Origin of the sequence: Microvirga sp. TS319 (genome assembly GCF_041276405.1) — a bacterium.
In the GTDB taxonomy this organism is placed as follows: Bacteria; Pseudomonadota; Alphaproteobacteria; order Rhizobiales; family Beijerinckiaceae; genus Microvirga.
Window position 1 is genome coordinate 57,672 of sequence record NZ_JBGGGT010000001.1, and the last position, 44,829, is coordinate 102,500.

General features: G+C 61.9%; 40 protein-coding genes, 2 tRNA genes, 2 rRNA genes and 1 riboswitch (2 of these 45 running past the window's edge). Of the genes, 22 read left to right on the top strand and 22 right to left on the bottom strand.

Annotation, left to right across the window (positions count from 1 at the left end):
* The 4 genes in view from AB8841_RS00205 to AB8841_RS00220 are tightly spaced (at most 20 nt apart) and all read left to right on the top strand, a layout consistent with a single transcriptional unit that may run on beyond the window.
* Positions 1–434 carry the 3' portion of an amino acid ABC transporter permease gene (locus AB8841_RS00205; protein WP_370433876.1) on the top strand. It extends 226 nt beyond the left edge of the window, so the window shows 434 of its 660 coding nt (coding positions 227–660); its start codon lies beyond the left edge, outside the window; the stop codon is at positions 432–434.
* 13 nt (positions 435–447) lie between these two features.
* Positions 448–1,218, top strand: a complete 771-nt coding sequence (locus AB8841_RS00210) for an amino acid ABC transporter ATP-binding protein (protein WP_370433877.1) — start codon at positions 448–450, stop codon at positions 1,216–1,218.
* Positions 1,219–1,235: 17 nt separating this feature from the next.
* Positions 1,236–1,625 (top strand): RidA family protein, encoded by a 390-nt coding sequence (locus AB8841_RS00215; RefSeq protein WP_370433878.1) that lies wholly within the window; start codon positions 1,236–1,238, stop codon positions 1,623–1,625.
* Positions 1,626–1,645: 20 nt separating this feature from the next.
* On the top strand, positions 1,646–2,455 hold the full coding sequence (locus tag AB8841_RS00220; RefSeq protein ID WP_370433879.1) for an IclR family transcriptional regulator: 810 nt from the start codon (positions 1,646–1,648) through the stop codon (positions 2,453–2,455).
* 944 nt (positions 2,456–3,399) lie between these two features.
* Here AB8841_RS00220 and AB8841_RS00225 read toward each other — a convergent pair.
* From AB8841_RS00225 to AB8841_RS00240, 4 genes are all read right to left on the bottom strand, one after another.
* The gene (locus AB8841_RS00225) at positions 3,400–3,714 is read right to left on the bottom strand and encodes a hypothetical protein (RefSeq protein ID WP_370433880.1); all 315 of its coding nucleotides are present in this window, start codon (positions 3,712–3,714) and stop codon (positions 3,400–3,402) included.
* Between the two features lie 204 nt (positions 3,715–3,918).
* Positions 3,919–4,269: a hypothetical protein gene (locus tag AB8841_RS00230; RefSeq protein WP_370433881.1), complete on the bottom strand. Its 351-nt coding sequence runs from the start codon at positions 4,267–4,269 to the stop codon at positions 3,919–3,921.
* A 344-nt stretch (positions 4,270–4,613) separates the two neighbouring features.
* Positions 4,614–5,252, bottom strand: a complete 639-nt coding sequence (locus AB8841_RS00235; protein ID WP_370433882.1) for a response regulator — start codon at positions 5,250–5,252, stop codon at positions 4,614–4,616.
* Positions 5,253–5,324: 72 nt separating this feature from the next.
* Positions 5,325–7,097 (bottom strand): ATP-binding protein, encoded by a 1,773-nt coding sequence (locus tag AB8841_RS00240; protein WP_370433883.1) that lies wholly within the window; start codon positions 7,095–7,097, stop codon positions 5,325–5,327.
* A gap of 293 nt (positions 7,098–7,390) precedes the next feature.
* Between AB8841_RS00240 and AB8841_RS00245 the strand changes: the two genes are divergently transcribed.
* Positions 7,391–7,579 carry a hypothetical protein gene (locus AB8841_RS00245; RefSeq protein ID WP_370433884.1) on the top strand — a complete coding sequence of 63 codons (189 nt, stop codon included), beginning with the start codon at positions 7,391–7,393 and terminating at the stop codon, positions 7,577–7,579.
* Positions 7,580–7,715: 136 nt separating this feature from the next.
* Here AB8841_RS00245 and AB8841_RS00250 read toward each other — a convergent pair whose 3' ends face one another.
* From AB8841_RS00250 to AB8841_RS00285, 8 genes are all read right to left on the bottom strand, one after another.
* Positions 7,716–8,006 carry a hypothetical protein gene (locus tag AB8841_RS00250; RefSeq protein WP_370433885.1) on the bottom strand — a complete coding sequence of 97 codons (291 nt, stop codon included), beginning with the start codon at positions 8,004–8,006 and terminating at the stop codon, positions 7,716–7,718.
* 337 nt (positions 8,007–8,343) lie between these two features.
* Positions 8,344–9,762 carry a M20 family metallopeptidase gene (locus AB8841_RS00255; RefSeq protein ID WP_370433886.1) on the bottom strand — a complete coding sequence of 473 codons (1,419 nt, stop codon included), beginning with the start codon at positions 9,760–9,762 and terminating at the stop codon, positions 8,344–8,346.
* A gap of 44 nt (positions 9,763–9,806) precedes the next feature.
* Positions 9,807–10,679 (bottom strand): alpha/beta hydrolase, encoded by an 873-nt coding sequence (locus tag AB8841_RS00260; RefSeq protein WP_370433887.1) that lies wholly within the window; start codon positions 10,677–10,679, stop codon positions 9,807–9,809.
* Complete coding sequence (locus tag AB8841_RS00265; RefSeq protein ID WP_370433888.1) at positions 10,676–11,680, bottom strand: ABC transporter ATP-binding protein; 1,005 nt, start codon at positions 11,678–11,680, stop codon at positions 10,676–10,678. The genes AB8841_RS00260 and AB8841_RS00265 overlap by 4 nt, the downstream gene beginning before the upstream one ends.
* A complete protein-coding gene (locus AB8841_RS00270; RefSeq protein ID WP_370433889.1) occupies positions 11,677–12,660 on the bottom strand; it encodes an ABC transporter ATP-binding protein in 984 nt (327 codons plus the stop codon). The genes AB8841_RS00265 and AB8841_RS00270 overlap by 4 nt, the downstream gene beginning before the upstream one ends.
* Positions 12,657–13,571, bottom strand: coding sequence for an ABC transporter permease (locus tag AB8841_RS00275; protein ID WP_370433890.1), 915 nt, complete (start codon positions 13,569–13,571; stop codon positions 12,657–12,659). Before AB8841_RS00275 ends, AB8841_RS00270 begins: the two co-directional genes overlap by 4 nt.
* Complete coding sequence (locus AB8841_RS00280) at positions 13,568–14,545, bottom strand: ABC transporter permease (RefSeq protein WP_370433891.1); 978 nt, start codon at positions 14,543–14,545, stop codon at positions 13,568–13,570. The genes AB8841_RS00275 and AB8841_RS00280 overlap by 4 nt, the downstream gene beginning before the upstream one ends.
* A gap of 40 nt (positions 14,546–14,585) precedes the next feature.
* On the bottom strand, positions 14,586–16,196 hold the full coding sequence (locus tag AB8841_RS00285) for an ABC transporter substrate-binding protein (protein WP_370433892.1): 1,611 nt from the start codon (positions 16,194–16,196) through the stop codon (positions 14,586–14,588).
* Positions 16,197–16,297: 101 nt separating this feature from the next.
* Between AB8841_RS00285 and AB8841_RS00290 the strand changes: the two genes are divergently transcribed.
* Positions 16,298–17,173 carry a MurR/RpiR family transcriptional regulator gene (locus AB8841_RS00290; protein ID WP_370433893.1) on the top strand — a complete coding sequence of 292 codons (876 nt, stop codon included), beginning with the start codon at positions 16,298–16,300 and terminating at the stop codon, positions 17,171–17,173.
* A 422-nt stretch (positions 17,174–17,595) separates the two neighbouring features.
* Here the strand turns inward: AB8841_RS00290 and AB8841_RS00295 are convergent, their stop codons facing one another.
* A complete protein-coding gene (locus AB8841_RS00295; RefSeq protein WP_370433894.1) occupies positions 17,596–18,567 on the bottom strand; it encodes a GntR family transcriptional regulator in 972 nt (323 codons plus the stop codon).
* Between the two features lie 47 nt (positions 18,568–18,614).
* Entirely contained in the window at positions 18,615–20,159 is a 1,545-nt protein-coding gene (locus AB8841_RS00300) for a UxaA family hydrolase (protein ID WP_370433895.1), read from the bottom strand.
* A 253-nt stretch (positions 20,160–20,412) separates the two neighbouring features.
* Between AB8841_RS00300 and AB8841_RS00305 the strand changes: the two genes are divergently transcribed.
* From AB8841_RS00305 to ribB, 10 genes are all read left to right on the top strand, one after another.
* Positions 20,413–21,096 (top strand): amino acid ABC transporter permease, encoded by a 684-nt coding sequence (locus tag AB8841_RS00305; protein WP_370433896.1) that lies wholly within the window; start codon positions 20,413–20,415, stop codon positions 21,094–21,096.
* A gap of 9 nt (positions 21,097–21,105) precedes the next feature.
* On the top strand, positions 21,106–21,750 hold the full coding sequence (locus AB8841_RS00310) for an amino acid ABC transporter permease (protein WP_370433897.1): 645 nt from the start codon (positions 21,106–21,108) through the stop codon (positions 21,748–21,750).
* 12 nt (positions 21,751–21,762) lie between these two features.
* Entirely contained in the window at positions 21,763–22,491 is a 729-nt protein-coding gene (locus tag AB8841_RS00315; RefSeq protein WP_370433898.1) for an amino acid ABC transporter ATP-binding protein, read from the top strand.
* Between the two features lie 68 nt (positions 22,492–22,559).
* Positions 22,560–23,363 carry a transporter substrate-binding domain-containing protein gene (locus AB8841_RS00320; protein WP_370433899.1) on the top strand — a complete coding sequence of 268 codons (804 nt, stop codon included), beginning with the start codon at positions 22,560–22,562 and terminating at the stop codon, positions 23,361–23,363.
* Between the two features lie 133 nt (positions 23,364–23,496).
* Positions 23,497–24,414, top strand: coding sequence for a dihydrodipicolinate synthase family protein (locus AB8841_RS00325; RefSeq protein WP_370433900.1), 918 nt, complete (start codon positions 23,497–23,499; stop codon positions 24,412–24,414).
* A gap of 324 nt (positions 24,415–24,738) precedes the next feature.
* Positions 24,739–25,644 (top strand): NAD(P)-dependent oxidoreductase, encoded by a 906-nt coding sequence (locus AB8841_RS00330; protein WP_370433901.1) that lies wholly within the window; start codon positions 24,739–24,741, stop codon positions 25,642–25,644.
* A gap of 52 nt (positions 25,645–25,696) precedes the next feature.
* Complete coding sequence (locus AB8841_RS00335) at positions 25,697–26,890, top strand: fumarylacetoacetate hydrolase family protein (protein WP_370433902.1); 1,194 nt, start codon at positions 25,697–25,699, stop codon at positions 26,888–26,890.
* 2 nt (positions 26,891–26,892) lie between these two features.
* The gene (locus AB8841_RS00340) at positions 26,893–28,368 is read left to right on the top strand and encodes an aldehyde dehydrogenase family protein (protein WP_370433903.1); all 1,476 of its coding nucleotides are present in this window, start codon (positions 26,893–26,895) and stop codon (positions 28,366–28,368) included.
* A 446-nt stretch (positions 28,369–28,814) separates the two neighbouring features.
* Positions 28,815–28,958: riboswitch (FMN riboswitch) on the top strand.
* A 79-nt stretch (positions 28,959–29,037) separates the two neighbouring features.
* A complete protein-coding gene (locus tag AB8841_RS00345) occupies positions 29,038–29,490 on the top strand; it encodes a 6,7-dimethyl-8-ribityllumazine synthase (RefSeq protein WP_370433904.1) in 453 nt (150 codons plus the stop codon).
* Between the two features lie 113 nt (positions 29,491–29,603).
* On the top strand, positions 29,604–30,710 hold the full coding sequence (ribB, locus tag AB8841_RS00350) for a 3,4-dihydroxy-2-butanone-4-phosphate synthase (RefSeq protein ID WP_370433905.1): 1,107 nt from the start codon (positions 29,604–29,606) through the stop codon (positions 30,708–30,710).
* 177 nt (positions 30,711–30,887) lie between these two features.
* Here the strand turns inward: ribB and AB8841_RS00355 are convergent, their stop codons facing one another.
* The 7 genes from AB8841_RS00355 to AB8841_RS00385 form a co-directional block, all read right to left on the bottom strand.
* Entirely contained in the window at positions 30,888–31,655 is a 768-nt protein-coding gene (locus tag AB8841_RS00355) for an SDR family oxidoreductase (protein ID WP_370433906.1), read from the bottom strand.
* Between the two features lie 13 nt (positions 31,656–31,668).
* Positions 31,669–33,174 carry a sugar ABC transporter ATP-binding protein gene (locus tag AB8841_RS00360; RefSeq protein WP_370433907.1) on the bottom strand — a complete coding sequence of 502 codons (1,506 nt, stop codon included), beginning with the start codon at positions 33,172–33,174 and terminating at the stop codon, positions 31,669–31,671.
* A 205-nt stretch (positions 33,175–33,379) separates the two neighbouring features.
* Entirely contained in the window at positions 33,380–34,318 is a 939-nt protein-coding gene (locus AB8841_RS00365; RefSeq protein ID WP_370433908.1) for a sugar ABC transporter substrate-binding protein, read from the bottom strand.
* Between the two features lie 101 nt (positions 34,319–34,419).
* Positions 34,420–35,397 (bottom strand): ABC transporter permease, encoded by a 978-nt coding sequence (locus AB8841_RS00370; RefSeq protein WP_370433909.1) that lies wholly within the window; start codon positions 35,395–35,397, stop codon positions 34,420–34,422.
* A 1-nt stretch (position 35,398) separates the two neighbouring features.
* Positions 35,399–36,937, bottom strand: coding sequence for an FGGY family carbohydrate kinase (locus AB8841_RS00375; protein ID WP_370433910.1), 1,539 nt, complete (start codon positions 36,935–36,937; stop codon positions 35,399–35,401).
* Between the two features lie 2 nt (positions 36,938–36,939).
* Positions 36,940–37,905: a transketolase family protein gene (locus tag AB8841_RS00380; RefSeq protein WP_370433911.1), complete on the bottom strand. Its 966-nt coding sequence runs from the start codon at positions 37,903–37,905 to the stop codon at positions 36,940–36,942.
* The gene (locus AB8841_RS00385) at positions 37,905–38,783 is read right to left on the bottom strand and encodes a transketolase (protein WP_370433912.1); all 879 of its coding nucleotides are present in this window, start codon (positions 38,781–38,783) and stop codon (positions 37,905–37,907) included. The genes AB8841_RS00380 and AB8841_RS00385 overlap by 1 nt, the downstream gene beginning before the upstream one ends.
* 184 nt (positions 38,784–38,967) lie before the next feature.
* Here AB8841_RS00385 and AB8841_RS00390 point away from each other — a divergent pair, with 184 nt between their 5' ends.
* From AB8841_RS00390 to AB8841_RS00410, 5 genes are all read left to right on the top strand, one after another.
* Complete coding sequence (locus AB8841_RS00390) at positions 38,968–39,978, top strand: sugar-binding transcriptional regulator (RefSeq protein WP_370433913.1); 1,011 nt, start codon at positions 38,968–38,970, stop codon at positions 39,976–39,978.
* Complete coding sequence (locus AB8841_RS00395; RefSeq protein ID WP_370433914.1) at positions 39,935–40,717, top strand: glucose 1-dehydrogenase; 783 nt, start codon at positions 39,935–39,937, stop codon at positions 40,715–40,717. Before AB8841_RS00390 ends, AB8841_RS00395 begins: the two co-directional genes overlap by 44 nt.
* Positions 40,718–42,567: 1,850 nt before the next feature.
* Positions 42,568–44,054: ribosomal RNA gene (locus AB8841_RS00400) — 16S ribosomal RNA — on the top strand.
* Positions 44,055–44,213: 159 nt separating this feature from the next.
* Positions 44,214–44,290: transfer RNA gene (locus AB8841_RS00405), tRNA-Ile, on the top strand.
* Between the two features lie 8 nt (positions 44,291–44,298).
* Positions 44,299–44,374, top strand: a tRNA-Ala gene (locus tag AB8841_RS00410).
* Here the strand turns inward: AB8841_RS00410 and AB8841_RS00415 are convergent.
* Positions 44,340–44,663: a hypothetical protein gene (locus AB8841_RS00415; protein ID WP_370433915.1), complete on the bottom strand. Its 324-nt coding sequence runs from the start codon at positions 44,661–44,663 to the stop codon at positions 44,340–44,342. The genes AB8841_RS00410 and AB8841_RS00415 overlap by 35 nt on opposite strands.
* A gap of 6 nt (positions 44,664–44,669) precedes the next feature.
* On the opposite strand from AB8841_RS00415, the gene AB8841_RS00420 reads away from it, so the two are divergent.
* Positions 44,670–44,829: ribosomal RNA gene (locus AB8841_RS00420) — 23S ribosomal RNA — on the top strand; it runs 2,649 nt beyond the window's last position.
* Together the 16S and 23S rRNA genes with 2 tRNA genes alongside form the textbook arrangement of a ribosomal RNA operon.

Genomic DNA, 44,829 nt, shown 5'->3' on the forward strand with positions numbered 1-44,829 from the left:
ACTACGTCTCCTCTGCGGTCGGCATCAATCTCGGGCCGTTCGCAGCCGGTGTCCTCGCGTTGGCGATCTTCTGCTCCTCTCATGTGGGCGAGATCGTGCGTGGTGCGCTTCAGGCTATCCCCAGGGGGCAGACGGAGGCCGCGAAGGCGATCGGCCTGACCTTCGCCCAGACCTTCACGTCGGTGCTCTGGCCACAGGCCATGCGCCAGTTTTTGCCGGCCTGGGTGAACACGGCCGCCGAGATGGTGAAGGCCTCGACGCTGTTGTCTGTCATCGGCGTCGCGGAGCTGCTGTTGCGGACCCAGGAGATCATCTCTCGCAACTTCCTGAGCCTCCAGTTCTACTTCCTGGCGGGCGCCCTCTATTTCATCGTCAACTACGGTATCGAGCGCTTCGGCAAGTATGTCGAGCGCAAGACTGCCTTGCCGTCCTGAGGAGACCGTTTCGATGGCCAAGACCATTCTCGATATCAAGGGCCTGCGCAAGACATACGGGCAGCACGAAGTCCTCAAGGGTATCGACTGTGCCGTACAGGAAGGCGAGGTCATTTCCATCATCGGCTCATCCGGCTCCGGCAAGACGACCATGCTTCGCTGCATCAACATGCTGGAGGATTTCCAGGGAGGCACGATCAAACTCGACGGCGAGGAAATCGGCTATCATGTCGAGGGCGCGACGCGCCGCCGCAAAAGCGAGAAGGAGATCGCCCGCCAACGCGCTCTGACTGGAATGGCATTCCAGCAGTTCAATCTCTTCCCTCACATGACGGCCGCAGAGAACGTCATGCTCGGGCTCATCAAGGTCAAGAAGATGGCAAAGTCCGAGGCACGAGCCATCGCCGAGACCTGGCTCGACCGGGTCGGTCTTGCCGCCCGAGTAGACCATTATCCCGGCCAACTGTCGGGCGGCCAGCAGCAACGCGTTGCGATTGCCCGTGCCATTGCCATGGCGCCGCGGTTGATGCTGTTCGACGAGGTGACCTCGGCACTCGATCCCGAACTGGTGGGCGAGGTGCTCCAGGTCATCAAGGGACTCGCCGCCGACGGCATGACCATGCTGCTCGTGACCCACGAGATGCGCTTCGCCTATGAGGTCTCGTCGCGCGTCATCTTCATGAACCAGGGTGTCATCTGCGAGGAAGGCAACCCCAGGGAAATGTTCGTGCGGCCGACAACCGAACGGCTCGCCGAGTTCCTCAAGACCTCCAGCTTCAACTAGAAAGAAAGAGAGCCCTCATGACGATCAAGCGTTACGGTGCCGGGGAAACCGGCGCGGGCGGACAGCCGCTGCCCTTCGCCCGTGCGACCGAGGCCAACGGCTGGCTTTATGTTTCCGGTCAAGTGCCGATGGAAAAAGGTGAGATCGTGCCTGGCGGCATCGTTGCCCAGACCCGCAAGGCCATCGAGAACATGATCGCGATCCTTAAGGAGGCTGGCTATGGCCTGGAGGATATCGTGCGCGTCGGCGTCTGGCTCGACGATCCGCGCGACTTCTGGAGCTTTAACGGCGTCTACACGGAATACTTCGGGGCGAACCCGCCGGCCCGTGCTTGCGTTCAGTCGCGTATGATGGTCGATTGCAAGGTGGAAATCGATTGCGTGGCCTACCGCGCCGATCGCGCCTGAGAGGAGAGCTGGAGACGAGCATGGCCGAGTCCGCAAGCGACAATGTAACCCGGCGGACCAGGGGACTGGATCGCGCTTTCGAGATCCTGGAATTCCTGCGCGTGAAGCGTCAGCCCATGCGGCCCAACGAGATCGCCGCCGAGATCGGCGCACCGCGCTCCTCGGTTTACGAACTCGTCAATCTGCTACTCGGCCATGGCATGCTTGACTATCAGGGAGGTGACGGGCGGATCTTCCTCGGCCGTCGCCTCTATTTCCTCGGCACGGCTTATGCCGAGGAGTTCGATCTCATGCGCGAATGCGCCCGCATGCTGGTCCAGCTCGCCGAGGAGACCCGCGAAACGGCGCAGATGTGCCTCCTCGAAGGCAACAAGTACACGGTCGCCATGATGCGCGAGGGGATCCGTCCGTTTCGCATATCCTCGAATGTCGGCGAGCGCGTCGCCATCCCGTGGACGGCTTCAGGGCGTCTTCTCGTCTCGCACCTTTCGGACCACGAAATCCTCGATCTCATCCCGCCGGAGGACTTTGTCCTGCCGAATGGGAGGACGTTGGATCCTGCGGATTTCATCGCCCAGGTGCGGGCTGCCACGCGGGACGGCTACTTCACCTTCAACAGCGAGGTGGAGAACTTCACCCATTGCTTCGCTGTCCCGATCTATCAGGGTGACAATACCTGCATCGCCACTCTCTGCTTGGTCGCACCGCGTGAGGACGGGTTGCGTCACCGCACCGCCTATCTCGATAGCCTGCTGAACGCGGCGCATGAGATCTCGGAAAAGCTTGGTTTTACGTCCCGTCCGAGACGCGTTTCTTCATCACGGGTTTGAGCCGAAGCGGCTTTTGCCGCAATTGTCTAGGCCATGGGTCGCTGGCCACAATGGCCTTGTTCTGCACTGATTGCCTGTTTGATTGTCGGCCGAGGACGCATCATCGGCGCATCGTGCGAAAAAGTGGCCCGATTTTTCGCACGATGCGCTCTTTCCAACGAGGAAGCATCGGATGCAATCCCAAAGTGGATTCCACTCTTCACGTCCGATACTCTAGCGCCTGATCCGGCCAACCGGCACCAGGTCAATTTGAGCTGGGTTAGGCCTATGGTCCAACATGGCCCCGTTTGCGGCATCCAAGACGAGGCCAACCGATCCGCCAGGGAGGATCGCGTTTCCAAGCATCCCCGGTGCGGCTTGGTCGGTGAGCACCGGTTTCACGAGGAGGGACACTGGTTTGTATCCTCTGGCTTGCGCGTAGGCGGTGAACTCCGCCTTTCGATTGACCTTCACGACGCACGGGGAGTGGGGACATTCGTGCCCGAGAGATGTCCAGATCCGCGCAGACGCTGGGCTGGTGGTGATAGTCACCGTCTCCTCAACCCCGCGCGTTACCGTGTTGCAGGCAGCCAGGGACAGAGCCGCCCCCGCCGCACATCCCAGAACTCTCGTTCGCATGGATCGCCATTCCCGCTCATGTGAGCTCTTACGACCTTACCCTCATCAGCAAGTAACGCTCGCGGCCAAGTTGGCCAGTGCAGCGATGATTGAGGTGAGATAGCCCTCAGCGAAGCAGATCCCGCAGTCCGAACGTGGCGCTTGCATCCTTATGGGCTTGGAGCATCGGATGCGGGAAGTTGATGTGCCCTTTTGGGATTGCACCCGATACTCCCTTCTTGGAAAGAGCGTATCGCTCTCGCGATCTGGAGCACGTGGTCCGGCTCCCCTCCCGTATATCGATAGAGAAGCGGGACGCGGCTCTCCCCGGATAGGAGCCTGCGCACCTATCCGAGGCTGTTCGTTCGCATTTCCCATGGCTGCTGATTGGAATCCAGGTCCTGCGGGCGGGAGGGCTGAGGGGGCACGGGATGCTGCTCAATCCTCATCGAGGCTGTTACGGTGAAGATTCGCTGGTTCTCTTCGTCCCGGACGGTGATGACGACGTCGCCGGTATCGCCCTTCGCCTGCTTGTTCCGGCCAAGCTCGCCGGCTGATTGTACAGCCCCGCGCAAGGCGGTATCCAAGTCCTTGAACTCGGTGCCCTCGTCATCGCGCACGAAGAGCATCCCATCGTGGATATCGAAGTAGTAGCGGGCCAAAATGCTCTTCTCGCGTTTTATGGATCCAGGCGGTCTAAAGTTCGTGGAAGAGGTCTGCTGGTGATCCTCCCGAAATACCTATCGTCGTGGCGGTACCTTGCCACACGCGGGGTTCGGGAAGCCGCGGCGCAGATCATCCTTGGGGATTTAGACGGCGATGGCTCATCGGTCCTCTATCCCTTCAATCTTCTTTGCCTGGATTAATCAGTGGATGGATCGGCTCTGCCTGCTTGCCCCTGCGATCATTTCGACAGCCGTCGCCAGCTCTTGCTCATCGAACTCAAAGAGCCCGCAGCTATCGATGACGGAGCGATCCGCTTGCGAGTAGACCTCCATCCAGAACAACGGCATGTCAGGGGGCAAATCACGCGCCGGAACTTCGGTCAGCCGTATCTCGAGGTGGCCGAGCCGGGTCACGGACACGGTCCGGGAGCCGCCCGTGTCCTGTTCCGTGCAGGCAAGCTGCACATAGGCCCGGATGATCCGCTGCTCGATCTCGTCCGCATCCATCATCGCCGTTGAGGTATTCGTAGGCTCAAAATGCCGCAGGTTCATTTGGCTCTTCTCCAAAGGCTGTCCGTTCCCTGGGACACGTGAGGCTGCTCATCGCTTCTTTCGCTCGATGAGTGCCCTCTCAAGCCGGGCAACGGCCCTCCAGGGATTGGCCGCGCGCTTCAGATTCGACGAAGTGCCATCGCTGTCCTGGCCAGGCCGAGCGCCATCGCTCGCGGCCTGCTACGGGACGCGGCGGACATCCTCCTGGACCGAAAGTGGTCGGGAAAGCAGAGCCGCCGGATGGGACCATCACCGGCGCCACCAAACAACGGCCCCAGCCGGATTGAAATCAGGCGAGGACCCGGGAAGGGACTAGGGATATTGCTGAGAGGAGCAGCCGATGCTCACGGCTCGACCAGCTTGTTGCGAACCGCGTAGAGGGCGAGCTCGACCCCGGAGCGCAGGTTGAGCTTGCGCATGGCCGAGGTGCGGTGGGTCTCCACGGTCTTGATGCTGACCGACCAGCGCTCGGCGATCTCCCTATTGGTCTGGCCCTCGGCGACAAGCTGGATGACCTCCCGCTCGCGCGACGTCAGGGTGTCGGACGTCACGACCTTGTCCCCCGCAAGGAAGGTGTCGAGAAGCGTCTCGGAAACCTGGGGAGAGAAGTACGGCTTCTTCCGCAGGAGGGCCTGAACCGCCCTGATGATCTCGGCATCATCCTCGGTCTTGAGCAGGTATCCCCGTGCTCCGGCTTTCAGTACGTCGCGTATCACGTCCTCGTTGTTGTGCATCGTGTAGACCAGAACCTCGGTCTTTGGGCAGGCCTGCCGGATCTGGCGGGTTGCCTCGAGGCCGTTGAGCACCGGAAGCGAATAATCGAGGATCGCCACGTCCGGCGGACTGACGGTGGCCAACTCGACGGCCATCCGGCCGTTCTCGGCTTCGCCGCAGACCTCCCAGCCCGGCTGCGCCTCGATGAGCGTGCGGAGGCCACGGCGGACGATGGAATGGTCATCGGTAATCAGGATCCTTACGGTCATGGGCCTCCCTCCGTGTCGGGAGATGTAGTGCCTGCCGGCCTCCCGCCGATAGGGGATGCACCTGTCCTCCTCTCAGGGTTTTCCTGAAGGGTCGCCGGGGCTCGTCCCGGGAGGGGCATCCTGTGGAGCGGACAACTGAACTCCACCGACATCCCCGGAGCTGCCGCCCGGCAGCGTCGGAAACAGGAGATGGACCCTCGTCCCGTGTCCTTCCTCGCTCTCGAGACGAACCTCCCCATTGCTCTGCTGGACGAAGCCGAGCACCTGGCTGAGGCCGAGGCCGTTGCCCTGTCCCTTCGTGGTGAAGAACGGATCGAAGGCTTGTTCGACGACCGCAGGAGCCATGCCGACCCCCTGATCAATGACGGAAAGCCGCAGCCACGCTTGGCTGGCCCGCTCGCCGCCCTCGGCGCCCAGGGCGGTCGGGAAGGGGTGAGGCGGGGCGGAAAGCCCGGTCTCCACCTTGAGGGTGCCGCCGTCGGGCATGGCGTCCCGCGAGTTGAGCACGAGATTGAGGAGCGTTGCCTCGAGCTGCACCGGGTCCAGGAGACAAGTGGCACCATCGCTTGCCAGCGAGATTTCGATCACGATCCGGGGACCTGCGGCCTGCTTCAGGATCATGGCGAACCCCGAGACCAAGTCGTCGATTACTGTGAGGCGGGGCCGGAGGTCCTGCCGCCTCGCGAAGGCGAGGAGGCTTTCGGTCATGCTCTTCGCGCTCCTGAGGACATGCTCCGTCTCCTCGACCAGTGAAAGGGCATCGGGATTGTTCTTCAGCGAAGGTTTGAGAAGCGTGCAGGCCGTTTGGACGACGCGGATCGTGTTGCCGAAATCGTGCGCGATGCCGCCGGCGATGCGCCCGAGAGACTCCATTCGTTGGACACGCCTGAGCCGGGCCTGTTCCTCACGCTCGCGCCGGCGGCTCCTGGACAGGCTGTACACGAGCGCCGCCAAGAGGGCGAGGAGCACCGCCATGGCGCCGATCACCACGGCAGCGTGTCCTCGCCAGGGGCGCAGCACGGATCGCTGCGCCAGGCCGACGAGCACGAGGGCGGGAACATTGTCCAGAGTACTGTATCCGATGACCCTCTCCATGCGGTCTATCGGGCTGGTTCCCCAGAAGACGCCGGACGGACCGTGAGACAGGTAGTCGAAGGCCGTGCCCGGGACCGCCAGCGACTTTCCTATGGCCTCGTCGGCAGCCGGGGTGCGCACCAGGAGGGTTCCGTCGCTGAGGGCGATCTCGATGAATCCACCATCGGCTATCCGGAGCCTGCGGTAGAAGGTCTCGTAGAACCGAAGGTCGACTGCAGCCACGACGATGCCGCCAAAGGTGCCATCAGGCCGGTCGATCCTCCGACTCAGGGTGACCAACCACGCGTTGTCGACCTTGCTTCGCCGCGGATGCCCGACCCGGAGGCCGAGACCGGGGGTGTCCCTGAGCGCCTGGAAGGCGGCGCTGTCAACGGCATCCACTCCCAATACGTCGGGGTAACCCGAGGACTGAGTGGGGAGGCCATCGGTACCGATCACGTAGATGGCGCTAACGTAGGGGAGGGAGCTGACCCGGTTTCTCAACATCTCCTCGAAAGTCGCATCGTGCTTGGGCACGTCGTATGTCGAGAGGACGTCACGGATTGAGAGAAGGGTCAGGTCAACCGCCTGAAAGGTACGCTCGGTCTGCTCGGCCAATAGAAGAACGAGGTTGCTGACGATCCCTTCGCCACGCTCAATTGCGTCGTTATAGCTATACCATAGGTCCAGAGTGCCGATCAGCACGATGGCTGCAGCTAGCATGCCGGCCAGGGCCAGGAAGCTGGTGAATCCAAGGGATCTGAACCTCACGCGAGCGATCCTCCTCGGCTGGAGAATGGCCGGGACGCTAGAGCATCGAATTGATCCCATTATAGAACAGCGCATCGTTCTTGCGAAAAATCGGGGTCACTTTTTCGCACGATGCGCGGCCCGAGAAGTAGCCTCGTCGCGCTCATAATCTATTGCACGCACCTGTGTCGTTTCGGCAGGGGGCATCCGCATGACAGGCGCGAGGACACCTCCGGGCCCTGTAACGACGGCTTGGCGATCGAGGTGACGGCAACGGCCAAGGTTTGGCCGTATTGGCCCGGTAGCTCAGGACAATGTCGAACGAGAACAAACAACCTCTCGAGGAAGCCGTTGAGGAGACGATCGAATTGGCCCATCAGGCCATCGAGCAGACTCGGGCCGAAATCGCACGCTCGCAGGCCTTGAGCCAAGCCGAGGCTGATCTTGCGCAATCGATCAATCAGATTGGCAAGGACCAGGACGATCTTGCCGCCAGGCCATGATCACCCGCACCGGGCCATCGCCTCGGTTGGACCATCGCACGAACCGGCCGCCCCGGGTGCAGGGCATCCGTCCTGATCCATGCGGATTGGCCTAGAGGTACCTTCATTCGGCCGAGATGCAGCCTACTGATACAGCCTACTTGCGCGTCTTGTCGTCGTAAACGTGGGGCCGGTCACCGGGGGACACAGAAGAGGTGCTGGTCGTGCCCGCAGTCGTCGTCCGTGACCGCCCGCGCATGAAGTACCAGACGATGGCGGCGATGATCACCAGAGCGATGATGACCCACAGCCACGTCAGGCCGCTCTCAGCATCGACCGCAGGGCTGGCGGGTGCGCCGGTTCCGGCAGGGGGGGTGGCTTGGGCGAGGGCCGTGTTCACCGCGCTGAGCGTGCCGGCCATCGCGAGATGGAGCCTCTTGAGCATCATGGTCCTCCCATAACCCTGAGGGCTGCGAGTCAACGTCGGCCCCAAGCCCACGTTCCTGCGCATCGGATCCGCCTTGCTGATCATGCCCAGCCGGGAAGGTCTCTTCCCCGCCGGCGGCCGTCGGGCGTGAGCTGGCCGACCGCATCGGGCAACTCCCCCGAGACCTCGGATAGGGACTGCCCGAGCATCGGACGCAAAAGTGGGAATCGGTTTTGCGTGAAAAGATGCTCATAATCAAAATGTTACAGCATCGGATGTGGGCTCGATGTCACGTCCGATGCTGTAGAGAGAAGCGCGTCGCTTGAGCGGACCCGAAGGGCCGGGTCAGCACGAGGCACTAGCCGCGTGACATGTCCAGGGGCGGCTCGACGCCTTCGCGCAGCGGGCTCACATAGGGTGTCTCACGGGTTCTCTCTGCGAGATCGGCCTTGGCCGCGGCGATCAGGGACGGATCGGTCATCGCGGCCATGCCCGTTGCAGCCATGGCTTTGGCGACATGCACCATCGCCTTGTGTGCGGCCGGCATCTTTCCCTGAGCGACAACCTGCCATGTGTGGAACGGAGTGCCGATTGCCACCGTCGGAGCATGGGCCTGCACTGTCGGCACCACCCAGCTCACGTCGCCGATATCGGTTGAGCCGACCATCGGCTTGCGCGGTGACGCGAGCGGCACAAGGAAGTCAGCGAGAGGCGCATCCGACTTCGGCTGGCCGACGGCCCGGTACACGGAGGCAATCTCCTGCTCGGAAAGCGTTGCGCGGATCTTCTTGGCGAAATCACGGTCCGTGTCGTCGAAGGGAGGAGGTCCGAGTTCTTCCATCGCATTGTGCAGTGCGTGCTCCAAGGGCGTATTGCCGAGGGTGTTCGACACGGCACTGACGATCCGCATCTCCACACGTGTCTCGGTCATGAGAGCAGCACCCTGCGCGATCTTGTGCACGCGCTCGACCAGGTCGAGCATTCCGCCAAGATCCATGGCACGTATGGAATAGCGCACGCGGGCATACGCCTGCACCACGTTGGGAGCGATGCCACCCGTGTCGAGAAGGGCATAATGCACGCGCGCATCGGATGGCATGTGCTCGCGCATGTAGTTCACGCCCACATTCATGAGCTCCACCGCGTCGAGCGCACTGCGGCCCAGATGGGGAGCCGCGGCGGCATGGGCTGCGCGTCCGGTAAAGGAGAAATCAGCGCGGGTATTGGCGAGTGACAAGGCCGGCGCAACTTCCCAGAAGCTGTAGGGATGCCAGGAGATGGCGATATCGGCATCGTCGAAAGCGCCCGCACGCACCATAAAGGCCTTGGCCGCTCCGCCCTCTTCCGCCGGGCAGCCGTAATAGCGGACGCGGCCCGGAATTCCCTTTTCGGCAAGCCAGGTCTTCAGGGCGACCGCCGCCAGCATTGCGCCGGATCCCAGAAGGTTATGGCCGCATCCGTGTCCATGTCCGCCGGCTTCGATAGGCCTATGCTCCGCGACACCGGATTCCTGGCTCAATCCCGGGAGAGCATCGTACTCGCCCAGGAAGGCGATCACGGGCCCGCCTTCGCCTGCTTCGGCGATGACGGCCGTGGGAATGCCTGCGATGCCTTCCGTGACGCGAAAGCCCTGATGCCGCAACTCGGCGGCGTGCTCGGCCGAGGAGCGCACTTCGGTGTAGCAGACCTCAGGCATTCCCCAGACCCTGTCGCTCAAGGCGATGAGCCGGTCCTTGGCGGCGTCCACATGCTGCCAAATCTCATTTCGAACGTTCATGATCTTGCTCCGAATTCAGCTTTGCGAGTTCGCCCGAACAGGTTCTAGAGGGCGCCTGCTTCCGCGGACACCAGCTCATCAGTGGGTGGAATGCGTCCCTCGAACCAATAGGCGGCAGCGGCACGTGACATCGCCGCGCCGTCATGGCCCACGCCCGCGATGCGGATCAGCGTCCAGTTGAACGGCAGGCCAAGACGCTCGGCTTCCCGACGAGCGAAGTCGTAGACGAAATGCGCACGCGCATAGCGATGCGGCCCCTGACCCAGGGCCTCGGCTTGGGCGGGCAGATTGGGATCGTCCGTGCTGGTGTCCTGATCTCCCGCGAAGATATGCATTGGGTAGGCGAACCAGCGTGCGATGGCGGATTCATCGAGGCCGAGCCCGCCGAGGCCCTCGGGGAAGCTGCGCTGCAGGGTCGGCAGGGTATACCAGCCCGGATTCGCGGCAGCCACAGCCTCGAAAGGTTCATGGCTCTGGGTGGCCAACAGGCGGTGGGCGAATTGTCCGCCGGCTGAATGGCCGTAGAGGTGAGCCTTCGTGCGACGCGTCACGCCACCTCTCCGCAGGGCGGCAAAGACGCGGGCAGGAACGGCGTAGAGCCACTTCTCCGCAGGTCGGACGCTCCCGTCGCCTTCGACGACCAAACCGTTATTGTAGGATTCCGCATTGGGAAAATGCTCGTTGGAAAAGGTCGGCGCAGCGATCAGGATGCGGTGCTCTTCTGCGGCTGGAATCCAGAAGTCTCTGTACTCGTCACCATTGCGGAGCATGCCGTGCTGGACGATGACCACCGGATCATCAGGTCCGTGATCCGCCGGGCGGTAGACGTTCACATTCAGCGGCCGGTCTGGATGGAACGGATCGACGAAAGGAAGCGTGCTGCGGCCGATCTCGGGGGTGAGCGTGGTCGTGGTCATGGAGTGTCCGAACGGTGTAAATGACAGGCGGCACTGCGGCCGGGGGCGATCTCCCGCAGGGCCGGGCGGACCTCACGGCATTTCGCCATGGCGTGCTCGCAGCGGGGATGGAAGGGGCAGCCGCTGGGCGGTGCGAGAGGTGAGGGCAGTTCGCCCTTGAGCGGCTGGAACGCACGTCTGCGCCGCGCCGTCGACGGGCTCGCGGCGATGAGCGCCGCACTGTAGGGGTGGGCCGGATCGGTGAAGACAGCGGAAGCCGCGCCAATCTCGACGATGCGTCCGAGATACATGATCGCGACCCTGTCGCTGATATGCCGGACGACACCCAGATCGTGGCTGACGAAGAGATAGGTCAGTCCGTGCTTCTCACGGACATCCATGAACAGGTTGATCACCTGAGCCTGGATTGAGACATCGAGTGCCGAGACCGGCTCGTCGCAGACCAAGAAGTCCGGCTTCACCGCGAGCGCACGGGCAATGCCGATGCGCTGTCGCTGTCCGCCGGAGAACTGGTGCGGATAGCGATTGCGATAGGCGAGATCGAGACCGACCTCGGTCAGGGCCTTGTCTACGGCTGCGTCGATCTCGCTTTTCGGCAAAAGACGATGAACCCGCAGAGCTTCGCCGACGATCTTGTGGACCTGCATACGTGGATCGAGCGACGCGTAAGGGTCCTGAAAAACCATCTGGACTTTGAGCAGATAGTTCAGGCGCTCCTTCCCCCGGAGCTTCGCGGTGGGCCTGCCCTCAAAGGCGACGTCGCCCCCACTGGGCTTGGCAATACCCGTCGCGATCCGTGCAAGCGTGGACTTGCCGCAGCCGGACTCGCCGACGAGGCCCAGCACCTCGCCGCGCATCACGCTGAGATCCACGCCGTCGACGGCTTTCAGGACCGGCGGCGGCGAAGCGTTGCCGGTCGCGGCAAGAAGGCGCTGCGCGAATGTCTGCTTGCCGCGAAAGTGCTTCTTCACATCTCGCAGCTCAAAGAAGGGGGCGTTCATGGGGCGCTGCCCTCGGATACGGGGTTGTGGCAGCGGTAACTGTGCCCGTTCGCCAGAATCTGCGGCGAGGGGTTGATCTCCGCGCAGCGAGGAAGGGCACGCCCGCATCGCGGGCGGAAGGGACAGCCACTCGGACGTGCATCGATGCTGGGCGCGGCTCCGTCAATCTGCTTCAGGCGCTCGCCCGGAGCAACGGTCGCGGCGGACGAGCCAAGCAATCCAAGCGTGTAGGGATGGCGGGGCCGGTCCAGAACGTCATCGACAGTTCCGGTCTCCACGATCTGCCCGGCATACATGACGGCAACGCGGTCGGCGAGTTCCGCGACGACTGCGAGATCGTGGGTGATCCAGAGCACGGCGGTGCCCGTCTCGCGGCTGAGTTTCTGCACCTCGAACAGGATCTGACTTTGGATTGTCACGTCGAGCGCTGTCGTCGGCTCGTCGGCGATGATCAGGTCGGGCTCGTTCAGCAGGGCTGTCGCGATCGCGACTCGCTGGCGCATGCCGCCCGAGAACTCGTGCGGATACTGTCTCAGGCGCGCATCGGGCGAGGGGATGCCCACCCGCGACAGGGCACGCGAGGCCTCGGTCATCGCCTCTTCACGGCTGCAGGCGCGATGCTCCAGGATGGCCTCGCACATCTGCTCGCCGATGGTGAGGACAGGATTGAGCGTCATCAGCGGATCCTGGAAGATCATCGCGATGCGGTCACCCCGCAGGCTGCGCAGTCGCTCCTCGGAGGCTTGCCGCAAGTCCTCGCCCTTAAACAGCACATCGCCCGTTACGATCTCGCCAGGCGGATCGATGAGCTGGACCAGCGAGAAGCCGGTCACGGACTTGCCCGAGCCGGATTCTCCGACAAGGCCCACGATCTCTCCCGCCTGCACGGAGAGATCGACCCCGTTGACAGCGGGCCATGCTCCCGCGAGGTCATGAAACACGGTCTTGAGCCCGTGGACGTCCAGAAGCGGCGATGTCATGCGCCCCTCACGTTGAAGCTGCGGCGGAGGCGTTCGCCCACGAGGTTGAGTGACATGATCAAGAGCACAAGCGCGATGCCGGGAAAGGCCGCGATCCAGTATTCTCCCGACAGCAGGAACTCGAAGCCGTTGGAAATCAGCAGGCCGAGCGAAGGTTCGGTCACGGGAACGCCGACGCCGAGGAAGGAGAGGGTGGCTTCCAGCGTAATCGCGCTCGCGATGTTGATGGTGGTGACCACGAGCACCGCACCGACGGAATTCGGCAGCAGATGAGCCAGCATGATGTGGCGCGTCGGGAGGCCGAAATTGACGGCGGCCTCGATATATTCCTTGCGCCGCTCCACCAGGGCGGCCGCGCGCATCAGCCGGGCATACTGCGCCCATTGCACCAGGATGATCGCGAGAATCACCTTGTCGACGCCTCGCCCAATCGAGGCGAGCAGGACAAGGGCGATCAGGATTGACGGAAAGCCGAGCATGAAATCGACGACGCGCATGATCGCCGCGTCAACGGCACCACCGAATTGCGCAGCGACAAGGCCAGCAAGAATGCCGATGGCGAGGGCGCCCACGGTCGATGTCAGGCCCACGAGCAGGCTGGTACGAAGACCGTAGAGGATCGCACTCAGCATGTCGCGGCCCTGAGCATCGGTGCCGAGCCAGTAGGTGATGCCGCTCATGCCCTGCGAGCCGGGCTCCAGGCGGTTGTCCATCACGCTTAAGGTGGCAAGGTCGTACGGGTTCTGCGGCGCGATGAAGGGGGCGAGCAGGGCCACAAGCAGAAGGATGCCGAGAAGGATCACTGCACCGCGCGTCGTGGGACGACTGCTGATCCGGCGCAGCACTTTTCGCCGCATCGGTGTGTTGGCGTCGTCGGGCACGGCGGCTGCCGCCGAATTCAGCGGCTTCATGCCATTTCTCCCGTCAGCTTCACGCGTGGATCGAGCGCCGCGTAGAGAACGTCGACCAGGAAATTCACGGCAACGAACAGCAAGGTCGCGAGCATCACGTAGGCGACGACCACTGGACGGTCGAGATGATAGATGCTGTCGATCAGGAGCTTGCCCATGCCCGGCCAGGCGAACACGGTCTCGGTGATCGTCGAGAAGGCGACGAGGCTGCCGAATTCCATGCCCGCCACTGTGACGACGGGGATCAGGATGTTGCGCAGGATGTGGCGCCCGACGATACGCTTGCGGCGCACGCCCTTGGCGCGAGCATATTTCACGTAGTCCTGCGTCATCGCTTCCGTCGTTCCGGCCGCAACGAGCCGGATCATCAGGGCCATGTTCGGAACGGCGAGATTGAGCGCGGGCAGGGCGAGATGCTTGAGGCCGTCGAGCGTCAGCAGGCTTGTCGGGATGCCGAGAACGGAAACCGTCTCACCGCGTCCGGCCGTGGGCAGCCATCCGAGAAAGACGCTGAAGAGCAGGATGAGCATCATGCCCTTCCAGAAGCTCGGAAGGGAGAAACCGAGGATCGTCCCGGCCATGATCGCGCGGCTCGGGCGGCTCTCGGGGTTGAGGCCGGCCAGAAGGCCGAGCGGCACGCCGATGGCGGCCGCCCCACTCATCGCCAGAAGCACCAGCTCGAAGGTGGCCGGGAGCCTGCCTACGATCAGGTCGACTGCGGGAATGCCATGAACGAAGGAGCGGCCGAGATCGCCCTTCAGGGCATTGCCGAGGAAGGACAGATATTGTTGCCAGATGGGCAGATCGAGACCGAGGCGGCGGACCATCGCCATGCGTTCCGCAGCGCTGACCTGCGGAGGAACCAGAAGTTCGATCGGATCTCCGATGCCGTAGACGGCGAGGAAGACCACGATGGAAACTGCGAGCAGAACCAGGACACTCTGGATCAGACGCTGCAAGATGTAAGCAGTCATGTCAGGCGTTCCGGTCTGCTCGCGGTTACGTTGAGGAGGCTTACTTCGCCGGCTTCACCTGCATGGCCATCGTGAACTGGTCGGCGCGGCCGACATAGGTCAGGTTCGACTTGTAGGCCCAGACGGTGCTTTCGAAATGCAGCGGGATGAATGCGCCGCCTTCGAGAACCTTCATGCCGGCCTGATTGAGAAGCTCGGACCGCTTTGCGTCGTCGAGAGTGACGATTGCCGTGCGGATGAGCTTGTCGAACTCGGGATCAGCATAGCCGCCGTAGTTGGATCCGCCGATGGTCTTTGCCTCGTCCGGCGTCGCAGGCCATTGACGCAGGAAGGACGAAGCCTCGCCGCTCGTGGAGCCCCAGCCGCCGAGTGCCACGCTGAACTCCTTCTTGGAGCGGCGCGGGAAGTAGATGGCGCGCGCCATCGCGTCCACCTCGGCGCGGATGCCGACCTGGGTCAGGTACTGCGCTACGGCCTGCGTAATCTGGCTGTCGTTGATGTAACGGTCGTTCGTGGTCGCGAGCGTCACCTGAAATCCGTTCGGATACCCCGCCTCGGCCAGGAGCTTCTTCGCCTGGGCCGGATCGTAGGCGAGCTTGGGCGGGTTCGTCAGGGCGCCAAACATCCCGGCGGGCAGGAATTGGTAGGCGGGTTCGGCCGCGCCGTCCATGATGCGCTTGACGATGGCGTCGCGGTCGATGGCCAGCGACATCGCTTTGCGGACGCGCGGATCCTTCAGCGGGTTCTTGCCGTTGTCGGCCTTCACGAACGGGCTTGGTTCGCGCTCCACATCGAGCTGGAAGTAGATCACGCGCGTCGAGGGCGTGATCACATAGCCGAAGCGCTTGTCGTCCTTGATCCGGCTGACGTCGCGCGCGGCCGGATTCTCGATCACATCGTAGTCCCCTGCCAGCAGGCCAGCCAGACGGGGACCGGCATTGGGAACCGGCACGAAGGTCACATTGGCCCAAGGCTCAGCAGGGCCCCAGTATTTCTCGTTGCGCTCGAGCTCGACGCTCGTTCCCTTCGTGTAGCTCTTGAACTTGTAGGGTCCCGTGCCGATGGCGAGCTTGCCGTCGTTGAAGTCGCCGACGACAGGCCATGCGCCGGTCACTCCACAGTTCTTTGCGACGTCGAAGGTCAGCTTGTCATGCGGAAGAATGGAAGAGCTCAGGATGGCCACAGCGGACAGGAAGTTCGGCAGCAGCGGATCCGGCGCCTTCGTGGTAATGACGACGGTGTACGGGTCGGGGGCTTCGACCGCCGTGAAGTTGCCGGTAATGTCGGCGAAGGAGCCGGCGATTGCGGTCTCGTTCTTCAAGGTCCGGCAGAAGCTGAAGATCACATCGTCGGCGGTGAACGGCTTGCCGTTGGAGAACGTCACTCCCTGGCGGAGCTTGAACGTCCAGCGAATCTGCCCGTCGTTCTCCCACGACGTCGCGAGGCTGGGCAGAACCGTCTGCTTCTCATCCTGCTTGGTGAGCCCGTCGAAGATATGCGCCGCGAGGGCATTGTTCGGCGTCAGATCGTGATAATGTGGATCGATGGCGGTCGGCTCGGAGCTGAGTGCGACCTTGAGGGACTGGGCCCACGCAGGAGCGCTGAGCAGGCATGTGCCGGCGACGAAGGCGGATATCAGTGGACGATGCATGGAATTGCTTCTCCGTTCCCAGGGTGCTGTCTTTTGACAGATTTATTTTCAGGAATTAGAAAACATGAAAATGTACTGACGTCAATCTGGGTGGAGCGTCCATGTCCCATGTTCTGAAGCCGACGACGGACCTCGCCAACCGCATTTCTTTCCACTATCCCTCGCTCACCGGCGCACCGCGCCGTGCAGCGGATTTCGTGCTGCAGAATCCTCTCGAAACGGCGACGATGACCATCGAAGGTTTCGCCGAGCGCAGCGGAACTTCCGCCGCGACCGTCACCCGTTTCGTGCGCATTCTCGGATACGGTGGCTATGGCGAGTTCAGGGCCGCGCTCGCGGAAGCCCTTCGGGTGGCGATGGCGCCCATCGACAGCCTCGCGGACGCGCACAGCGTGCAAGGCTCGGCCTTCTCGACCCTTGTCACCGTCCTCAAGGACCAGACCGCCAACCTGAACGAGACGATTTCGGCTCTCGACGAGGAAATCTCCTCCCGCGCGATGAAGGCTCTTCTGGAAGCGCGCCGGATCTTCATCGTCGGCTCCGGCGCGAGCCATCATGTGGCGGCTCATCTCGAGGAAGGATTGGCGCTTTATCTGGATGCCAATGTCACCTTCGCATCGTCGCGGGGCGGGCCCGAGCAGGCGATCCGCCACATCATGACCATCGGTGGGGCGGACGAGGTCATGCTGGCCATTTCCATTCCGCGATACTCTCGCGGAACCGTCGATCTCGCGAGCCTCGCCAAGAAGCGCGGGGCGACCGTGCTGGCGCTGACGGATGCACCCAGCTCACCGCTCGTGCCGATCGCCGACATGACGCTGTTCGCTCCGGCGCGAAACCGCCTGCTGCCGAATTCGCCGACCGCCGCCTTCGCACTCGCGGACGCCATCATCACGGCCGTGGCCCGGGAGCGGCCTGATGCGGTCGAAACCCTGAAGGAGCTGAGCGAAAGTCTTCTCTGGACGTTCTATCAGTGAGGGTACGAAGGTTGACCTTTTTGGCGTGACGCCCGAGTCGTGTTCCTGCACAGGGACGTGGCGCAACCGGGAGGGATCTCTGGTGGAGGTAGGGATCTCTGGTGGAGGTCTTCGGCGCCCCTAGAGCATCGGACGCGGGAAGTGGCCCCACTCTTGGGATTCCATTCGATGCTCTCTCCTTAGATGAGCGCATCGTTTGAGCGGACCCGAAGGGCCGCGTCAGGGAAAACCGAGTCCACTTTTCGCCAGAGCGGCCCGCCGGGTCCGCACGATGGATTACGGCCCATGTCATGCCCCAACCGCAATCTCCTCCCGACGCGTCAGGTGACCTAGAGCTGTTTCCGCTGATGTGGAATCAGCTCTCTTCTTTAGTCTGCCGCACTTTTTGACGGCGAACCGGATCCACTTCGCCGAAAAGTGCTCTAGTCCAAGACGAAAGGAATATGTGGCATCTTATTGACGGCGCGAAATGCCTCCAGGCGTTCAACCGCCTTTATCCCGCTCTCTACCAGGTGAGAGCTCAAGGCCGCAGCCGCAGAATCACCGTCACCACGCTTGAGTGCGCGAATAACCGCTAGATGCTCATCCGTGAAAGGGTCGATCTGCGGATGCTTCGCCAGCGCCGCCTGAATATGTTTTCCGACGACGAGCGAGCAGCGTGTACGCTTCAGCGCCTCAATGACCTCGAGGTTTCGGCCGTAGCTCAAACATTGCACATGGAGATCGTTTTCCAACTCATCCAGCTGGTTCACGGTTGCTGTCGACATCGAGCTTGCGACTGAATGGAGCCGGCGCTCCATGGCGTTCAGTTCCTCGCCGGGGATGCCTGACGCAGCGCTCTTGACCAAAAGCGGCTCAAGCACAATTCGAAGCTCGTACAAGTCTCGAACACGGGTGTCGGTGAGTGCGACGATGTACCAATGTGCATTGTCTTCCTTGCTCAGGAGGCCCGCGGCCTGAGATCGGATAAGGAGATTGCGGGCAACGGTACGGCCAACTCCGTAATGCCGCGCAAGTGCCAGCTCATTGACCCTCGCGCGACCGAAAACTGAGCGATGGATGATACTCCGCTCAAGGTCATAGTAGAGGTTCTCCCACGCATCGCTGCGCACGACTTCCGACGGGCCCAGATCGAACATCGCTGGGGTGAGTTCCAGGCGGATCGGTGAGCTGTCGGCACCGCCAACGACGACGCCACGTCCATCGAAGCGATGCACGACTCCTTCATGCTCGAGCTCTGCAAGGGCCTGCCGCACCGGCGATCGGCTGGCACGGAAAATCGACGCGAGGGCGCTCTCGGACAGAACCGCCCCCACCGGCACGCGTCCGGCTTCGATCCCTGCTTGCAGGGCCTGCTTGATCAACAGATAGGCTGGCCGCTTACGCTCGATCATTGCACTCTTGCTCTATTCAGGACTTCGGCGCTGGTGCCTCGTGCAGACTATGTGACCGCCCCGAGCGGCCACGGCACGAACTCGTTGTCACCATAGTCGAACGTCTCGCTCAACGACCGTTCACCGGATGCGACGGCAATGACCTTCTCAAAGATCCGTTTGCCGGCTTCCTCGATGCTGTCGTCGCCCGTGACGATGCCACCGCAATTGATGTCCATGTCTTCCTCCATGTGCTCGTACATGGTGGTGTTTGTCGCGATCTTGATGCAGGGCGCCGGCTTGAAGCCCGAGACGGAACCGCGCCCAGTCGTGAAGCAGATGATGTTGCATCCGCCCGCAACCTGGCCCGTTACGGCTACCGGGTCATATCCGGGGGTATCCATAAACACAAAACCCGTTCGATCAATCGGCTCGGCGTATTCATACACGGCCTCGAGCGGCATTGTCCCGCCCTTCGCAACGGCGCCAAGCGACTTCTCGAGGATGGTCGTCAGCCCTCCAGCCTTGTTGCCATGAGACGGATTATTGTTGAGCTCCGCATCATTGTTGGCCGTGTATGCGCGCCACCAATCAATCCGCTCCATCAACTTGCGCGCCACCTCCGGCGCCGTAGCCCGGCGCGTCAGGAGGTGCTCGGCCCCATAAATCTCGGGCGTTTCGGAGAGAACTGCCGTCCCCCCATGGCGAACCAGCAGGTCCGCCGCGTAGCCAAGAGCCGGGTTCGCGGAAATCCCGGAATAGCCGTCCGACCCACCGCACTGCAAGGCCAACTTCAACTCAGAGAGGGGCTGTGGGGTACGGGGCACGGCATTGACTGCGTCCAGCATCTCATGGATCGCTGCCTTGGCGGCTTCAATGGACTTCCGGGTCCCGCCCATCCGCTGGATCGTCATTGTTCGTAGGAATGCTCCCTCGGTCAGGCCCGAGCGCTCCAGGAGCATTTCGATCTGATTGGTTTCGCACCCGAGCCCGATCATGAGAATGCCGCCGAAATTCGGGTTCTGCGCATACCCGCTCAACGTCCGAACCAGGTAGCGATACCCCTCCGACGCCGTGTTGATCGCGCATCCGCCGCCATGCGTGAGGGCGACAATCCCGTCAATGTTTGAATGGTTCGCCAAGCCGCCGCCGCGATTGAAATAGTCGGCCGTTGCCTTTGCGACAGTGGCCGAGCAGTTCACGGAGCTTACGATGCCGATATAGTTTCGCGTTCCCACCGTCCCGTTCGGGCGACGAAAGCCTTGGAACGTACGGCGCTCGCCCTCCGGCAGCAGGGGAGTGGGGCGAGCGTCGGCGCAGAACTCATGTGCGACGTTGCTTTCCTGCATCGCCATATTTTGCAGGTGCACATGCTCGCCCGTCTGGATCGGCTGCGTGGCGAACCCGATGACCTGTCCATACTTTAGTATGGCCTCCCCGGTTTGAATCGGACGGAGCGCCAACTTGTGACCGCGCGGAATATCGCCCGTCGAGACCACATCATCAAGGCCAATCGGGCTTCCATTCGCGATCTTGTCGCGCGCGACAGCCACATTATCGGCCGCGTTCAGCACGATAGCTCGGGCCTCTTTCGGCAGGGCGATGGCGGGCATTGGTGCTTTCCTCTCAGGGTCGACAGAGCGAGCGCCTGTCAAAAATGGCTATTGCACGCAATGTACCACCATGCTACCAAAAAAATGTCAATAGCACCGTGAGAGTGTAGGACGGAGGAAATGCGATGATTGAGCGCAATTTAGTTGTTATGCGAAGTCACTTAAGCGTTTAACAGCGGTATTGTGCGACTTATGTCGGCGTCAATAATACCGTAAGTGGCGATTAAACCCTGATAAGGGCGCTATCAATAAAATGATCTATGAATTTGACTTCAGTTTTCTGGATGAGTACGGGCCAGATCTTTGGAATGGCACTCTGTTAACGCTCTGGATGACGGCTATTTCCATCATTCCAGGGTTCATCCTTGGGACGGCTTGCGCCGTTGGGCGCCTATACGGGCCACCCTGGCTTCAGCGCGCAACGACCGTGTATGTGGAGGCCATCCGCAACACACCGCTGGTCATTCAGGTTTTCTGGTTATTCTTTGGTCTCGCGGTTCTTTCGATACGCATTGATGCCTTCTACGCCGCTGTTATTGCGCTCGTCATCAACGTGGGGGCCTACACCGCCGAGATCATGCGGGCAGGCTTTGAGAGTATCCCGAAGGGGCAGGTCGAGGCGGCTTCGTGCCTCGCGCTCTCGCGCTGGCAGATGCTCCTTTATGTGCAGTTGCCGCAGGCGGTCGAGCGCGTTTACCCGGCTCTCGTGAGCCAGTTCATTTTGATGATGCTCGCGACCTCGATCATGTCGCAGATCTCTGCTCCCGAGCTCACAGGCGTCGCCTATCAAATTCAGTCGTTCACGTTCCGCGGCTTCGAAGTCTACGTCGTTATCGCCGTTGTCTACCTCGCGCTCGTCACGCTCCTCAGGGCCGTCCTGCTGGGCCTAGCGACCGTGGCGTTTCCCCGGCGCCGGCGCCTTGGTACTCCCCTGTAAGGCTGCATCATGCTTGGTCTGACTGTCGATCACCTTCTCTATATCGTGCGCGGTGCTGGCTGGACCCTCGTTCTGTCCCTGATGGGATTCGTAGGCGGCACGATCATCGGCTTGCCCATCGCACTGGCGCGCTCGTCGCGCGTGTGGGTACTGCGAGCGGTTTCGAGCGCCTTTGTTCAGCTGGTACAGGGAATACCGCTGCCTGTGATCATGTTCGTCGTGTATTTCGGGTTGAGCATCAGCGGCTTCGAGCTACCGGCCTTGGTGGCTGCCGGCCTTGCCATGACGGCGTATTCGGGTGCTTATCTCGGCGAGATCTGGAAGGGCTGCATCGAGGCCGTGCCGAAGACCCAATGGGAGGCTGCCGAGTGCCTGGCTCTGACTCCGATGCAGCGACTGGCGGACGTCATTCTCCCTCAGGCCATGCGCATCGCCATTCCGCCGACGGTCGGGTTCCTGGTCCAGATCGTCAAGAACACCTCGTATTCGGTCGTGATCGGCTTCTTCGATCTGACCTACTCGGCAAAAGTCATCAACAACTCAACCTACAAGCCGTTCACCGTATTCACCATCGCGGCGGTTCTCTATTTCGTCATCTGCTACCCGATGTCTGTGATGAGCCGGCGGTTCGAGCGCAAGCTGAAGCGCGCATAGGAGAACTTCCCAATGGAGCCGATGGTTCATTTCAAAGACGTACGTAAGTCTTTTGGCGCCCTGGAAGTGCTGAAGGACGTCTCTCTCGAGATCAAACGCGGCACGGTGACCGCCCTGATCGGTCGCAGCGGATCTGGAAAGAGCACGGCGCTTCGCTGCATCAATGCCTTGGAACAGATCAATAGCGGTGAACTCTACGTGTGTGGCAGAGCCCTCCACGAAGGAGAGTTCGATCTCCGCGCTCTTCGCCAGGACGTCGGGATCGTCTTTCAGAGCTACAATCTGTTCCCGCACCTGACCGTTTCGGAGAACATTACCCTGGCTCCGCGTCGGGTGAAGAAGATCGGTGCTGCCGAAGCCAAGGACCTCGCCAGAGAGGTGCTTCTGCAGGTTGGCCTCAGCGACAAGGCCGATAGCTATCCGGAGCAACTGTCCGGAGGACAGCAGCAGCGCGTCGCGATTGCCCGTTCGCTCGCGATGAAGCCGAAGCTGATGCTGTTCGATGAGGTAACGTCGGCACTCGATCCCGAACTGACCGGGGAAGTCTTGAAGGTGATCGAGAAGCTCGCTCAAAGCGGCATGACGATGGTTCTGGTGACGCATGAAATGAACTTTGCCGAACGCGTCGCCAGCCAGCTCATCTTCATGCACCACGGAAAGGTCTGGGAAACGGGCCCGGGCGACATCCTTCGCAACCCGAAGACCCCGGAACTTCAGCAATTCGTTGGCAACGGCCTTTAGCCAACAACACGAGCCGCTTTCACGGCAAACACACGACTAGGCAAACACACGACTAGGGAGGACCTGAGATGCCGAAAATGAACTTCACCCGCCGAACCGCCGTTGGACTTGGTCTGGCCGTTGCGCTGCTGCCTGCAGCCGTCCGGGCAGATACGCTCGACACGATCAAGCAGCGCGGCAAGATCCTCATTGCGATCGATGTCAGCCATCCGCCCTACGGCATGCTTGACGATAAGGCGAAGGAGACCGGCTCGGACGTTGAAACCGCCAATCTTCTCGCGAAGGATCTTGGAGTTCCGCTGGAGATCGTCCAGGTCTCCGGTGCCAACCGCGTTCCCTTCCTGTTGTCCGGAAAGGCCGACATCGTCATCGCGTCTTTCTCCATCACGGAAGAGCGTAAAAAGGTCGTTGACTACTCGCGGCCCTACGGCGTCATCCCGGTTGTCATCGCGGCTCCTACTGGCGAAAAGATCGCACAGGCGAACGATCTCGATGGCAAGATCATTGCCGTCGCACGCGGCACCACGGCAGACATCGAGCTGACCAAGGTTCTGAAGCCGGTCAGCGGCGCCCGGATCGTACGCTATGAGGATGAGGCGACGACCAACACGGCCGTAGCGACCGGCCAGCAGAACATCTTTGCTGCGGCGCTTTCCACCGCCAACGAGGTGCGCGATGCCAACCCCGCCAAAAAGCTCGAGGTCAAGATGACCATGGCCGCCTACCCGATGGCCATTGGCCTGCGCAAGAAAGATGATGCGCTTCGTGACTGGGTTGACAACTGGGTGGCGGCCAACCTCAAGAACGGCAAGCTGAACGAGATCTACAAGAAGTACTTCAAGTCGGACCTGCCGGCCGAGATGATGGAATAACGATAAGGCGTTCTCCTCATAGGGAGGAGAATGGTTTTCGTAATTTTCGTTCACTCACTCTCTAACACCCTGAACCCGGACGGCGCCGTTGCGCGTGCGCCGTCCGCATGAGAATTTTTTGCAGGTGGCAAGAATGAACCGACTGTATCGCGGCGTATATCCGGTGGCTCCGACCATATTCGACGACGCTGGTCGCCTTGATCCCGAGGGGCAGAAGCGCTGCATCGATTTCATGATCGATGCGGGCTCGGATGGTCTGTGCATCCTGGCCAACTATTCCGAGCAGTTCCTGCTCAGCGACAGCGAACGTGAGAGCGTGACCCACACCGTTCTGGACCATGTGGCCGGGCGAGTGCCGGTCATCGTCACGACGAGCCATTTTTCGACCGATATCTGCGCCGAGCGCTCGAAGCGGGCGCAGGAGGCTGGCGCCGCGATGGTGATGATCATGCCGCCCTTCTTCGGGGCGACGCTGCGCGTCGCGGAAGCCGGCATCTACGAGTTCTTCCGCCGGGTGTCGGATGCGATCAGCATTCCGATCATGATCCAGGACGCACCCATGGCCGGAACCGCCCTGTCGCCGGCCTTCCTGGCCCGGATGGCGCGCGAGATCGCCCAGGTGTCCTATTTCAAGATCGAGGTCGCCGGCACCGCCGGCAAGCTGCGCGAGCTCATCGCGCTCGGCGGCGACGCCATCGAAGGCCCCTGGGACGGCGAGGAGGCGATCACCCTGATGGCCGACCTCGATGCGGGCGCGACCGGCGCGATGACGGGCGGGGGCTTTCCCGACGGCATCCGCCAGATCATCGATCCTTACTTTGCCGGCAACCGCGAGGGAGCCCTCGTGGCCTATGAGCGCTGGCTGCCTCTGATCAACTACGAGAACCGCCAGTGCGGCCTCTCCGCCGCCAAGGCGCTGATGAAGGAAGGCGGCGTGATCCGGTCGGACTTCGTGCGCCATCCGCTCCAGCCGCTTCATCCCGAAACCCGCAAGGGCCTCATCGAGATCGCCCGCCGCCTCGATCCGCTCGTGCTGCGCTGGGGGCTGTAACAGGGAGGCCTCGACGGACAGCCTTGTCTCGACCGGGCGGTTCTCCTGCTTGATGGGAGCTGTTAGTCTATCGCCCAGATGGAGAACCGCCAGTCGAGCTGGGGATCGGCGGTGGCGATCCAAGCCGACCCGTCTTACAGCATCGGGTGTGAAACCGAACCCACATCCGATGCTGTTCCGGATTGGGTATTGCACTCGATCGTCAGAGATCAGGATCGGCCTCACCTCCCCGTGAGCTGCCTTCGGATTCGCCTTGAAGAGGTTCGAATTGTCTTCCGCCTATCGGTCCGGTCGACCCGGCAGGCCCCGAGGAAAGGATTTGTGATGAACTCCGTTAAAAGAATCGGCTTTGTTGGTCTCGGTTTGATGGGAACCGGAATGGCGAAGAATATCCGTGCCAAGGGATTTCCCTTGACGGTATTGGCCCATCGCAACCGGAAGCCCGTTGACGATCTGATTTCCCGGGGGGCCAAGGAGGCGGCCACAGCCGCAGACCTGGCGCGGGAATGCGACGTGGTCATCCTTTGCGTGACGGGCTCGCCTCAGGTCGACGATGTCCTCAACCGTCCGGGCGGTCTTCTGGAGGGAATGCATCCTGGCCTCGTTGTGGTCGACAGCAGCACCGGCGATCCTGACTTCGCGGTGCGCGCCGAGGCCGCCGTTCGGGCGCGGGGGGGAATGTATGTCGATGCTCCCGTGAACCGCACCCCCAAGGAAGCCGAGGAAGGTCGCCTCAATGTCCTTATCGGCGGCGATGCCGCTGTCGTCGACGACCTTCGGCCCGTGCTGGAGTCCTACTCCGAAACCATTCATCACCTTGGTCCCATCGGGTCAGGGCACAAGGCAAAGCTCATTCATAACTTCATCGCGCAGGGCAATGCAGTCATTCTGGCTGAAGCGTTCTCGGCGGCGGCGAAAGTTGGCCTCGATCTGCGTTCCTTCGCCGACCTATGCCGTTTGAGTGGCGCTCATAGCCGGACCTTCGACCGCCTCATCCCCTTTGTTCTCGAGGGAGACGATTCCAATCAGAAGTTCGCGCTGCGCAACGCTGTAAAAGATATGCGGTCGTATACGCATCTCGCGGAGATGGCGCCGGCTACGGCCTTCGTCGCACAGGCCATCCACCAGACCTTCGTTCTTGCGACCGCCTTGGGACACGGGGACAAATACATCGCACACCTGTTCGATGTGATGGGCGAGATCAACGGTACCCGCGTCCGAGCGGACTAAAGCGACACATGAGGAGGCCGACAATGATCACGTTGCACGAAAGGTGTCGAGGATGAGTGCAAGGGCGACGACCGCTGGCGAAATTCTGCCGGTTGACGGCTATCGAGGGGCGCTCGCGGGCCGGGTCTGGCGGCCGGGTGTCGGCCCCTGTGTCGTGGCGATCCGGCAGGAGGGGGTGGTCGACATCTCGGCGACCTGCGCCACCATGAGCGACCTTGCCGCCGTGGCGGATCCGGCGCGGACGCTCAAGAGCGCCCCGGGCGAGCGGATCGCCTCCCTCGACGAGCTCATGGCCAATACGTCCTCCGACCACCGCGACGGATCAAAGCCCTGGCTGCTGGCGCCGATCGACCTCCAGGTGATCAAGGCCGCCGGCGTCACGTTCGCGGTGTCGATGCTCGAGCGCGTCATCGAGGAGCGGGCCCGGGGCGATGCCGGGGCGGCCGCCGCGATCCGGGCCGAGGTCCTGCGCCTGGTCGGGGACGATCTCAGCCGGCTTAAGCCGGGCTCGCCCGAGGCCATGGCCCTGAAACAGGTGCTGGTCGCGCAAGGCGCCTGGAGCCAGTATCTCGAGGTCGGCATCGGGCCCGATGCGGAGGTGTTCACCAAGGCCCCGACCCTGTCGGCCGTCGGGCCGTTCATGGATGCCGGCCTGCACCCGCACTCGACCTGGAACAATCCCGAGCCGGAAGTGGTGATCGTGGTCACGGCCGAGGGCCGGATCGTCGGGGCGACGTTGGGCAACGATGTGAACCTGCGCGATTTCGAGGGCCGCTCCGCCCTGCTGCTGTCGAAGGCCAAGGACAACAACGCCTCGTGTGCGCTGGGCCCGTTCGTCCGCTTCTTCGACGAAAGCTTCTCGCTCGACGACGTGCGCCGGACCACCGTGACGCTGACGGTGGAAGGCGTGGACGGATTCCGGCTCGAGGGCGCGTCCTCCATTACGAAGATCAGCCGCGATCCGGCCGATCTGGTCGCCCAGACGCTGGGTCCGCACCATCAGTATCCGGACGGGTTCGTGCTGTTTCTCGGCACCATGTTCGCGCCGACGCAGGATCGGGACGAGCCCGGCATGGGGTTCACGCACAAGAGCCGCGATCAGGTCACGATTGCGGCGCCGGAACTCGGCACGCTCGTCAACCGGATCCGGCCGAGTTCGGAATGCGAGCCATGGACCTTCGGCTTGAGCGCCCTCATGCGCAACCTCGCACAGCGCGGTCTCATCAACACGAACCAGGCAGATTGACGATGACGAAGAACTATATTGCGGGCGAATGGGTTGGGGCGTCCGAGGCCTCCCCGAACCTCAACCCGTCCAACACCCAGGACGTGATCGGCGAGTTCGCCCGCGCCTCGGCCGCCGAGGCGCAGGCCGCCATCGATGCCGCCTACGAGGCGTTCCCGGCCTGGGCGCATTCCTCCATCCAGACCCGCCACGACCTCCTCAAGGCGGTCGGCGACGAGATCCTGGCCCGCAAGGACGAGCTCGGCCGCCTGCTCTCGCGCGAGGAGGGCAAGACCCTGCCCGAGGGCATCGGCGAGGTCGCCCGCGCCGGCCAGATCTTCCAGTTCTTCGCCGGCGAAACCTTGCGCATGGCCGGCGACAAGCTGGCCTCCGTGCGCCCGGCCGTCGACGTCGAGATCACCCGCGAGCCGGTCGGCGTGGTCGGCCTGATCACGCCCTGGAACTTCCCGATCGCGATCCCGGCCTGGAAGATCGCGCCGGCGCTCGCCTACGGCAACACCGTGGTGTTCAAGCCGGCCGAGCTGGTGCCGGCCTCCGCCCATGCGCTCGCCGAGATCATCATCCGGGCCGGCGTGCCGGCGGGCGTGTTCAACCTGGTGATGGGCAAGGGCTCGGTGGTCGGCGAGGCCATGCTGCAGAGCCCGAAGGTGGCCGCGATCTCGTTCACCGGCTCGGTGCCGACCGGCCGCCGGGTCGCCCAGACCTGCATCACGGCCGACCCGATGAAGAAGGTCCAGCTCGAGATGGGCGGCAAGAACCCGATGGTGGTGCTCGACGATGCCGACCTGACGGTGGCGGTCGAGTGCGCCGTCAACTCGGCCTTCTTCTCGACCGGGCAGCGCTGCACCGCGTCCTCGCGCCTGATCGTGACGGAGGGCATTCACGACCGCTTCGTGGCCGCGATGCAGGCGCGCATGCAGGGGCTGGTGATCGACGATGCCCTGAAAAGCGGCACCCAGATCGGCCCGGTGGTCGACCAGAGCCAGCTCGACCAGGACCTGAAATACATCAGGATCGGCCAGGACGAAGGCGCCCGGCTGGTGGCCGGCGGCGAGCTGTTGAAGCGCGAGGCGCCCGGGTTCTATCTTTCGCCGGCGCTGTTCACGGAGGTGGACAACCGCATGCGGGTGGCGCGCGAGGAGATCTTCGGGCCGGTCGCGACGGTGATCCGGGCCAAAGACTATGACGAGGCGCTGGCGATTGCCAACGACACGCCGTTCGGGCTGTCGTCGGGCATCTGCACCACGAGCCTGAAGCATGCCGGCCACTTCAAGCGCCATGCCGAGGCCGGCATGGTGATGGTCAACCTGCCGACCGCGGGCGTCGACTATCACGTGCCGTTCGGCGGCCGCAAAGGTTCGTCCTATGGGCCGCGCGAGCAGGGCCGCTACGCGCAGGAGTTCTACACCACGGTCAAGACCGCTTACACCTTCGACGGCAACGGACCTTACGTGCCCAAGACCAAGGGCAGCGAGTAGAGCGGGCTGGTGACGCAAGGAGCGAGGCACGCGTGGGCGTGTCTCGCATAGCGTCTGACGCTACGCCCACCTGAAAAGGCGAATTTCCACCTTGGGTCCGATGCACTGGCGGCTGCCGGCCTCCAGGTCGCCGAGGTTGATGTTTGCCCACAAGCCATCAAGCGGTGCGGAAGTGTTCGTTCGCCAGAGTCAGGGCTGCACGCCCAAGCGGCTGATCACCTATCAGCTTAGCGGTTATGCAGCCGCGCCCCTGCGGCTGTTCTGCCTTCGCTATCCAGCTTCGCCGACACAAGGTCTCACAGCAAGGGCAGAACGTTGTAGCATCTGTCCGGGTCTCGGAAGTCCCGGACGGACGGGCTGAAATGGAGATCGACACGCAAAGCCCCCGAACTCTGCGTATGTGACAACGACTTCCTTGTCACATTATGGTTTTCCATCTAGTTTGCCCGCGTTCTCAGGGCGGGGTGGAAGTCCCTACCGGCGGTATGCAGTGAACTCTGCGAGCCCGCGAGCGCCTTCCTCCGGAAGGGTCAGCAGATCAGGTGAGAGGCCTGAGCCGACGGTTATAGTCCGGATGAGAGAGAACGTGCCAACTGTGCAAGCCTCAGGCTGCGCGGTTGCTCGGGATCGCCTTGGGTGACGTGTCAATGCACTATCAAGGAGATCACCGTGACACACGCCCGCTATGCCTTCATCAAAGCCAACTGGCATGCCGATATCGTCAATCGGGCCCTCGAAGGATTCTGCGAACTCATTCCGTCCGAACAGGTTGATGTGTTCGACGTTCCAGGCGCATTCGAGATGCCGTTGCTGGCTCGCGATCTTGCTGCGTCGGGCCAATATGCTGCTGTTGCGGCGGCCGCATTCGTCGTCGACGGGGGCATTTACCGCCATGAGTTCGTGGCGCAAGCGGTGGTGGACGGCCTGATGCGGGCCGGCATGGACACCGGCGTGCCCGTTCTTTCCGTCTCCCTAACGCCCCACCAGTATCAAGAGACCGAGCACCATTCGCAGATCTATCGCGCCCATTTTGTCGAGAAAGGCCGCGAGGCCGCGAAGGCAGCGCTGATGATTATGAGGACACGCGCTGCTTTGGGGGCCCAAAGGGTGGCAGCAGAGTGACCAAAGCCGCTGGATGCTCAATCTTCAGCCATTGATCCTGCGATCGCCGCGCCGGCTCGTCAAAGAGAGCCGGCCGGCTGTCAGATCGACGATCTGACGCAAGGGGAATTTCCATGAATTTGAACACGATTAGGGAAGCGATTGAAGCCATCGCGAACGGGGAGCTCATCGTTGTCGTGGACGACGGCGACCGCGAGAACGAGGGGGACCTGATTATGGCGGCCTCCAAGGCGACGCCTGAGCAGATTGCCTTCATGGTGCGTCACACCAGCGGCATCATCTGCGCTCCCATGTCGCCTCAGCGTGCGGATCACCTGAACCTGGCGCCCATGGTTGCCAATAATCGCGACCCTATGCGGACCGCTTTCACGGTATCGGTCGATTACAAGGTCGGATTGACGACGGGGATCTCCGCAGACGAGAGATCAAGTACGTTGCGGGCCCTCGCCAACAACAACTCCGTGAGCACCGACTTCCTGCGTCCCGGCCATGTGTTTCCGCTTGTCAGCAAGCCGGGCGGCGTTCTCACACGATCCGGGCATACGGAAGCTGCGATCGACCTGGCCAGGCTTGCCGGCTTGGAGGAGGTCGGCGTTTTGGCGGAGGTCGTCAACGATGACGGAACGGTCAAACGCCTGCCCCAACTGCTGGAGTTCGCGAAAGAGCACAACCTCAAGATCATCTCGATCGAAGACTTGATTGAACATCGTGTTCGCAGCGAGCCTTTTGTCTCCCGAGTCGAGACAACGACCGTGGCAACCCCGATAGGGCCCGCAACGGCGCACATCTATGCATCTGCTTTTGAAACGACACAGCACCTTGCCATCGTGTTCGGCCATATCTCCGAGCAGAAGGGTGTTCCGTGCCGGATTCATCACGAGCAACCGTTACGCGACCTGTTCGGCAGTCAGACGACATCACAGCTCTGGCTTGAAAACGCTTTTCCACAAATCAAGGCGAGCGGACGAGGCGTCATCATTTTTGTCCGTGATCCGAAGATCGCGGCTTTTGATCAGGATCCGTCATCGGACGAAGGCGTGGAGCGGCATCAAAGCACTCAAATCAGGATGAAGCGCTGGCGCGAAGTCGGGCTCGGAGCGCAGATCCTGAGGGATCTCGGTGTGACCTCGATTTCTCTCGTCGCCACGCAGCACCGGCAGTATGTCGGGCTGTCTGGCTTCGGCATCGAGATTGTCGGGACCACGCTCGTTCAACATTAAGATGCATGTTGCAATCTAACGATGGGCCTAGGCTCCGTGACACGGGTGCCTAGCGCATCGTGCGAGAAAGTGGCCCCGGTTTTTCGCGAGAACGATGCGCTCTTTCCAAGAAGGGGGCATCGGTTTCGATCCCAAAAGTGGATTCCACTTTTCACGTCCGATGCTCTAGGCCTCCAGTCACCAGCACTCGAAGCCGCCATCGACGAGAAGGTCGACGCCCGTCACGAATGACGCGGCCCGGCTCAGCAAGAAGATGGCCGGGCCCACCATTTCGTCCACGGTAGCCATGCGTTGCAGTGGCGTTTCGGCCTCGAACACCTTCCGCTGTTCGGCAACCTCGGGCCTAAGATTCATGGGTGTCAGAGTATAACCCGGGCTGATCGCATTGACGCGGAGCCCCCGTTCAGCCCACTCCATCGCAAGGCTCTTCGACAGATGCACCACGCCCGCTTTCGAGGTGTTGTAGTGCGCTTGCAATAATCCTCGATTGACGATCGAGCCGGACATCGAGGCGATGTTGACGATCGAGCCTCGGCGGCGGGGCAACATGGCCCGCGCCTCAGCCTGACAGGAAAGGAACACGCCGGTCAGGTTGATGTCGATCACCTTCTGCCACTGGAACAGCGGCATCTCCTCCGCCGGGTTCGCGTTCGCGATGCCCGCACAGTTCACCGCGCAGGTCAGTGGACCCAGATCGCTTTCGACCCGAGCCATGGCCCGCTCGAGATCGGCGCCGCTCGTCACGTCGCCGCCCAGCGCAATCGACCGTCGGCCGAGACTTTCGATAGCCCGCAAGGTGTCATTGATCGCAGTCGAGCTCGGCAGGTCGAACAAAGCAACATCGGCGCCCGCTTCGGCAAGTCCGATCGCGATCCGCTGGCCGATGCCGCTTGCCGCTCCGGTGACAAACGCCACGTCGCCTTCCAGGCTGAACAACTTCATCATCTTCTCCCTGATGTCACATCGTGGCGAGTTCCATGACGGCGATCCGCCCGGCGTCCTTTTGGTCGAGGACACCACGGTTGCAGCCTCGACTGAGCACCATCACGCGATGGGAAAGTCCCAGAACCTCGTCGAGGTCGGAACTGACGACGACAACGGCCATTCCCTCGCGCGCGAGTTCCGCGATGACCTCATAGATCTGTGCTCGCGCACCGATGTCGATACCGCGCGTGGGCTCGTCGAGAATGATGACGCGTGGCCGTCGGGCGATGCTTTTGGCGATGACCACCTTCTGTTGGTTGCCACCGGACAGCTCGTTGACCTGCTGGTCCGGCGCGCCTTTCACCCCGAAGCGACCGATCATCCTTGCGGCGAAATTCTGAACACGGCCTGGAACGATCCATCCGCCGCGGGTCACATCGCTGTAATTCCCGACCAGAAGATTGTCTGCGATGGACTGGGCGAGGATCACGCCCTGAGCCTTGCGATCTTCGGGCACGAGGACGATACCATGATCCAGCGCATCGCGCGGGCTCCGGAGCGAAAGGCGCTCTCCCCCGACAAGAACCCGGCCGGCGGAGATGGGATCGACTCCGGCGATGCCGCGAACCAGTTCCGTGCGTCCGGCGCCGACGATCCCGGCGATCCCGAAGACTTCTCCGGCCCGGACTTCGAAGCTGATCTCCTTGAAGGCGCCTTCGGCGCTCGTCAGGCTCTCGACTGTGAGGAGCGGCCCGCCGGCAACGTCCGACAGGGCCGGGAACATTCTGTCGAGTGGGCGTCCGACCATGTCATGGACAAGGCGTTGGACCGGAACTTGAGCCGTCTCGTATGTGGCCACGAGTGCGCCGTCCCGCAGGACCGCTACGCGGTCGGCCACGCGGGCGATTTCGTCGAGCCGGTGACTGATATAGATGAAGGATACGCCTTCCGCCTTCAGCTTCTCGATCTGCTCGAAGAGGCGATCGGTTTCATCTCCACCCAAAGCAGCAGTGGGCTCGTCAAGAATGAGCAACTCGGCCTTTAGCGTGAGGGCTTTTGCAATCTCGACCTGCTGTTGTGCGGCAACCCTGAGGTCCCGCACGAGGGTTGTCGGGGGCACGTCGAGGCCGAGCCGTTGCAATTGCTCAGCCGAACGGCGATTGATTTCACTGCGATTGACCCGTCCGACCGATGTGGGAAGCCTGCCGACGAACACGTTCTCGGCAATCGACAGATCGGGAAGAAGTCGCATTTCCTGGTGAATGAGACCAATCCCGGCCGCGAGCGCATCGGCAGGACTGGATGGCGCGTAAGCCACGCCTCGCCAGGTCATCGTTCCTTCCGAAGGTTCCGTCAGGCCTGCCACGATGCCCGAGAGGGTGGACTTGCCGGCCCCGTTCTCGCCCAGAAGCGCGAGGACCTCTCCGCGGTTCACCTCCAGGCTGACCCGTGAAAGGACCGTGTTCGGCCCGTATTTCTTCCCGACACCGTGCAGTGCGAGGATTGGGCCGTTATGCCCCGTTCTGCTCGCGAGGGTCATCCGCTGTCCCTTCCATCTGCCGAGGATGGCGCGGGAGGCGCCATCCTGACTGCGAACCTCTTCGAAGGCTCTTAGCGCATTGTGCGGACCCAGCAGGCCGCGCAGCGAAAAGTGGCCCCGGTTCTCCGCTTAGAACGATGCTCCCCCAAGAAGGGAGCATCGGATTCAATCCCGGAAGTGGAGTCCACTTCCCGCGTCCGATGCTCTAGGGGTGGTTCTTGATGAACGCGTCCACGTTCTCCTTGGTGGTCAGGGTTGCGTCCTGGAGCTGTACGGGCGGAAGCTTCTCGCCTTTTGCGAGCGCAATGGCGGCATCGACGCCCATCCGGCCCATCTTCTGGGTCTGCTGGGTTGCAGTGACGTCGAAGACGCCATTTTTGAGGGCCTCGAGCGCAGCCGTGTCACCGTCGAACCCGGCGATCCAAATCCGGTGCCCGAGGTTGGCGACCTTGACGGCCTGAGCGGCGCCAAGTGCAAGGGCGTCGGCCTGACCGAAGATGATCGAAGCATTCGGATGGGCCTGCAACAGGTCGGAGGCCAGCTTGAAGCCTTCGTCCTGGTGCCACTGGTCGCTCCAGAGCTCGCCGACCACCTTCACATCGGGATATTTGGCAAGGGCCTCGGAGCATCCTTTCGTGCGATCCACTTCCGGGGTCGTGCCCTTCTGGCCATGGATGATGAGCATCTCGCCCTTTCCGCCAGCCTGCTTCAGGATGTAGTCACAGACCTGCCGGGCCGATGCGACGCTATCGGTCGCAATAAACGTATCGCCAGGGGCGCCCTCTGCGTTCCGGTCGATGTTAACGACAGGAATATTGGCGGCCTTCGCCGCCTTGACCGGTACAGCCGCCGCCGTTGCGCCTGCCGGAATATAGATCAGGGCATCGATGTTCTGGGCCAGAAGATCCTGAATCTGGCTGACTTGAGTGGCAGCGTCGCCCTTCGCGTCCACCGTAATGACCTTCAGCCCCTTCTCGGCGCCTTGGGCTTCCACAGCTTGCTTGATCTGGTTGAAGAAGTTGGCCTGCAGGTTCGCCACGGCCAGCCCGATCGTCTTGGCCTCGGCAGCGTTTGCGGAGCCGCACGCACTGGCGATGGCGGCGGCAGAGACGGCGGCAATCAGCAGCTTTTGGATCGTCGACATACTTTCTTCCTCCTTCAGCCCCGCGCGCTTTCCCGTGGCTTGCGGGTGTTTCCCTTGGTCCTTTCGGACCGATCTTCGCCTACCCGGGCGAATTTCTTCGGTCAGCGCGTCCGCTTGCGGAGCGTGTCGGCCGACACGGCAACGGCGATGACGACTCCGATGATGATCTGTTGAACGAAGGGCGAGACGTGCAGAAGATTCAGCCCGTTTCGCAGAAACCCGATGATCAGAACGCCGACGGCGGTGCCGCCGATGCCACCGACGCCGCCGGTCAGGCTTGCGCCGCCAATCACCACGGCAGCGATCGTGTCCAGCTCATAGCCCAGACCTTGACTGGGTTGCGACGAGTCGAGCCGTGCCGACATGATGACTCCGGCAAGACCGGCCATCACCGCGCTGAAGGTGTAGACGGCAACCGTGACACCCTGCACCCGGATGCCGGCAAGCCGCGCAACCTCATGGCTGCCGCCGATCGCATAAAGTGCGCGTCCGGAAGGCCTGAACGTCAGGAAGGCCCAGGCCGCCAATGTCAACACGATCATGACGGCGACGGTGGTGCTCACGAAGCCGAAGTGCCGGATAATAGCGAGGTTCGAGAACCAGTCCGGAAATCCGATGATCTGCTCGCCATTCGTGATGATGCTCGCGATCCCGCGGGCAATCGACATCATCGCGAGGGTCGCGATGAAGGCCGGCATGCGAAGAACCGTGATCATCAGCCCGGAGACGGCGCCGCAGAGCGCGGAGGCGACGAGTGCCAGCAGAATGGCAAGAGGAAAGGGAACACCGAGATGGTTCCCCAGATATCCCATCACCATCGCAGAAAGCGCGAGAACGGATCCGACCGAAAGATCAATGCCGCCGATCAGGATCACCATCGTCATTCCGACGGCCATCACGCCAATGACGGTGATCTGATCCATGACATTGAGGAAGTTCCGCAAGGAGAAGAATGTCTCCGTCGCCAAGGACAGAAAGACGATCAACACCACCAAGCCCACGAACGGCCCGGTGGCGCCGGCCAGTTTCAGCGTCCAAGGCCTGGTCCGCTGTCCACCTGATGCTGTAATCGCCGTCATCTCAGTTTCCTCCTCGACCACTTTGGGCCGCAGCCGGTTGATGATCCGGCATTTGTTGTAATTCCGGCACGAGACGGGCGCGCCTGACGGCGCCCAGCCACGCCGCTCGAGCCGACCTTCTGTCGGCTTCGGATTGGGCCGGCATGAACGTGCGCCCGGGGCGTTCCAGTCCCGCGAGATCCGATAACGAGAAAAGCCCCGCCTGGAGGCCGGCGAGATGGGCGGTTCCGAGCGCGGAGAGTTCCGCCGTCTCCGTGCGAAACACCGGGAGGCCGACCATGTCGGCCTCGAACTGCACCAACTGCTCATTGCGGGTCGGGCCGCCGTCGACCATGAGCCCGCTGACCGGCACGCCGCTGTCGCGAACCGCATCGATCACGTCGGCGATTTGGTGCGCGATCGAGTCCAGCGCAGCGCGCGCTACGACGCCCCGTCCCGACCCGAGCGTCACGCCGGAAAGGCAGCCCACTGCGGCGCTATCCCACCAGGGAGCCCCGAGCCCATTGAAGCCCGGCACCAGATGCACATTGCCGGCGCTTGGCGTAGCCGCGGCGAGCCGGGCAAGCCCGGCCGGATCGATTCCGAGCAGATCGGCGGCCCAGACGAGTGTCGATCCGGCGGAGCGGATGTTGCCTTCGAACGCAAGCGCCGGGACATCGACCCACCAGGCGATGGTTCGGCAGATCCCGGCATGCAGCCGGTCCGGGTTGGCGGCCACAACAGGTCCCAGCAATCCCATGACCGAAGAGCCTGTCCCTTGGGTCGCCTTGACCGGACCGGGTTCGAAAGCACCATGGGCGAACAGGGCGGAGTGCGAATCCGCCAGAACCGAGAGAACCGGCGTTCCATCGAGAAGGGGCAGGAGGTTTGCTACCGTCGGAAAGGGCCCCGTCGAAGGGACGATCCTTGGGAGCGCTCCCTCGGGCACGCCGAAGAGGTCCAGAAGCGCGGGGTCGAACGCGCAGGTCTGCACATCGACGAGTTGAGTGCGCGAGGCATTCCCAGCCTCGATGAGCGGCTCGCCTCCCAGACGCGACAGCAGAAAAGCGTCGATGGTTCCGACAACGAGTTCGCCGCGGCGAGCTCTTGCCCGGTCCGGATCGATCCTGTCGAGAATCCATTTCGCCTTGGCGGCCGAGAACATCGGATCCAGCGGCAGGCCCGTCGTTCTCCGGATCTGCTGGCTTTGTCCAGCGCCCCGGATGGCTTCGCACAGCAAGGCTGTGCGCTGGTCCTGCCAGGAAAGGACCGGGCTCAACGGCTCGCCGGTCCGGCGATCCCACACGACGCAGGACTCGCGCTGCGTGCTCAGTCCCACTCCGACAATGTGCGCGGCCACCTCGGGCGTCACCGTCTCGGCAACGGCCCGCCTGACGCTGTCCCAGATTTCGGACGGATCCTGCTCAACCCAACCGGGATTCGGCGTCGCCTGCCCGATACTGGCCTGACCTCGCGCCCGGATGACGCCCGCCCGATCGACAAGGAGCACCTTTGTGGAGCTGGTGCCCTGGTCGATGGCGAGGATCAGCGGGCTTGCCACGGCTAGCTCCTGAGTTCGACCGCGGCCGAGGCGATGCCCTCGGCATTCAAGCCAAAATGATCAAGCAGGAAGGATGGATCACCAGTCGGAGCAAAGTTCGGCACACCGAGGATACGCATCGGCACGGGCACGTGTTGGACAACAAGACTTGCGACCGCAGCGCCCAACCCACCTTCGGCCGTGCCCTCTTCGACGGTGACGATCGCCCCCGTTTCCGCTGCGGCCAGGATCGTGGCTTCATCGAGGGGTTTGATCGTCGACACGTTGATGACGCGTGCCGAAAGACCCTGTTCGGACAAACGGTCGGCGGCATCGAGCGCGCGCGAGACCATCGATCCCGTCGCAACGATGGCCAGATCAAGGCCGTCACGCAGGACATCGGCCCTGCCATACGAGAAGGGACTGTCGCGCCCTTGACTGACGGAAGGCACCTTGAAACGACCAATCCGAAGGAATGACGGGATGCCGCTTGCTGCAGCCCATCGAACGGCTGCGCCGGTCTGCTCGGGATCTGCAGGCACAACCACAGCGAGATCGTGGATGGCGCGCAGCCATGAGATGTCTTCAATCGAATGATGGGTAGGGCCAAGCTCGCCGTAGCTGACGCCCGGGCTCATGCCGCACAGGACGACGTGATAGCCGTTATAGGCAACGTCGGCCTTGATCTGCTCGAGAGCCCGGCCGGTGAGAAACGGCGCCGCGCTGCAGACGAAGGGCACAAAGCCCCCATTCGCGAGGCCGGCCGCAACACCGACCATGTTCTGCTCGGCGATGCCCACATTGATCACGCGATCCGGGAATGTCGACTGGAACTTGGTGAGATTGCTGGAACCGACACTGTCATTGCAGACCGCCACGATCCGGAGATCCTGCGCGGCAAGTTCAAGCAGTGTCTCGGCGAAGGCCTGGCGGCAATCGAATGTGGGTGGCGCGCCTTCTCGTGTGGGTGTCGATGTTTCCGTAGCCATCAGGCAAGCTCCTCCATCGCAATCTTCACCTGGTCGAGCGAGGGAACCTTGTGGTGCCACTCGACGCGGTCCTCGATGAAAGAAACGCCCTTACCCTTGATGGTATTCGCAATGATGCAGAGCGGCCGGTTCCGACGTGGCTGCGAGAACACGCGGTAGAGTTCGGAATGGTCGTGACCATCGATCGACTCCACCTGCCATCCGAATGCGATCCACTTGTCGGCGAGAGGCTCCAGGCTGTTCGTGTCTTCGGTGCGGGCGCCCTGCTGCAGCCGGTTCCGGTCGACGATCGCAACAAGGTTGTCCAGTCGACGATGGCCCGCAGCCATCGCGGCCTCCCAGTTGGACCCTTCCTGTAGTTCGCCGTCTCCCAACACCACGAAGGTGTTCCAGTTCCGGCCTGACAGCTTTGACGCAACGGCCGAGCCGACACCGATCGGAAGGCCGTGGCCGAGTGGCCCGGTGTTCGCTTCGACGCCGGGAACTTTGCGGCGGTTGGGATGTCCGTTGAGGGCCGAGAGCGGCTTCATAAAAGTCGAGAGGGCCTCCTGCTGGATGAAGCCGCGGAGAGCCAGCACCGAGTAAAGCGCAGCCGAGCAATGCCCCTTGCTCAGAATGAAGCGGTCTCGATCGCCGTCCTGCGGGTTCTGAGGATCAAGTTTGAGGATCCCGAAAAAGAGCGTCGTCAGGACATCGGTGACGGATAGGTCGCCTCCGATGTGGCCGGCCCGAGCCCCGTCGATCGTCCGAACAATCGAGCGACGGACGTGGCGCGCCAGCGATGCGAGATAATCGGAGCGCTCAGCGGAGCTGAGGAGCCTTACGTCGTCCAGAGTCAGCAATTCCGGCATTTCTGGCCGGACAGGGCCGTCGCTCATGCTTCCTCCTGAATAATTATTCATTATATGTTATAATTTCAAAGTACAGCGGACAGTGGGGCCCGGTCAATGCGGATCCACTCCACCTATACGAAGGGGGTAGGCCACCTACACCGCATCAGGAGATGCTGGACTTCTAACGGAACGTGAATAATTATGCATCGACAGTGTTTCTGGAGTAGCTATGGCCCGAGCCGACGAACTGAGAATGATCCTGAGGGTTGCTCAGTTGTACCATCTCGATGGATTGACCCAGTCAGAGATCTCCGAGCGTCAGCATATCTCCCAGGCGACGATTTCACGGCTGCTGAAGAAGGCCGAACAGATCGGTATCGTGCGAAAGACGGTCGTTGCCCCTCGTGGAACGTTTCCTGACCTTGAGGCTCGGCTGCGCGATCACTACGGTATTCAGGAGGCGATCGTCACCGAATGCTTTGCCGATCAGGAGGATGCGATTCTGTCGGCCGTCGGCACGGCAGCTGCCCACTATCTCGAGACGACCCTGGACGACGGCGAGGTCATCGGCATCTCGTCCTGGAGTGCCTCGCTCCTGCGGATGGTGGAGAGCATTCACCCGACCAAACGGCACGCGGAAAACGTCGTGCAAATGCTCGGCGGAATCGGTAACCCCGCAGTCCAGAGCCATGCAACACAGCTCACGACCCGGCTCGCCGAATTGACGGGTGCAAAGCCTCTGCTTCTTCCGGCGCAAGGCGTCGCGAGTTCGTCGGCGGCGAAGCTGGTCGTGCTCGGAGATTCCTACGTCAGGTCGACCATGGATCAGTTTCGCCGGGTGACGGTAGCCCTTGTCGGCATCGGCGCGCTGCAGCCCTCCGTAATGCTGGCCAATTCGGGTAATACATTTACGCACGAAGAGCTGCAGGATCTCGAACGCCGAGGAGCCGTCGGCGACATTTGTGTGAGGTTCTTCGATCGGCACGGACGTCCCATGGACGGACCGCTCGACGAGAGAGTGATCGGAATATCCTTGGAGGAGTTGCGCTCGGTACCGCGTGTCATCGGCGTCGCCGGTGGCGCCAGGAAGGCGACAGCAATCCGGGCTGCACTTCTTGGAGGCTACGTCGACGTTCTGATCACTGACCGGTTCACGGCAGAGAGGCTCGCGGAAGACCAGCCGTTGGGAGAGAGACATGAAGCGCTTCACGCAGAAGACAGTCGTCATCACGGGCGGTAGCCGTGGAATTGGTGCCGCCATCGCAAGACGATTTGCCGATGAGGGAGCTTCCGTCGTTGTCGCAGCCAACGAGCCGGCCGTTGAAAGCGTTGCGTCAAGCATTCGGGACGCGGGTGGATCGGCTCACGCGGTCATAGCCGACGTGACGGACAAACGGAGCATCGCAGCGCTCTACGACGAAGCGGAGCGTACCTTCGGCTCCGTGGATATCTCCATCCAGAACGCGGGCGTGATCACGATTGCTCGTGTCGAGGACATGACCGAGGCCGAGTGGGACAAGATCCTCGACGTGAATACGAAAGGGGTCTTCCTGTGCTGTCAGGAGGCGATCGCACGAATCCGCAAGCATGGCCGCGGGGGACGCCTGATCAACACCGCTTCAGGACAGGCGCGACAGGGATTCGTCTTCACCCCCCACTACGCCGCGTCGAAGTTCGGAGTAGTGGGATTAACCCAGAGCCTGGCCAAGGAACTCGCCAAGGAGGGCATCACCGTGAATGCCTTCTGTCCGGGAATTATCGACACGGATATGTGGGCCTACAACGACCAGGCTTGGGGAAAGCTCCTCGGTGATTACAAGCCAGGCGAACTCATGGCCGAGTGGGTGAAGGGTATTCCAATGGGCCGCGCCGGCACGGGCGAGGACGTCGCCGGCCTCGTGGCCTTTCTTGCAAGCAGCGACGCGGCTTATATCACGGGGCAAACGATCAACGTCGACGGCGGGCTCATGATGTCCTGAAGACTACCCGACAGTCCCGGCGGATGCGCCCGATCCCGACATGTGGCGGAGTTGAGGCTTACGAAAAGATACGACGTACCATCGAAACAGCCGCTTCTGGCAGTTCCGAGACGTAAGCGCTTAGAGCATCGGCCGTAAAAGCGGTTGCCGGTTTTGGGTGAAAGATGCCCACGAGCATAGGGTTACAGCATCGGACACGGCGGGTGCAGCCTCCTGAAGCAGTTCCGGTGTTACCGACGGCTTGCATCCTCGCCTGTCCCATGGCGCAACCAGGGCGCTTATCCCGTCGTTGGATATCGATTGACGAGTTTCCGATCGACCGCTCGCTCAGGATCGCGAGGCATCGCCGTTAGGGATGCGTTTACGCCTGGCTGCGTAACGTTGTTCGTCATTGATGGGAGAACGACATGTTGCGCGGAATGCTGGCAACAGCGGTAATTGCCTCTGGTACGATGTTCGCGATGGGAGCTCATGCCCAGGTCCAGGGACTGATCCCCTGCGCGCAGGAGGGCGGCTTCTGTCGCGTGCCTTATCCGACCCGCGTCATCTACGGGGTGCCCGGGCGAAGTGTCGAACGCTTCGTGCGTGGGGGAGGGGTCCCATGCTCGAACAGCGTCTTTGGCGATCCTGCCTATGGAGTGCCTAAGCGTTGCGCCTTTATTGCCCGCAGGCACGATAGAGGACCCGGGCGATGGGATGGCGGCCGCCATGCCCCGCCTCCTCATTGGGAGCGCGGGCCCAGACACCAAGACGATTATGGACGGCCGTATCGTACCCATTACCGGACCTATTGATGAGAGCACCGAGCGCAAAAACCGGAACCGGTTTTGCGTGAAAAGAAGCTCAACAAACATAGATTTGGCACACTGGACGTGGGTTCGGCCTCACGTCCGATGCTTCAGGCGGAACCACGCGGGCCCGGTTTACGGCCCACATGATACTCCGAGAGGTCCGGCTGCGTCCTGGAAGAGCACGCAGCCGGCTTGCCGGCAAAAAGCCCATAGCCCTGACCGCCCGGCTCCCCAGCCTCCACGCGGAGGTCAAATCCGAATGGCAGCCAGAATGGCGTGCCGACGGATGCCGGGCCGTTCCGGCCTCGCAATCCGATGGTCTCCTCTCCACAGGCCGCTCCAGGCCCGCACGCTCGGCGCCTCCATCGCAGGCAGAAAGAAAACGCAGCCTTCGCGAGACGAGGTGTTGACAAAGCGCCGGCTAATCGACATATCCGCAGCCCCGCCGGATTTCAGATCCAGGCAGGCTTCATCGCAGACCGCATCGGCAAGGTTCCTCGCGAACCGCACCGGCTGGCGGTCGAGCGGAAACGCAAGTTTCCGCTCAACGGCAAGAGCCGAGACTGTCATAATGACAAGTCCTCGCGGCTCCTCTGACGGACAGCAGAAGTTTTCAAGTCACATAAGCGGCTTGAGACTAAGCAAACGCAAAGACAAATTGATCTTTGCGAACGGTGAAGTTTGTCCTGATTACTGAAGGCCTGCGGAATCGAAATTCGGTCCGATAAAAAACTTCATAATTGTAGTTGACCTTCGGAAAGGACTTCGCTAAACACCTGTTCATCGGCGGCGGCCCTGGGGGCGCTGCCCGGGCGGGCGCTCTTCGGGGCGGGTCGCTTCCGGCCTTCGGGTTGGGTTTTGCTCTTTGACAAGTGAAGAAGGAAGAAGAAGCGCAGGCGGCGGTGTCCTTGCGGCGGCCCTTTGGGGCTGCTTTGAACAAGACATCGACCATGGTCTTGCGCTTTTGGTGAGTACACCGCTCTGGCTTTGGCCGGAGTGAGAGGTGCTCTGTCAATTTTGCGTTTTCAAGACGAACAGTCGAGATCGAATTCTGAAGTTCAACTTGAGAGTTTGATCCTGGCTCAGAACGAACGCTGGCGGCAGGCTTAACACATGCAAGTCGAACGCATCCTTCGGGGTGAGTGGCAGACGGGTGAGTAACGCGTGGGAACGTGCCCTTCAGTTCGGAATAACCCAGGGAAACTTGGGCTAATACCGGATACGTGCGAGAGCAGAAAGATTTATCGCTGAAGGATCGGCCCGCGTCTGATTAGCTGGTTGGTGGGGTAATGGCCCACCAAGGCGACGATCAGTAGCTGGTCTGAGAGGATGATCAGCCACATTGGGACTGAGACACGGCCCAAACTCCTACGGGAGGCAGCAGTGGGGAATATTGGACAATGGGGGCAACCCTGATCCAGCCATGCCGCGTGAGTGATGACGGCCTTAGGGTTGTAAAGCTCTTTCGGCGGGGACGATAATGACGGTACCCGCAGAAGAAGCCCCGGCTAACTTCGTGCCAGCAGCCGCGGTAATACGAAGGGGGCTAGCGTTGTTCGGAATCACTGGGCGTAAAGGGCGCGTAGGCGGCTTTGTAAGTCGGGGGTGAAAGCCTGTGGCTCAACCACAGAATTGCCTTCGATACTGCAAGGCTTGAGACCGGAAGAGGTTAGTGGAACTGCGAGTGTAGAGGTGAAATTCGTAGATATTCGCAAGAACACCAGTGGCGAAGGCGGCTGACTGGTCCGGATCTGACGCTGAGGCGCGAAAGCGTGGGGAGCAAACAGGATTAGATACCCTGGTAGTCCACGCCGTAAACGATGAATGCCAGCCGTTGGCGAGCTTGCTCGTCAGTGGCGCAGCTAACGCTTTAAGCATTCCGCCTGGGGAGTACGGTCGCAAGATTAAAACTCAAAGGAATTGACGGGGGCCCGCACAAGCGGTGGAGCATGTGGTTTAATTCGAAGCAACGCGCAGAACCTTACCAGCCTTTGACATGTCCGGTGTGGGGAGTGGAGACATTCTCCTTCAGTTCGGCTGGCCGGAACACAGGTGCTGCATGGCTGTCGTCAGCTCGTGTCGTGAGATGTTGGGTTAAGTCCCGCAACGAGCGCAACCCTCGCCCCTAGTTGCCATCATTAGGTTGGGCACTCTAGGGGGACTGCCGGTGATAAGCCGCGAGGAAGGTGGGGATGACGTCAAGTCCTCATGGCCCTTACGGGCTGGGCTACACACGTGCTACAATGGCGGTGACAATGGGCAGCGAACCCGCGAGGGGGAGCTAATCCCAAAAAGCCGTCTCAGTTCAGATTGCACTCTGCAACTCGAGTGCATGAAGGCGGAATCGCTAGTAATCGTGGATCAGAACGCCACGGTGAATACGTTCCCGGGCCTTGTACACACCGCCCGTCACACCATGGGAGTTGGTCTTACCCGACGGCGCTGCGCCAACCGCAAGGAGGCAGGCGACCACGGTAGGGTCAGCGACTGGGGTGAAGTCGTAACAAGGTAGCCGTAGGGGAACCTGCGGCTGGATCACCTCCTTTCTAAGGATGTTCTCTTGATTGGGTGCTCCTGTTCTCGAACAGGCTGTCGCTCACATCGGAACGCTTGGAACATACAGGGTCAAGTCAGACCCTATTTTGCGGGACGCTGCCGTCTTCGCTTCTTCTTCTCCGGAAAACCCTGCCGTTTAACGGCGGATCGGGCCTGTAGCTCAGGTGGTTAGAGCGCACCCCTGATAAGGGTGAGGTCGGACGTTCGAGTCGTCCCAGGCCCACCATTGTCAACGGGGCCTTAGCTCAGCTGGGAGAGCGGTAGCTTTGCAAGCTTCAGGTCGTCGGTTCGATCCCGACAGGCTCCACCATTGCTTTGGTGCGATGGTGGTGATGGGTGGTTCCGGAATTCTGCGCGCTTGGGGCGCGCGGGATCTTGTCGAATTCGGGCCCTCCCCTCTTGTGGGGGAGCGGCGCGGATGTTTGAAATCGTAAAGAGGCGGCATATTCGGCCAGCGGGCAACCTAGTCCCGCGAACCAGCCCTGGCCCGCAGCCAGGTGCGCCGGATATGCTTTGGCAAGCAAAACATGTCTTTGGAGCAATCCGAAGACAGGTCTTTCTTTTGGGTCGATGGCCGCTGCCGAGCGGACATCGATCATGAGAGTAATCAAGTGTCGTAAGAGCATCTGGTGGATGCCTTGGCGCTGAGAGGCGATGAAGGACGTGGTACGCTGCGATAAGTCTTGGGGAGCTGCGAACGAGCTTTGATCCAAGAATCTCCGAATGGGGAAACCCACCTTCGACCCTTTGTATTGTGACGACATC

Excerpts from the sequence above, each read along its gene's own strand:
- AB8841_RS00210 (WP_370433877.1), top strand. The coding sequence starts at position 448 with ATGGCCAAGACCATTCTCGATATCAAGGGCCTGCGCAAGACATACGGG.
- AB8841_RS00215 (WP_370433878.1), top strand. The coding sequence starts at position 1,236 with ATGACGATCAAGCGTTACGGTGCCGGGGAAACCGGCGCGGGCGGACAG.
- AB8841_RS00220 (WP_370433879.1), top strand. The coding sequence starts at position 1,646 with ATGGCCGAGTCCGCAAGCGACAATGTAACCCGGCGGACCAGGGGACTG.
- AB8841_RS00230 (WP_370433881.1), bottom strand. The coding sequence starts at position 4,269 with ATGAACCTGCGGCATTTTGAGCCTACGAATACCTCAACGGCGATGATG.
- AB8841_RS00235 (WP_370433882.1), bottom strand. The coding sequence starts at position 5,252 with ATGACCGTAAGGATCCTGATTACCGATGACCATTCCATCGTCCGCCGT.
- AB8841_RS00245 (WP_370433884.1), top strand. The coding sequence starts at position 7,391 with ATGTCGAACGAGAACAAACAACCTCTCGAGGAAGCCGTTGAGGAGACG.
- AB8841_RS00250 (WP_370433885.1), bottom strand. The coding sequence starts at position 8,006 with ATGATGCTCAAGAGGCTCCATCTCGCGATGGCCGGCACGCTCAGCGCG.
- AB8841_RS00255 (WP_370433886.1), bottom strand. The coding sequence starts at position 9,762 with ATGAACGTTCGAAATGAGATTTGGCAGCATGTGGACGCCGCCAAGGAC.
- AB8841_RS00260 (WP_370433887.1), bottom strand. The coding sequence starts at position 10,679 with ATGACCACGACCACGCTCACCCCCGAGATCGGCCGCAGCACGCTTCCT.
- AB8841_RS00265 (WP_370433888.1), bottom strand. The coding sequence starts at position 11,680 with ATGAACGCCCCCTTCTTTGAGCTGCGAGATGTGAAGAAGCACTTTCGC.
- AB8841_RS00270 (WP_370433889.1), bottom strand. The coding sequence starts at position 12,660 with ATGACATCGCCGCTTCTGGACGTCCACGGGCTCAAGACCGTGTTTCAT.
- AB8841_RS00275 (WP_370433890.1), bottom strand. The coding sequence starts at position 13,571 with ATGAAGCCGCTGAATTCGGCGGCAGCCGCCGTGCCCGACGACGCCAAC.
- AB8841_RS00280 (WP_370433891.1), bottom strand. The coding sequence starts at position 14,545 with ATGACTGCTTACATCTTGCAGCGTCTGATCCAGAGTGTCCTGGTTCTG.
- AB8841_RS00285 (WP_370433892.1), bottom strand. The coding sequence starts at position 16,196 with ATGCATCGTCCACTGATATCCGCCTTCGTCGCCGGCACATGCCTGCTC.
- AB8841_RS00290 (WP_370433893.1), top strand. The coding sequence starts at position 16,298 with ATGTCCCATGTTCTGAAGCCGACGACGGACCTCGCCAACCGCATTTCT.
- AB8841_RS00295 (WP_370433894.1), bottom strand. The coding sequence starts at position 18,567 with ATGATCGAGCGTAAGCGGCCAGCCTATCTGTTGATCAAGCAGGCCCTG.
- AB8841_RS00300 (WP_370433895.1), bottom strand. The coding sequence starts at position 20,159 with ATGCCCGCCATCGCCCTGCCGAAAGAGGCCCGAGCTATCGTGCTGAAC.
- AB8841_RS00305 (WP_370433896.1), top strand. The coding sequence starts at position 20,413 with ATGATCTATGAATTTGACTTCAGTTTTCTGGATGAGTACGGGCCAGAT.
- AB8841_RS00310 (WP_370433897.1), top strand. The coding sequence starts at position 21,106 with ATGCTTGGTCTGACTGTCGATCACCTTCTCTATATCGTGCGCGGTGCT.
- AB8841_RS00315 (WP_370433898.1), top strand. The coding sequence starts at position 21,763 with ATGGAGCCGATGGTTCATTTCAAAGACGTACGTAAGTCTTTTGGCGCC.
- AB8841_RS00320 (WP_370433899.1), top strand. The coding sequence starts at position 22,560 with ATGCCGAAAATGAACTTCACCCGCCGAACCGCCGTTGGACTTGGTCTG.
- AB8841_RS00325 (WP_370433900.1), top strand. The coding sequence starts at position 23,497 with ATGAACCGACTGTATCGCGGCGTATATCCGGTGGCTCCGACCATATTC.
- AB8841_RS00330 (WP_370433901.1), top strand. The coding sequence starts at position 24,739 with ATGAACTCCGTTAAAAGAATCGGCTTTGTTGGTCTCGGTTTGATGGGA.
- AB8841_RS00335 (WP_370433902.1), top strand. The coding sequence starts at position 25,697 with ATGAGTGCAAGGGCGACGACCGCTGGCGAAATTCTGCCGGTTGACGGC.
- AB8841_RS00340 (WP_370433903.1), top strand. The coding sequence starts at position 26,893 with ATGACGAAGAACTATATTGCGGGCGAATGGGTTGGGGCGTCCGAGGCC.
- ribB (WP_370433905.1), top strand. The coding sequence starts at position 29,604 with ATGAATTTGAACACGATTAGGGAAGCGATTGAAGCCATCGCGAACGGG.
- AB8841_RS00355 (WP_370433906.1), bottom strand. The coding sequence starts at position 31,655 with ATGATGAAGTTGTTCAGCCTGGAAGGCGACGTGGCGTTTGTCACCGGA.
- AB8841_RS00360 (WP_370433907.1), bottom strand. The coding sequence starts at position 33,174 with ATGACCCTCGCGAGCAGAACGGGGCATAACGGCCCAATCCTCGCACTG.
- AB8841_RS00365 (WP_370433908.1), bottom strand. The coding sequence starts at position 34,318 with ATGTCGACGATCCAAAAGCTGCTGATTGCCGCCGTCTCTGCCGCCGCC.
- AB8841_RS00370 (WP_370433909.1), bottom strand. The coding sequence starts at position 35,397 with ATGACGGCGATTACAGCATCAGGTGGACAGCGGACCAGGCCTTGGACG.
- AB8841_RS00380 (WP_370433911.1), bottom strand. The coding sequence starts at position 37,905 with ATGGCTACGGAAACATCGACACCCACACGAGAAGGCGCGCCACCCACA.
- AB8841_RS00385 (WP_370433912.1), bottom strand. The coding sequence starts at position 38,783 with ATGAGCGACGGCCCTGTCCGGCCAGAAATGCCGGAATTGCTGACTCTG.
- AB8841_RS00390 (WP_370433913.1), top strand. The coding sequence starts at position 38,968 with ATGGCCCGAGCCGACGAACTGAGAATGATCCTGAGGGTTGCTCAGTTG.
- AB8841_RS00395 (WP_370433914.1), top strand. The coding sequence starts at position 39,935 with ATGAAGCGCTTCACGCAGAAGACAGTCGTCATCACGGGCGGTAGCCGT.
- AB8841_RS00415 (WP_370433915.1), bottom strand. The coding sequence starts at position 44,663 with ATGATCGATGTCCGCTCGGCAGCGGCCATCGACCCAAAAGAAAGACCT.